We start from the raw sequence: 43,842 nt of genomic DNA on the forward strand, positions 1-43,842 counted from the left end.
CGGCCTCGTCGTCGTCAATGTCGTCGAACCGGGCGCGTCGATTCCGGAGAGCCTGCGCCTTAGCCTCCAGGAGGAATACCAGGGCGACGTCGAGCAGCGCCAGGAGACGGCCGACCAGATGGAGCGGGGGCCGCTCCAGCCGCTGGTCGACATGGTCCCCGACAACATCTTCAACGCCGCGTCGAACAACCGCGCGATGCTGAGCGTGGTCTTCACGGCCCTGCTCCTCGGCGTGGCCCTGATGCTGCTGCCGCGCGAACAGGCGCAGCCGTTGCTGTCGCTGTTCGAGTCCGTGAACGCGGCGATCATCAAGATCGTCGAGCTCATCCTGATCGTGGCGCCGGTCGGCGTCTTCTCGCTCATCGCCGGCACCATCACGTCGGTGGCGGGCGACAACCCGGCCGACGTGGCCCAACTGCTCGGCGCGCTCGGCCTCTACTGCGTCTGCGTGCTCGTCGGCCTCGCGATCCACGCGTTCCTGACCTATCCCATCCTGTTGCGGACCCTGACGCCGATTACGCCGTTCCGCTTCCTGCGCGGCGCCGCCCCGGCCCAACTGGTCGCGTTCTCCACGTCGTCGAGCGCGGCGACCCTGCCCGTCTCGATGGAGACGGCGGAGCACAATCTGGGCGTCTCGGAGGAAGTCGGATCGTTCGTGCTGCCGCTCGGCGCCACCATCAACATGGACGGCACTGCCGTCTACATGTCGGTGGCGGCGGTCTTCATCGCGCAGACCCTCGGCATCCCGCTCGATCTGGCGGCGCAGGCGACCATCGTCTTCACGGCCATGCTCGCGTCGATCGGCACCGCGGCGGTGCCCAGCGCGGGGATCGTCATGCTGGTGATCGTCCTCGAGGCGATCGGCGTGCCGGTGGCCGGCATCGCGCTCATCTTCGGCGTCGACCGCATCCTCGACATGTGCCGGACGATGACCAACGTGACGGGCGACATCACGGTGTCCGCCGTGGTCGCGGCGAGCGAGGGGCAGTTGACGGCGACGTCGATGAACGGCCTGTCGGGGGCGGCGGCCGGGGCCGCGGCAGGGTCCGGCTCATGACGCCGACCCGCGACGACGCCTGGGCCTTGCTGACCGAATACACCCAGGGCGACAGACTCCGGAAGCATGCGCTGGCCGTCGAGGCGGCGATGCGCGGCTACGCGCGCCAGTTCGGAGAGGACGAGGAGGCGTGGGGCATCGTCGGCCTCGTCCACGACTTCGACTACGAGCGGTGGCCGGACGCGGCGGATCACCCGTTCCGCGGCCGCGACATCCTGCGCGAGCGCGGCTGGCCCGAATACATGATCCGCGCCATCCTCTCGCATGCCGACTACAGCGGCGTGCCGCGCGAATCGCGGCTGGAGCACACGCTGTTCGCCTGCGACGAGCTGGCCGGATTCATCACCGCGGCGGCGCTCGTCCGGCCGACGAAGAGCGTCCTCGACCTCCAGACCAAGTCGGTCAAGAAGCGGATGAAGGACAAGGCGTTCGCCCGCGCCGTCAGCCGCGACGACCTCCGGCAGGGGGCGGAAGAGCTGGATCTGCCGCTCGACGAGCACATCACGAACGTCATCGGCTTCATGCGCGAGGTGGCGGGCGATCTCGGCCTGCGGGGAACCGCCTGAGAGGGTATTTTCTTCTTATTAAACCCAAAGCCAATTCCCATCACTATGTAGGGCTGTTTCAGACGCCCATATAGCAGCATTGGCGCCTATCTATTAATAGCGGTCCGGGAGGGCGAGCGATGACGGTTACAACCAGACGTGCGGTGAGGCGTGCGGCAGGCCCGACGGTGGCGGCCTTCGTGGCGGCGGCCATGGCCGGGATGGCCGCGCAGGAGCGCGAGTTCGTGCCGGTCACGGACGCGATCCTGGAGAACCCGGCGCCCGGCGACTGGCTCACATGGCGGCGGACGGTTAACGGCTGGGGCTACAGCCCCCTCGATCAGATCGACCGCAGCAACGTCGGCGGCCTGCGCATGGTCTGGACCCGCGCCCTCGCGCCGGGACGGTCCGAGGGAACGCCGCTCGCCTACGGCGGCGTCCTCTACATGCCGCAGTCGAGCGACGTGATCGAGGCGATCGACGCGGTGACCGGCGACCTCATCTGGAGCCACCGCCGCGACCTCCCGGAGGACGTGTACACGTTCGTCGGCGGCAATTCCGCCAACAACCGCAACATCTCCATCTACGACCGGTTCATCGTCAACACGAGCGACGACTCGTACATCTTCGGCCTCGACGTCGAAACCGGCGAGATCGCCTGGGAGACGCAGATCTTCGACTACCAGGAGACTCCCGCCGGACACAGTTCCGGGCCGATCATCGCCGACGGCAAGGCGATCTCGGGGCGGAGCTGCCGCCCGGCCGGCGGCCCCGAGACCTGCGTCATCATCGCCCACGACGCGCGGACCGGCGAGGAAGTCTGGCGCCGGCGCACGATCCCGGCGCCGGGCGAGCCGGGCGACGAGACCTGGGGCAGCGTCCCGTTCGAGCAGCGCGTGCACGTCGGCGCCTGGATGCCGGCGAGCTACGACCCGGAGCTGCGGCTCATCTACCAGGGGACGTCGGTCACCTCCCCGGCCCCGAAGTTCATGCTGGGGGGCATCGAGAACACGCACCTCTACCACAACTCGACCCTCGCCCTCGACGTCGACACGGGCGAGATCCGCTGGCACTACCAGCACCTGAACGACCACTGGGATCTCGACCACCCCTTCGAGCGCATCCTCCTCGACACCGCGGTCACGCCCGACCCCGCCGAGGTCGCCTGGATCAACCCGCGCATCCAGCCGGGCGAGATGCGGAAGGTGATGACCGGCGTGCCGGGGAAGACCGGCCTCGTCTACACCCTCGACCGCGAGACGGGCGAGTTCCTCTGGGCAAAGCCGACCGTCCCGCAGAACGTCATCAGCGGCATCGACCCGGCGACTGGCGTGGTCACCGAGAACGCCGAGGTGACGTTCACCGCCGAGGGGCAGCAGGTGCTCGCCTGTCCCAACATGCACGGCGGGAAGGACTGGGAGGCGGGCGCCTACAGCCCCCTCACCAACACCATGTACATGCCGCTCCGCAACATGTGCCAGCGGCTGCTCGCCACCACCTCGCCCGACGCGTCACACCGAATCTACGCCCTCGCAGTCCGGCACGAGCTGGCCCCCAACATGGACCAGCTCGGTTCCGTCTACGCCATCAACGCCGAGACCGGCAAGACCACCTGGCTGCACCAGCAGCGTGCCGCGACCCTATCGCTCGTCGCCACCGGCGGCGGTCTCGTCTTCGGCGGCGACGCGGCGGGACGCTTCCACGCGTTCGATCAAGAGACCGGCGAAATCCTCTGGGAGATCAACCTCGGTTCCCCCGTCTCCGGCTTCCCGATCAGCTTCGCCGTCGACGGCCGGCAATACATTGCCGTCAGCACTGGCCGGGCGGCCACGACGGCCAGTTTTCTGGAATTGACGCCGGAGTTGCGGCCGAGCATTGGGAACAACTTATTCGTGTTTGCGTTACCTTAGCCCCAAAGTTAGCTGACTCTTCGGCATCTCGCAGACAGGCTAGCGGTACGCCTTGCAAGGTGAGAAATGAACGAGGTCGATCGAATTCGACAACTGATCTGGACCGCCTTGGTCGAGCCGGCGATCCAGCGCGGGCAATCTCAAGTCATGTTCGACTGGCAAACTGTCGTCGATCACGTCAGGGCGGCCGGGATTCGCGGGAATCAGGCGAACATCCAGAACGCGCTGGAGTCGTGGGACGACCGGCGGATCAGTGTGCGGTGGATGGGGCAGCGGCGCGGGAGAGATAAGCGCCTTGCCTACGTGATTGATGTCGCCGATTGATCGCGTGCACTAGGGTATCGGTGGGCTCTTTGGTGTACACAACAACCCCGTCGCCGCCGACAACTGACAACGCGCCCAGAAACTCGTCGTCGGAGATGTCGGCTAGAGCTAGACAACGGTAACGGCGGTCGCGGTCGAATCAAGAACGATTCGCGCCATGCTAGACAACCAAGCTTCACTACATCGACGACCTAACCGAGCAGCTTCGTCGGTCTGGCAAGTCTAAGGTCGACCCGTTCAAGTACGGTACATCTTGGTATGCGTTACGAAATGGGCGGGACTGCGTCGTCAAGGGTAGCTCAGGTTCCTACCGTGGCAGTCGTCACGTCGGTCTCCATTCGGGGTGCTCCAATCCACTGGTTCCGGACTTCCGCGAACTCGTCATCAGACTGGCAAGCCGTCTTCCACGACCCAACGTCGATCGGGATCTCACGACCACGCCGTCGATACTGGTCGAACAGCGAATAGGCCAAACGTGCGGCAGCCCGCCTCACGAGCAGCCTCACCGCTACGTCGCGCTCACCTTCGTCACGATCGGTCCCCGTACTACTTGGCCGACCACGGACCTCCGTGTCCCGCAGTATCCGTCGGAGGCCCAAGAGCAGCGACTGCTCGGATGCCTCTGTCAGTGCCCAAGAATGCCGACTCACTACATCGACCACCGCGTTTATCGTCATCGCAGCTAGTGTATCTCGTCGCCAAAGAATGGCCTGCGCCGCCGCGCCTAAGAGACGCATCAGGTAGTTTCTCTCCGCCTCCTCGGTCGAGTTTCCCTGGCTAACGTACTCGGACAGTATCTGCATGCTCTCCAGCGCGTCGGCCATCTCCTCCGGCTCTGCGGAAGTCATGCCTTCTTCCACCCTCGTTAACACTCCATCTTGCAACTCTTGCTCCAACAAGGCGCAAGCCATCTCCAGGCACCGGGCCGGAACGCGACACGTCGCTGACTCCTCGGTTACACGTCTCAACTCACCGCGTAACCCCTCGTCACGCATCGCATGCAAGTGTCGGACGATCATCAAAGCCAGAGTTAGCATGAGATCGGACGCGCGGCGGCGCACAGTCGGGGCAACTGACAATGGCCCCGGTGGTTCCTCGCTCATCGCGTATTGGTGAAAGTGCTCTTTGTCAGCATCCCACCACTCAACCAGGCGACGCACGACAGAGCGCACATCCTCACTCGACCAGTTCGCGTCGTTCGCGTTGTTGATCGTCCTGCACAGGTCGACACCTTCTTCTCCAATGCCTACCGTCACGTGTCCGCTGCTGCCCTGGATTGGAAATCCGGCACTGCGAACGTAATCTATCAACAACGCCGCTGGATCGACATCTGCAGGATGAGGCAACTTCAGAAAGGCGTGACGGTAGTAGTTGGTCCCGGAAGGCATGCCGTCCTTGTCTCGCCTGCTCCACAAGACCGCTCCAAACTGCCTTGACCGTGCCTCATCGAGCAATCCCAAGTCGTGCAAACTTCCGAGCGTTGTCACGCTCCACCCGCGAGCGGCGTGACTATCGGAGGACGCCTTGTCGAAATAGGCATCGAGTGAGCCATCGGCAATAGTCGGTCGCTCAATCGCCAGATTCCCTGGAGAGGTGAGGCACGCAAAAGGGTTCACGAATTCCTGTGCCTCCAAGGGGTCCTGGTCCGTGAGAATCGGAAAAAGCAGCAATTTGGGGATTCGCTCAACCCGCTCGCGAACGGAAAACGCCGCCAACAACCGTTCGACCAAGTTGCGGATTCCCCGGAATTCCCTTCGGTGGTCTGACTGGTACACATCAAGAAGGAAGTCAAGCAGTTGGTCCTTTGTGCCACATGAGCACCTGCAACACAGTCTTGACAGCACCTCAGGTAGCGCTCCAGCAAGTAAGGTCCCAAGATTCGGCGCATGGAAGTTCCCTGCTTCGATTTCCGGGGTCGCTGCACGGAGAGACCTCAAGTAACGTGCCACAAGCTCGTCGACGGAGCGCGTGTCCATTTGAGCTAGCGAGGCCCGGTCGAAGAGCTTGTCGACCGCTTTCTCGTCGCCAATGCGCACCATGGTTACCAAGGCCCAGTATGGCGAATACTGCGCAATGCGGGTGAGGGTGCCGGCAGCACTCTGAGTCGCGATGGTGCAACCCGGGATTTTGAACGGAATACCCGCGTCTTCGCAGAAGCGCAAGAAACTGTACGCGGTTAGCGCTTCTTCATCCCAAAGGCCGAGAGAACTGGATTGCAGGACGCGTCCGATGTCGAAAGCTGGAGTTTCCGTAAACGCCGATCTCTTCATCGAGGGTCGTTCGAGCTTATGGGCGAAGACTTCCACATCGTGCCATGGGTCGCACTTGAACTGGCGCAGCGCGTGCCACCGCTCGCGAAACGCCTGCCGTTGGGTTTGGATGGTGGAGTTGTTTCTAGCGGCAAAGAATGACCGTTGCCCCACCGCGTCGAGCAGAAACATAATGAAGGATTCTTGGGATAAGAGCGTATAGTCCATTCGGGTAGGCACCAGATTCAATGTTGTGCGAATAGCCTCGAGCGACTGCTGCAAAACCCGCTCTGCCTCGTCCACCTGACCGAGCTCAGCAAGCATGCCCGCCTTCTTGGCGGCCCAGAACGGCATCGCATCCTCGGGCTCCCACGCTGCGAGTCGGGCCTTGAGCTCCTGAAGGTCTAGGGCGAACAGATCGAACAACGCTCGCTCGTAGTTGAGCCGGGCGTCGTGCTCTGGAGAGAGCGCGCCCTTGACTTTCTGAATCCGGTCCAGAGCATCGAGCCACTTGGCGGATAGCCCGTCTTCGCGGTAGTGGCGCATCATTGCCAGCAGGAGGTAATGACATCGGGACCTGACGTCATCGTCGGTCAGGCCGTGTGCGTGGATAGCGCTGGGGTCTACGGGCAGCGACGTTAGACCTGAGCGGGCCGTTGCTGGCCAGTAGCGCAGCAATGTGGCTTCGAGGAAACGGACTTGGTCCTCAAGGAGTGGACACAGACACCTCTCCATGCGCCAGGTCAATTCGAAGGCGAATTCAAGATCAAGCGGGGCCGGAAGCGCCGCTTCAGCAGGCAGATCGCGGGTCCAGCGGCGAGTCTCCAACCATAGAGAAAGCCGGAGATCCTCGGGCAGTACTACCCACCCCGGATAATCGTGGCGTTGCGACTTCCATACGGAAATGAGGTCGGCAGGGTCTTCGGAGTCAATGGACGTTGGGCCATCGACTACGGTCCTTGGCCAACGGAGCCGATTGTCTGCAGCTCGCCGCCGTCGTAGGTGGTCGAGGAAGCAGTCCATAGCGTCACGGTTGTCACGAACGTCAGGGCACTGAGACATGTCGACGGGAATGATGTTGCGGCGTTCGAGGAGGGTCTTCTGGGATGGTGAGAGATGCGCTAGCGAGCCGACGAGGTACAGTTTCGGGGAGTCTGTGCGGCCGATATTGTCATGCAGCCAACCGATCCAGTGCAGGAAATTAGGGTCGTCGGCGGAGAATCCGATCAGGCAGAGCGTATTCTCGAGAAGAGCTTGGCGGACGGTGTTGACGAACGGCGCGAAGTCGTGAGGATAGCGACGATAGTCCTCGTCGGTGATGATGAACGGGCGGTCTGATGGGAGGCTGCCATGGAGCTTGATAATTCGCGGGCGGTTCGAATAACCCAAGTCTTGAGGGTTCACGATGATGTCATACCGTTGAGAAATGACCGCACGGCAGGCTCGCTCCAGAAGCGTGTCGTAGTTGGTGGTGAACACATCTGACCATGGTAGGTCAAGCAGCCTCACGTGCAAGGAGGACGGTTCGTGCTGGAGATCCGGGATCGCGTCACGCAACATCTGGTTGAGCGTGGGCCGGCCGAACGCAGCATCGATTTCGTGGGCCAGGGCCGGAATCTGGAGGTATCTACGGTCGGGATCGGGTTTATGGCTATGCAATCGTTCGAAGAAGCGGTCGCCCAGTTGGGACCATGTCGGGAACGGTATGCTTGATCCGTGGGGAGTGGCGTTTCGGCTAAAGCCAGCGCCGACCATTACAGCAGCGTGGCCTGACAGAAGGCGGTCGGCGATCGCATCGAGATACGGTCGGAGAGCCGGGGGGATGTTGGGAATAGTGGACTCGTCCATGGTGTGGACCTCGCGTCGGTGACCAAGACTAAATCAACGATACTGCATCAGTAGTAGCTTGTCGCTGTCTGCCGTCAAAGTGTCCTCTTAGCTTTCTTGACCTACGAACTGGTTGATGGTCTGGATGGGCCTCCGTCCCCGGTTTCGGTATCCGAGATGGGGGCGTTCGGTGCTGTAGTGCTGCAGCCAGGCATCGAGGTCGGCCTGCAGCGCCTCGACGCTCTCGTAGAAACTGCTCCCGCATCTTGACGCGGAAGAAACTCGTCCAGCACGGTGTCGTTGAACCGCTCGGCGAGCTTGGTCCTCGCATCCCGGTTGCTGCTCTCAGATTTCGTTGCGGTGCGTCCGACGACGGCCTACTCTTCGTGCCAGAAAAGCCACGACTAGAAGGCTAAGGCGACACTTGACTCCACGGGCGCGGAGGCTAACTCCAACGCCCTCCTACCCACACGATTCCTGGAAGAACCGAGAGACATGGCACTGACATACTTTGATGCAGTTGCGCCATTATCACTCCTACGCGCGCGGTGGGTGGTGGTGAATCGTGAAAATGGTGAAGATGTCAAGAACCTCCGACCTTCCCTTTCGTGTCCTCATTCCACCGACGATTACTTCCGCACGATTTGCAAACGCCGCCGCGTAGGGATTCGGAGTCTGCCGCAGCAAGTTGTCATGGATTTTCCCTTTGATTACACGGTTCGGGTTGTCAGCGAGCCGGAGCTTGCACCGTCCAGTGCGACGGTTCAGACCCTCTATTTCCAGAACGTGATACCTGGAAGGGTTGTCGATCACTTCATCGACGCTTCGTATTATTGCCGCGTCGGACTCGGTTGTCGTCATTGCGTCATCGGTGCGGTGAAACTGCGTGATTCCGGAGCAGCCGTACCCAATCACATCGACAGCCCTCTCCCGTGACCGCTCGACCAGATCATAGGCCCTCGTCAATAGTCGCTCCTCCGATTGTCTGAACTCCCTGATGAGACGCCTTTCATCTTTGCGGTCCTCGTAAACGCGGTCGATCTGCCTATCAGCACTTGTGCGCCTTGGAAGGAGCAGGTACGCGGACAGGAATTTAAATAGGACCGCGAAGTCTTGCGGCCTTCCCGGGAACGCGGTGTACGCGGTAACCGACGCGTCTAGAATCCACTGTAATTCGATGGAGTTGGCGGTCTGTGACGATATCCGTGTTGAAACCGCACTTCTTCCCCGGTTTCCAGGGAGTCGCGACGTCGCCAGCAGCGAAGCCGCGACGGAGTAGATCCGAGAATAGCCGTGCACGGACTCCGCGTAGCGGCGTGCGTCCATCGACGTCGAGTACTTGTCGTACTCGTAGTGGACGATGAAGGGTTCAATGGGAGACGGCATACCGGAGCGTTGTGTGAATGTCTATGTCGCGACAAGCAGCGCGCCTTCGTCGGTGATCAGCAACGCGTCCTCCTCGGTTACCAGCAGCGACACCGGGGCTGGCTGCTGGAACGGCACATCGTGACCGTGCAGAGAAACGTGCAAGTCCGCGAAAGCGGGTTGCAGCGGGTGCGGTGTTGACAAGGGAGGTTGACTCGCGCCCCGGATCTGGCGCATACATCAACTGTTCGGGTACGTTAGCTTCCAATGGGCGTTCGGCTGGCACCGACTCAATCCTGTCCAGCGCCTCGGCACCATACGGCGGTGTTTCGCTGTACGAACGATTCTACAGGACGGCATCAGTGGTGGGCGTCAATAGCAATCGAAGACTGCACAATCTTGGGGGAGACGTCTCGGGCTCAGTAGACGTTCTCACGTTGATGCCGACCACACGTTTCGGGCGGGAAGCACGGAGCGAAGCGAGTGGAGTCCGGCCCGAAACGCGCGCGGATCACAGAACAGGGGAAGCGCGAACCCCTTTACCTCAACTCGATTCTCTGTGATCGGTGGTCCAAGCCAAGCGGCCAAGGAGAAGTGACGGAAAGCGAGCCGTGGCTTACCCCGAGTTCTCCGTTGACAACTCCGCCTGTCGTAGGACCAACTGGGTCGCTTCATCGGCCAGATCAGGAGGATAGCCGTACTTCGCCAGTAGGCGGCGAACATTACGCCGCAGACTCGCACGTACGGACTCGCGCTGGGTCCAGTCAAGCTTGGGCATGTTCTTGACCATTTCGGTCAGCTTCCGAGCCATGAGACGCAGCGTATCGCTCTGCATCGCTTCTCTGGCTGATCTGTTCTCCGCCAAGGCATCGTAGAAGGCAGTTTCCGCGCTGCTCAGACCGAGTTCGTCGCCGCGCCGCTGGGCGTCTCGAAGGCTCTTCGCCAAGTCGATCAGCTTCGAGATCATCTCGGCGGTGGTGATCGCCTTGTTCGCATAGCTCAGCATCGCGTCTTCGAGCGCCTCGCGAAACTTGCGACTCTGGACGATATTCGTGCGCTCAGTGATGCGAATCTGGTCGTTAAGCAGCTTGCGCAGCGTCTCCAAGGCCAGGTTCTTCTGCTCCAGCGCCGCCACCCGTCCGAGGAACTCATCGCCAAGGATGTCGAGGCGGGCGTCCGACAGCCCCGCCACGGCGAACAGGTCGATCACATCGTCGGCATCGACCGCGCCGCCGATGACCTGACGCACCGCGGCGTCGATGTCGCGCTGCCGGGAGTAATCGGCACCACCGCCGGTGTCTTCCGCCAGTCGTTTGCGAATCATGGCTATCACGCGCTGGAAGAAGGCGAGGTGCGGCGCGATGGCCTCGGTCTCCGGGCGTGGAACCGCCAGGGCGAAGGCTGCCGACAGTTCCTTGACCAGCGTGCGCAAGCGCTTCCAGCCGTCCTTCTGCCCAAAGACGTGATCGATCGTGCGTAGATACACTGCAAGCACGGTTTGCGGCTTGGCGTCGAGCGCCTGCTCGTAGTCGCAACCGTGAAAGAAGCCTCGTAGTTTCTCGAAGGCCGCTTGCATGGCAGGCACAGCCTCGTTCTGCACCTTCCTGACGGCCTCACCCGTGCCGCCGGCTTGGGTGTACGTCGCGAGGGCATCTGTTAACTGGTCGGCCAAGCCCAGCAGGTCCACGATCAATCCACCGGGCTTGTCGCCGTAGACGCGATTCACGCGCGCGATGGCCTGCATCAGGCTGTGCCCGGCCAGCGGCTTATCCAGATACATGGTGTGCGCCGGCGGGCAGTCGAAGCCGGTCAGCCACATGTCGCAGACGATCACCAAACGCAGGTCGTCGTGGGGGGCCTTGAAGCGCTCCGCCAGACGCTTGCGAGCGACCTTGGTTCGCACATGGTCCCTGAGCGGTTCGGGATCTTCGTTGGTGCCGGTCACGACCACCTTCATCGCCCCTCGTTCGTCGTCGGCATCGTGCCAGTCAGGGCGCAGCGTGCGAATCGCCTCGTAGAGCCGTGCGGCGATGTTGCGGCTCATGGTCACCACCATCGCCTTGCCTTCCATCGCGGCGCGGCGCTTCTCCCAGTGCTCGACGATGAACGCCGCGAGGCGTTCGATGCGCTCCGGGGCGCCGACCAGGGATTCCGGCGGCACTCGGATACCGTCCCACGCCTCTTCCTCGCCGCGGTCGGGGTTGGCAACGTAATCAACCTCTTCCTCGGCGACGCGCATGCCCTCCTCGTTCACCTTCAGCTTGATGATGCGGGATTCATAGTAGAGCGGCCGGGTGGCGCCGTCCTCGACGGCCTGGCGGATGTCGTAAACGTCTGCGTAATCGCCGAAGACGTGGATCGTGTTCTTGTCGTCACGCTCCAGCGGCGTGCCGGTGAAGCCGACGAAGGTGGCGTTCGGCAACGCCTCGCGCATCCAGCGCGCACCGCCCTCGACGAAGCCGTACTGGCTGCGGTGCGCCTCGTCGGCCATAACGATCACGTTCGAGCGCTCTGAGACCACGCCGTGCGCCTCGGCGAACTTCTGAATCGTCGTGAACACCACCCCGCCCGCCGCGTGGTCGAGTAACGCCTTGAGATGCTCCCGGGTCACGGCCTGGACGGGAGCCTGTCGAAGCAGCGCACGCCCGGCGGCGAATGTGTCGAAGAGCTGATCGTCCAGATCGTTGCGATCGGTGACCATGACGATCGTCGGGTTGGCCATGCGCGGCTCTCGGATCAGTCCCCCGGCCAACATCAACATGGTCAGCGACTTGCCCGAACCCTGGGTGTGCCAGATCACGCCCCCTCGACCGTCGCCCGTGCCCAACGGCGGCTTGAGACGCGCTAGCACGCTGGCGCGCGCTTTGCGCACCGCACGGAACTGGTGGTAGCCCGCGATCTTCTTGGCGATCCCGCCTCGTTCGTCCTCCTCGAACGTGATACAGGTTCGCAGGTAGTCGACGAACGTCCGGCGATCGAACAGGCCCCGGATCAGCGCCTCCAGGGTTGGAGCGACGCCACCCTCACGATCGTTGATCGGCCGCCAGGGCATGAAGCGGCCGCGCCCACTGGTGATCGAGCCGACGCGGGTCAGCATGCCGTCCGAAACCACAAGCACTAGGTTCGACACGAACAGCTCGGGAGCGATCTGCATGTAGCGGTCGAGTTGGTCGATGGCCACGCCCGGGTTTGCCTGGGTGTTGGTCGGGTCTTTCAGCTCGATCAGCGCGAGCGGCAAGCCGTTCAGGAACACTGTCAGATCCGGGCGGATCACCTTGCCCGAGGCCCCAATAACGGTAAGTTGGCGTACTACCAGGAGGTCGTTCGCGTCGGGGTCGTCGAAATCGACCAGTCGAGTATGCCTGCCTCGGGTCTCGCCGCCTTTAGCCTCGGGGTACTCTATCTCGACGCCGTCGGTGAGCAGCGAGTGGAACCAACGATTGTTCTGGATCAGCGTCGGGTGCGGTGACCGCGAGAGGATGCGCACTACTTCTTCGATGCTGTCGTGCGGTAGATAGGGGTTGAATCGATGCAGCGCGGAAGCTAGAGGGCCTTTCAGCGTGACCTGAGACGCATCGTCGCGCTCGCCGGCGTCGTCGATCTCGACGCCACGCTTGGTCGCAGCGCCGGTCGTTCCGAAGTAGACCGAGGCGACATCCTCAACAAGCTGCTCGGTGGGTGAGGACATCGTTAACCGACCTCCTGCCCGTCGTCACCCGGCGCAATGAGACCGTCAAGGTCGTCGGGCCCGTTCTGTCCGACGATATGGTCGTTTAGCGCGGCTTTGTAAGCCTCCGGATCCCCCTTGAACAGTACTTGACTTGGTCGCAGCCCCAAGTCGCTGACTCGTATCGTCTCGTTGTCGTTATCAAACGCATCATTGAATTCAGCGTGATCTTCGTAGTAGATCCGAGCGCCCGGATTCTGTATGAGCGCGTCGCGATGGATGCGGTAGAGGAACGACACGATTGCATCCGCCGCCTGCGCGGCGAGCGTGGCATGCCGAGGGCCGAGCCGCGGGGAAGAGTCGTCGCGCCCATGTGAGGCCATGCCATAGCTGTTGCGAAGCTCGCATAGGCCCTGGATGGTCTGAAGCAGACCCTGAATCGTCCTCTTTACCGACTCTCGCCCCTTCGCCGACGCGGGATGGTTGCGCGGCAATAGGGCCAGGAAGTTGGTCGTCTCCTTCAAGAGCTTCTGCGCATTCCACTTAGGGTCCGCCGGCTGACCGATGTCGGCGAGCACCGTCTTGCAGACGGACTCGACCAGCGTCTTGGAGAGATCGAAGGCAAAGTCGGGCACGCTCTCCAGCGTGCTCTCAATGGTGTGGATTTGCTGTTCTATCGCCTCGACGTTGGGACCGTCAAGCACCGCAGTGCGTGCACCGACCATTCGGAATGGAGTACGAGCTGTAGATGGCTCAGGCATGGGTGACCTCCATTCGCACTTGGCCGCCAACCAGCCTAGGCAATAGGTAGTCGCGTACCTCGGTGAGCTTTGCCGATTCAGTATGATTAGCCGTGGAAAGCGCGAATAGCGGATCGGTGATGTCAGCGAAGCCTTTCCGAACTGGAGATGGGGGCACGATGATCGATTTATGAAGCACGTCATCGGGACGTACGCGTTGATGGCTATTTGAAGTGCCAGACGCGCTCTGCGCCAGTTCCTCGCGAAACGAAGACTGCTGGAATTGGCAGTAGATATAATGCCGGTCGAAAGTTGACTTCGGCACAAACACCAAAAACTCGGTAGATGCAACCTGCCGTCGCCCACGAGGTGGTGGCGGCAGCCAGATTCTTGCGATTCGAGGATTCAACTTGGAGAGCAAAACGCATCCTTCCGAGACCAGAAACTTGTTGCTCTTGATTGCCTCACCGAATTCGACAACCGCGTACGTATCTGCGTCGAATGCGGGAATGCTGAAGTGGTCGAAAACCTCGTTAGCATGTTCCCGCGGATTCACCTGCACCTTCGAAAGGGTCGCGATGTTCGGTGTACCGCCAACTTCCCACCCGTCCGGCACGGCGCCGATCTCGGTATCGATGAAGTGGGTGGGCAAGGCGTCGAAGATCGCCTGGGGCATAGATGGAAAGGAGACTGCGCCAGCAGCTTTGGCCTTCACCGGCTCGAAGTCTACGAACCACGCCCGGAAGATCGCCTGGGCCAGCCGCTCAAGTGCCCGAGCCGTCCGCCGGTTCTGTTCAATTCTGTCGTCCAGTGCGCCGAGCACACCGGCGATGGTGCGCTGTTCGTTGGAGGAGGGTACCGGAAACGACATCTCCCTAAGGTGACTCGGGCCAAAGTGCCTTAGGACGCTTCCTACGGCTGACGCCTCTGCCTGAAGCTGAAACAGCGGCGACATGAGGAAGTACCGGATGAAGCCGGCATCAACATCTACCCGAGCCGGACGCATCCGGATGATGCCGGTATAGGGGATCGAGCCAGCGGATGCTTGGGTAGCTATGCTCACCCGACCGAGCGTGCCGCTCGTGCTGACGAGAAGGTCACCTGGCACAACGCGGAAATGTGGCCACCGCGACTCGACCATGTCTGGGTCGAGGAAGTTGCAGCCGACAAGATCAACAAACGGCCGTTCGATATTCCGCAACCGAAGCAGCGGCACCCCCTCTTCGCGAAAGTCCTTCGCAAGAATCCCCGGACCTTCCTGGAAGTTGATGGCATCTGCAAACGGGACAATTTCCCACTCAACGGGACACCCAGAGAACACGCTTTCATAGAGCGATGCGTGTTCACTCACTTGGGGATCCCCTGAAGCATCGTTCGCACCACAGCCGTCAATTGATTGCCCTCTACGAAGCAATCCTCCAACTCTGCGAGCAGGCGCGGGTACTTCTCCGCGAACGGCTCGCCGTCATCCTCCTGCTCCTCGGCGCCGACGTAGCGGCCGGGTGTAAGCACGAAGCGGTGCTTGCCGATGGCTTCGACCGACTCGACCTTGCAGAATCCGGGGATGTCGCAGTACTCCCACTTGCCGTGCTTGGCCTCGACCCACCAATCCGGCGCAGGCTCGCCGCGCCACTGCCGGAAGGCGTAGACGATGCGGCCTAGGTCGGAATCGAAGTTGGGGTCACCCATCCCGTCGGCCAGCATACTTTCGCCGGCGTCGCCGCCGGTGAGCACGCGTAGCGTGCGGGTCTTCATCGTGCCGAGCTTGCCGGCGTCTATGAAGAGCGTCTCGCTCTTGCGGTTACGCCCGCCATGCTTGAGGTTCCTGCCGGTCTTGTCGCGTGTGAGAAACCAGAGGCAGGCAGGGATGCCGGTGGTTAGGAAGAGTTGGGCCGGCAGCGCGACGATGCAGTCGACCAAATCGGCCTCGACGATGCGCCGGCGGATTTCGCCCTCGCCGCCGGAGCCGCTGGAAAGTGAACCGTTGGCCATGACGAAGCCGGCGACTCCGCCGCCGTGACCGTTGGGCGGGGCCAAGTGGTGGATGAAGTGCTGGATCCAGGCATAGTTGGCGTTGCCAGCGGGCGGCGTGCCATGGCGCCAGCGCATGTCGTCGGCCAGCAGTTTGCCCGACCAGTCCGAGATGTTGAACGGCGGATTGGAGAGTATGTAGTCGGCCTTGAGGTCAGGGTGCAGATTGCGTAGGAACGTGTCGGCAGGGTGAGAGCCGAGGTTGGCCTCGATGCCGCGGATCGCCAAGTTCATGTGCGCCAGCCGCCACGTGGTGGGATTGGACTCCTGACCGAAGATCGAGATGTCGGTCTTCTGTCCGCCGTGCGCTTCCACGAAGCGTTCGGACTGCACGAACATGCCTGCCGAGCCGCAGCAGGGGTCATAGACGCGACCCTCATATGGCTCGAGCATCTCGACCAGCAGCCGTACGATGCAGCGTGGCGTGAAGAACTCGCCGCCGAGCTTGCCTTCAGCCTGAGCAAACTTGCCGAGGAAGTACTCGTAGACGCGGCCGAGCGTGTCGCGGGCTTTGGCACGGTCGTCTTTGAAACCGATGTCGGCAATCAGGTCGATCAGCCCCTTCATCTTCTCCGGTGCGATGCCGCGGCGGGCGTAGTCGCGCGGCAGCTTGCTCTTAAGGTTCGGATTGTCGCGCTCGACGGCGAGGATGGCGTCGTCGAGCAGCGTGGCGATGTCCGGTCGCGCGGCTTGGTTCTGAAGGTTCTGCCAGCGTGCCTCGGGCGGCACCCAGAAAACCCGCTCGGCGGTGTACTCGTCGCGGCTCTCCAGCAGGCTCTCGAGCTGAGGCCCGGCGATGCCATCGGCTTCCAGTTCGTCCTTGAGCTCGCCGCGTCGCGCGTCGAAGGAATCGGAGATGTACTTCAGGAAGAGCAGGCCGAGGACGACGTGCTTGTACTCGGCGGCGTCGATCTGACCGCGCAAGGCGTCGGCCGACTTCCATAGGACGTCGGCGTAGTCCAAGTCGGCGGTTGCATCATTGTTCGTCATGCCTGATTCAGCCTTCTTCATCTTCCGACGCCAAGCGCCGGACCAGAGCGGTCGGTACGCGTACCATACCGCCCTCTCGTTTGAACCCGTTTGTTTTGCGACCGAATCCGCCCCGCTCAACTCCGCGGTATCCACCGCTCCAGAGGAACTTTGGAACTGGAAGCGACCCTTGCTCTCAGCGGTTCCAGCGGCATCGGCTTCGGCAAGGTGCGTGTGAGCACATGTGCCTGCTCGGCTAGTACGGTCACTCCCAGTGACGTTCCGCGTTCAGTCACGGGATCGTCATCGTCGTCACCCATCGTCCCCGATGTTGTCGCCCCGGCACCGTGGCCGCTGCCCAGTAACCATACCGCACGACCGTGAGCGACGCCGACTTATCAGACTATCGCACGCTGGGCGAACCCGAGCGCCAACTTGCCACAACGACACGGAACCTATCGCCGACGAAGAGGCTAAACAATTGGCACAGGCGGCCGAGAACGTGGCCGGGTTCGTGCTGCTTTCTGGTCGACCGGCGTGAGGCCGGCAAGGTGCGGCAAACATGTCAATGGCAATTGAAACTGCACATGCACCGCACACTCTGGCTGAGGACGGATCTGGACCGGCCGCCTCGGGTAGCCCGGTACTGGCTCGTCGATCCCCTCGACCCACTCCGGCGGGTTGAGCCATCCGCTCCGCAACTCGCCGAGCCCTCGGGCTTCCAGGGCTACAGCCACGAAATTGGCCCTTGCTGTCCAGTCGGTCGTCGAGGTAGACCAGTTCTACAGCATCAAGATCGGCGAGTTCCCGGCGCCAACATCAACGAGTTTCCCGTGTGCTCGATCGACGAGTGGCGAGTAGTCGTCGCATCTCTCCAGCACGAGGCAGGTTCGGATCGTGCCGCGCCGGCGTCGCCGTCAGCTCCCGAACGTACTCGATGGGCAAGCCATGTTCCCTGGCGCCGCCAACTACAAGATCACGATACCAGTCGAACGGAATCAACGCGTTGTCTACGAACACTTCCTGGGCGATGTAGGTCGCCGCGGCTTCCGACCGGCCATCCGGGACGTGAACCGATACCAATTGACGTACATAGCCTCCAGTGTGAACACCCTCGACCCGATCCAGGGTGATGAGATCATCCGGCGCCACCTCAAAGAGCACACCCCATGCGGCGGCCGAGTCGTCCGCCGCGACCAACGTACACTTCCCCGACCCGTCCCGGCCGCGCTTGTGAAAACGGACCCGAAAACCCGGCACTTTTCCGATTGCGTGCACGATTGCGTCAGGGACCCGGCTAGGGTGGAGCAAGCGCTCCTCCAGCATATTGGATCCGTAGGCGAAGTAGATCACGGCGTTCTCTCCTGTGGAGTGGTCGCCCTTGTTGCGTCCGCGTACGCGAGAAGGACTCGGCGGTAGAAACTGGCCTGCGTCCTGAACTGCTGATGCATCAGCACTCCTCCGAAGAAAAGGGAAACCAAGGTGAGGATGGCGGCCAACAAGACTCGCTCGCCGGATGCCGCAGAGTCCTTCGCGCCAAGCGCAGCCAACGCCAAACAGGCTACTCCCGTCACAACACCGGCTGAAATGAATGCCGCTCCCAAGGCAAGACGTACATGCCGAATCGTGTTGGAGCGTTCGATGAAGCGGTCATGCAACTCCTTGTTCCGTCCTAGTGCGACTATCTCAAGCATTAGATGGTGATCTCGATCCCTGACGATCCCTTTTAGGTTCGCGGTGTTGGCGTGGGACAATTGTTCGTCGATGTATTCGAGTGACTCACGTCGCGCAGCGGCCCGCAATCTCGCGAGATCTCCAGTATTCTTCTCTGGAAGAACCGGACAGGCGTCCCGCTCGCTAGACAAGCAGAAACCGATACTCAACATGACTTGGCCGATGGCAAACAAAAGGAACACGGCGGTCGTCGAGACCGCGACGAACATGGAGCCACCACCGAAGATATCCGCAAGGCCGTCGAGAATGGTGAGGGTCGGCCTCTCAGGGGCAAGAAGGAGCCAGGGAACACTGGCGACGAACACGAAGACCCCCCCGGCAACGACGTAAACCAGAACGTCGCGTCCGAAGGATGCAGCACGGTCGTATAGCGCATCAATCCACAGCGTCACGGGATTCCCCTCGTCTTGTCGGTCTCGCGTCTCGTTCAGCCACCAAGCCCCGTAGTCCCTTGCAGGATCGCGTCGAGCGCCTCGCAGGCACCGCCCTGCCCGGCATCGGTCACCGATGGATACATCGGCAGCGGGAGTCCGAATCTCCTACGCTCAGAGCCCCGCCCTCAAGCACCCCACGCGCGCCCCGGTGCCCTAAACAACTCCCATCCGCCGCCTACGCCGCGCTGCCATCATACCGAACACGACAGCCACAAGTCGGTCGCTGCTGCGACCGCGCGGCGTACAGTCGGCAACGGTGCGAGCGATGCCGTAGATACGAACCGTCTGGCCCTCGATGTGGGGTACTCCCCGATCCCGAGATCGAACACTACCGTGGAGATGTTGACGACTCGGAGCGCCGGTGTCGAAACGCGCGGCAGGCGCGTACCACGCGGAATGGCAATCCAGACTTCAGCCGAAAGCTGCGTTCCGATGGAATCGGAGAGTCGAAAGCAGGCGAACCACCGACTGTGGCGACGCGGCGAGGACAGCCAGATCGTGGTACTCAGTGTGGCGAGTTGTCCTCGTTAGGCGATATCGCCCGGGGACAACCCTCTCCGGCGCACCTGAGTGTGCTAGTGTGAATGCCTTGGTGAGCTACGTTCCTGGCCCGCAGCGCGGTTTGCTTCTCGGCGAGGCGCAGAGGTTGGCCTCTTGCGGTTTCTCAGCGTCGCGTCGTTTTGCTTACACTCATAGACGTCTGTAAGCGAATTACGGCATCTGGACCGAGCTTCGAAACGGTGGAACTGTCCGCTCGACCAGAATGCTCTCTCTGGGGCTTTCGTGCGCAAAACACCGTACTATTCCGTTCGCACCGGACGTCGTTCGGCCCGCCTCGACCTCAACGAGGTGAAAGGACTGTTTATCGCGGCCTTCGAGGACTTGGAGAAGGCCGGATACTTTCAGCAGGTCTTGGGCACACACTGCGTTGATGGCGATTTGCCCGGCTCCGCCGGTGACGACGTGGAAGTGTTCTTTTTTCGCAAGCTCAAGAAACGCAGCCTCTGGCCGTTTCGCGAGTCGAGCGGGAACTGGGAGGAGGAAGATCTCTTCGACGTCATCGAACTCCTTCACGACTGTGCGTCCAAGGGCGTCGAAGGGCGTTATCACTCCTACCTCCAATGTGGCAGGCACTTTGAGACGTTCGACCAGGAAGCGGGTCGAAACTACTTTCGCGTCACGGTGAATGAGATTCTCCGCGATTATGACAAGGGCTACGTTCTCACAGCGCGCGGCGAGATCGTTACCATCGGTCCAAAGGGACTTCGCGACCTTGAAAGCGCACCGCGTCCTCCCGGTGATCCGACAAGCGTTCAGCAACGAGTCGACGCAGCGATCGACAAGTTCCGTAGGCGAGGCTCGACGTCGAGCGACAGGAAGGACGCCATTCGGGATCTGGCGGACATTCTGGAGTTCCTGCGACCGCAGGCCAAGGCGGTCCTGACGCGACAGGACGAGTCAGACCTGTTCAACATCGCGAACAACTTCGGCGTCCGGCACCACAATCAACGTCAGAGGATTCAGTACGACGAACGCATCTGGCATAGCTGGATGTTCTATTTCTTCCTCGCAACGATTCATGCGACGACACGATTGATTGAAAGGTCCAACACCGAACCGTCAGTGAAACGCAGAGCGGTTAGTTCGAGACGGTGATGAACTGGCCTCAGCTTGATGTTGGGAACTGGACCACCATGGCTGGTCGAGCGACAGGTCGGCATCGAGCAGCGGCTCGCCGAGCGGCACCTTTGAGGAGCACGCGCTGGTGCTCTACGACCTGACGTCGAGCTACGTGGAGGGTGTCCACTGCCCGCTGGCCCAGCGCGGGCACAACCGCGACGGCAAGTCGGGCACGCTGCAGATCGTCTTCGGCCTGCTCTGCACGGCCGAGGGCTGTCCGGTCGCGGTCGAGGTCTTCGAAGGATCGACGGCCGACCCGATGACGCTGGCCCGCCAGATGGCGAAGCTCCGAGAGCGGTTTGGCCTGCAGTAGGTGGTTCTGGTGGGCGACCGCGGCATGCTGACCGCGGCGCGCATCCGCGAGGACCTGGCGGGCGTCGACGGCCTGCGCTGGATCACCACGCTGCGCGCCACGACCATCCGCAAGCTCGTCAACGCCGGCACCGTGACGCCGTTCCTGTTTGACGAGCGCGACCTGGCCGAGGTCCGCGCAGAGACTTCGGTCGAGTCGTAGTCCGTTGCAGGCGTCTGCCGGGGCGCGCGCGGGCGTTGTCAGCGGACCGTGGCGTGGTCAGCGCCCCGGTTTCGGTCTGCCCGTCCAGCACGTGGGTCGCCGACCGGCCGCTCCGAGATCACGCGCCGCCTGACGCTCATCTCGCAATGATGTTGTGCACTTCTCCGCCGTTCACAACCTCACGATCGAGCGCAGCGACCTCTGCCGCTACCCCGTCCTCAAGGTCGAAATGGTCCCGCCGGCCGTGGCGGCGCGCGAGTTGCACCAGGTCGCGCATGTAGGCGAGGCCCTCGACGACACCCGGTACATCGAGAACCTCGGGGCTAGCATCGAGCAGCGGCTGCGCAAGAAAGACCACCGACTTGGCTCGAGCCCGGGTGACGGCCACGTTGAGGCGGTTGCGGCTGTAGATGAAGTCCGCCTCCAGCGCGGCGTACTCGGGGTCGGCCACGCCGTAGGAGACGAACACGGCGTCGGCCTCCCGCCCCTGCATCTTCTCGACGGTGTCCACGAAAGGGCGCGCCGACCAGTCACGGTTGCCGGCAAGGGCGCGGCGAATGGCTCGGATCTGGGCGTGGTGGGGACTCACGACGAACAGGCGCTCTCGCCAGAACGCATCATCGTCGGTGACGTCGGCCATGTCGTCCCGAAGCGCAATGGCGAGTCTGCTGACGAGCGCCGCCTCGACTTGGTTTGCGTTCGTTGCCTGCACGCCCTGGAGAATCACCACGACCAATGGCGCATGAGGCGCAAGACACGCACCCGTGAGCCCGGCGCGGCGTTGCTGCAAGTGCAGCCTCCGCGACGCCACGTTGGGCGTGGCGCAGCGGTAGTCGGGCCCGTACAGCAGGCGCGCCGCACCGGTCAGCACGTCGCACATCCGCCAGTTTTCCAGCAACTGGCAGAGCGGCGTCCCGGGCCGATCGGGGCGCTCGCGCAGCAAGTCGAAGACGGAGCGGTGCAGTGCGGGTTGCCCTGCCGCGGGCTCGGGATAAGTACCGGTGATGATCGGCCCCAACTGGAAGTGGTCGCCGGCCGCGACGAGACGCCCCCGGTCGTGGACGCGGTCGATCGCCAAGGCCGCGTCCGGCACCCGCAACTGCGAGGCCTCGTCGATCACCACCAAGTCGAAGGGCGCTGACGACTTCGCTAGGCCCCAGACGGTGCTGCCCACAATCGCGGCGTCGTGCCCGTCCAGCCAACTGTCGAGCTGTTCCGCGACGATCCTCTCGATGCCGCCAGGCGCGTCGGTCACCCGCCCGCCAACCTTGGCCAGCGCCGGCGCCGGTCGGCCGAGCTCATCGGCAATCCGCACGATCATCCGCAGCAGGTTGTCGATGGCGGCGTGGGTCATGGCGCAGATGAGGATTCGGAGCCGCCGCCGTTTCCGAGGCGCCCCACACAGGCCGAGCGCCAACGCGGCCAGAAAGTGCGTCTTCCCCGTGCCCGGCGGGCCCCATATCGCTGTTACTCGCGAGCGGGCGATGGTGCGCAACGCAACAGCCTGGCTCGGTGTGAGGCGGAAAGTGGCTGCCGTTTCCACTGGGTCTACCGCCCGAGACAAGCTCTCGGCGCCGGCCGCCGCGGCCGAGTCGTCGAGCAGCCGGACGAACAAGCCGCGCGTGTCGAACTGCTTCAGGCCGTCAATCGCCCGGTCGGTATTGAAGTCCAGGAAGCTGGGCATCAGCAGGACGCGGGCGCCGTTCTCGAGCGGTGGGTCGTGCCAGTGCGTCCAGTCGATATGCACGGTCCGTGCGAATCCCAGCGGGTCCGTCTCGACGGCAGCGACCTTTCCGATGCCCACATGCGCATCGGCGCGCCCGCCCCAGTGCCGCGCCCGGTGCGCCCAGTCGTTGAAGCGCGCCTGCGCACGCAGGCCCTCCGGAGTGTCTCGTACGACCAGCCAGCGAGCGAAGCTGCCGTCGTCGATCTCGATGCCGTCGGCGGCCACGCGGAAGCGCCCCTCGCCTTCGTGGACCAGAGGCCTCAGTGTCCCCTTGGCGGCCATCACGTCGCGCGCTTCGCAGCGTCCCGAGCGCACTGCGAGGCATCCCATAACGCTCTCGTAGCGAGCGAGGAAGGCCAGACGAGACAGCCTCGGGTGGTCGATGCCGGCCGACGAGATCAAAACGTGCTTGGGTGGCCAAGTCACGAGCTGGTCGCCGGCGAGGTCCCTGATCTGCCAGAGCGCCGCGCGGTAGCCGTACAGGCGGTGGGCGGCTTCCCGCACGACGGGTTGCAGGTCGACATCCTCGCCGTTCCAGGCCCGGAGCGCTGCGTCGGCGCGTACGGCATGACCGAATGGGTAGTGAAAGCGATTCCGCCGGACTTCGAACTTCGAGCCGAGCGCGGCGAGCGTTTCCGGCAGCGTGTAGGACACGTCAACGGGCAGGGCTAGCAGCCGACCGGCCGCCGAAACGAGCGGGATCAGGGGATGGGCGACCACGTCCCGAGGATGGTCGTCCACCTGCAGCAGGTCCGGGACCTGCAGGTGGAACAGCAGAGCCATCGCCGCCTGCGACAGTTGCGGGTCGGGCAGCGCCTCTAGCAGCACCCGCACGAGCCGCTCCCGCTCCTGCTCGCTGTAGCAGTAGAGCTGGACCGACAGTCGGTCCCTCCACTCGGGCGTTTTCGCATTCCAGTCGTCGATGCGGCGCAACACCTCGTACAACCGGCGGATGAAGCGCTCCCGCACGACCGCGCACTCTTCCCGGCTGTCCGCGACAACGACGAAGGGACGCGCCGGCCCCTCTTCCGCCAGAATGCTACGGCGCAGATCCTCGCGGGCCTGAACGAGCATCCCGAGCAGCCAGGTGCGGTCCTCGACCGGCTCGGTCTGTGCGCTCAGGAAGATCGCCACGTTCTCGCCCACGGGCAGCCCTGGGTGGAGTGAGCCGAAGACGCCGGGTTCCCCGCTGGCGTGCGCCTCCAGGCGCACCTCAAGGCGCGGGCGCTCGCCGGCCAGCGACGCGCAGCCCTGCAGCCGGTCGTCGGCGTCGGGCACACGCAGGGCGGCCGACAGTTCGGGCAGGGTGTGCACCCCGAGCGACCTGCCGAGGAAGCGCTTGCCGTGCGCGGTGAGGCCGACAAGACGAGAGACATCGTCACGCTCCACCATCTCGGATCGGCAGTAGTCCAGATACTCGCACCATTCGCAGCGGTAGCGGACGTGCCAGTCCACCTCGTCGAGCGGCTGCGCGACGAGGGCCGGCAGCCGGGCGAGCACGTCCTCGAGGTGCGGCCGTACGACCAGTAAGTCGAAGTCCTCCGGTTCGGGTGCGCCGCCCAGCCACGCTGCCCCGGTTGCGAGGTCGACGCGTCCGTCGATGCCCGCCGCGCGCAGGACATGGGCGAGCTCGATCGCGTAGAACAGCACCTGAATGCGGTAGGGAAGTCTCACCGTGCTCCCCCGTTTGACGTCGATCACGCGGAAGCGGCGTCCCCCCGCAGCCTCGGCCGTGACCTGCACGAGGTCGGGCCGGTTGTCGGTGATCTCGATCTGCGTCGGGTCGATGGCCAGGGCTTCGTACAGGGAGGCGGGCGCGCGCAGGGTCAACTGGTAGAGGAACTCTCCGTGCCGGGCGCGGCGCAGCAGATCGACGCTCTCCTCGACCGACCAGACGCGATCCGCCAGCGCGCCGTCGCCGTCTGCGACGAGCGCGCGGCCGGCGAGGTGGGTGGTCAGGATCTGCTCTTCCCACGTGCGGCCGCTTTCTAGGACCTCGGCCATCACCGGGCCCGACTCGTAGCGGCGTTGCGGCACGCCGTTGCGCGACGGCCGCCGCGTGGCGCGGAAGCGCAGGAACCGATCGCAGTCGTGGAAGAAGTACCGCGCCAGGGTAGATGGGCTGACGCCGAAGGGCGCGCGCGGCTCCGGCTGAACCCTCCGTCGCAAGCGGCTCACGTCAGGCGCTCATCGTCAACCGGGTTGTAGTTCAGCGGCAGGTCGCCGGGGTCCAGCGGTTCGGGCGCGGCCGGCGACAGGGCGATCAACCCTTCCGCCGTCGCCTCGGCAGGGTGTTCCGCAGTGTCTCGCCATGCGTACGCGTAGAAGCCATACCGCAGTCGGGTGCGCTCTCGCGCCCACCTGATGGGAAACACCCGCGGGCGTTCCGTCTCGGTAGAGTCCACGACATAGAGCCAGTACTCCACCCTCTCATCGTCGTTCCGTAGCGCGTCGTTCGCCTGCTTCGCCGTGAGCGCCACGCTGGCCTCCTCTTCGAAGCGCCCCTGGACTCCCTTTACCTCGATTCGCCGCTCCCGGCCTCCGTCATCGACGCTTCGCACGTCGAAACCCGGCTGCAGGTCAGGCATCGCCTCGGCTCGCCGGCCGTGCTGCTTCTCGTACTGGAGCACCGCCTGCCTTGCGCGGTGATCATCCCGGGGGGTTCCCCGCACAGAGGCTGCGTCGCCGGTGTCCGTGTCGTGATTTCCGCGCGACATGACCAGCATCCGGACATGGTCGGCGGCGCGGCCGCCCGGCGTGGGCGGGCGCGTGCGGCTGCCCCCTTCGGCGGCGTGGTCACGGTGGCCGTTCGGCCGCGCAGGCTTTCCGTCGTCCCGCCGACCGCCCGCTCGCGATTTGCTGCCGCCGAACGGGCCTGAGGCGGCGCGAGGGCCAGGGCGGTTGTCTGCGCCGCCGGCGTGCGGGCCGGATAGACCGGAACTGCTGCGCGGTGTTGGTACGCTCTCGTCTCCGCCGCCGGACACCGAGTCCGGGGCCTTCTCCCGAGCGTCGGTGCCCACATCCGTATCCTCGTCGGCGGAGGAATCCTCCGTCGACGGCTTCTGGCTGATGCCGGACGCTGTTGCAGCCGGCTCGACGCCGAGCCCGTCAGCCAGCAGCTTCAGGTGGCGGCGGAACGCGCTCTCGTCGTCGAGAGCGAAGAGAGCCCCGGTGAGCCGCGGCACCTCCTGTCCGCGCTGCCCCAACTGGAAGTGCTCCACGAGCTGCTCCGCGGCTTGTACGGCGAAGTCGGCGGGATTGCCGACCAGCAGCAACGTCGTGCTCTGATTGTCGACTCCCTCTACGTATGCCCAGACGGCATGGCGCCGAGCGCCTACTCGCAGCGAGAGCGCGTTGTGCAAAGTGACATCGTGCAGGGAAGGCCGATCTTCGAGTTGTGAGAGGGTCGCTGTCAATTGCCGCAACCGGTTGGCCCACGGCGGTTCCGTCGCTCGCTCTCCTGGCTCGACCTCGACTTCGGCCGACAGCAGGGCGACGTCGAGAGCCTGCGCAACACGTCGAACCTGCGCCTTGGTGTCGCCCAGATGGGCGGATGCGACCGCGATCCTGTCCGTCGGCAGGAACTCGCGGATGAGTGGCGACTGCACATCGTCGACCACGAGCGTCGGACCGATGGGATGCCACTCGCGGTGCCCATAGAGCTGCGCCTGCGCACGAGCTTCCTTCCAGGCGCCGACCGGAAGGTCCCCAGCGTCCATATCGTCCAGCACGTAACGGTAGGCGGCGGCGAGGTGGCCGCGGAGCACCTCGACACCGGCTGTTGGTTTCCGTTCCCATGTGTCGAGAAGAAAGGCCAGCGCTTGTCGGCCGGTGGTGGTGTCGGGCAGCGGCTGCAGCTCGGCGGCCGCCTGCACCGCGTCGGCGAGCGCCGGCTCGAAGTCCGAGAGCGCGACCACCCAGCCCCCCAGGTTGCCGCGCGCTCCGGCTCCGGCTCCGGTTCGCCGCACGACCCGGCGCGTCAACGGTACCCCGTGGAGATTCACCACGGCGAGCGCGCGGCGCAGATCGTCCTCCGTTGCCTCTCCGGCTCCGACCGCCTCCAGCGCCTCCCGGAGCAACGCTGCGAGATCGCTGTCGTCTATTTCCGCGGCGCCCCGTCGTTCGAGTCGGCGCAGGGTGGGCGACTGCGGAACTGCGCCCCCGAAATCCACCCCTTCTTCCGCCAACCGGGAAGCGAGATCGCCGTCAATGTCAGCGACCGGCGCGTCCTCCCGGTCGGGGTCGGCGGCGAGCAGCACTTCAGCGGGTCTGCGCCGTTCGCCGTCTGTGCAGAGCAGCCAATCGTGGCTCCGCAGGTCCCGGACCCACTGGGCCGGCGCCCGCCCTGGCGTGGAACGCCGGTAGTGAAAGAAGCTGGTCGCCGAATGACATCCCTGCCCGCGGAAGGCGTGGTGCTCAAGCGTTAACCACTCCTGCAGTGCCGCTCGCGGGACGCTGTCGATCGCGAACGGAAAGTGACGATCGTGGACTTTGTAGCCCGCGTCGTTCGCCTGTTCGACCTCCGCTACGTCGACGCCGATTCGCGTCGCCACCCGATCTCTCTCGGATCGGGGCATCCGTTCCGTTCGCACCTCGGTTGCACCTGCACCGCACACCTCGAGGCGTTCGAGGAACGCCACGACGGCCGAGCGGTCGACGATGTCGGCGTAGGCCGCGACGAGAGCAGGTTGTGAAAAGAGACCACGCCGGCTCTCGCCGCCGGGGACCAGCGGATTTGCCATGAGTGCGTCCGTGGGCTTGCAGGGCCCTTCTTCTGTCAGGACCAACGGCACGAGGTCCTGGCGCAACGGACCCTTGCCGAGCGCCCACGCCAGGAGTTCCACCAATGGAAGCTCGGCGCCCTCGTCGGCCGCCCGCCGAATCAAGTCGGCGAGCTTCACCTCGTTATGGTGTTCCTTCAGCCATCTGACGCCGGCATCATGAGGCCGGTTGTTCACACGATTGCGGATGCCAGACTGCAATTGCCGACCGCGGGTCGGCAGAAACGCAACCAGCGCTTCGGCGACAGCGCGCCCGCTTGGCTTGCGCCTGCTTGGCGGCTCCTCGTTCAACCACGAGGTGTCGCGCGCCGCCGCCCATCCGCCCGCCTTCGTCGGGACGACCGGAGCATGGTGCCACTCGTTCTTTGCGATACCACGCCAGAGCGCGAAAAGGGCATCCGGCCGCTCGTCTTCCGGGAGTGCGCGCCACCAGTTCGGCAGCGTGTCCCTCCATGCGACTTCGTCGGCCTCGAGTACGCTCCCCCACTCCAGCCAGATCGCGAAGTCCGTGGCGCGTTCTCCCAACAGGTGTGCGTCCATGACCGTCGAACCGAAGAGCAGGTCGGGGCGCCACGAGGAAACGAAGTCGGCGTGGAAGGGTTCGGGTAGGACTGCCGCCTGTTCGGGAGTACAGAACTGTCTTGGGCCCGGGCCGTGGACCGGCACGATCGGCTTATCGGCGAGGGTCCGGGCAAGGTCCTCGCGCAGATTCCGGAATGGGCCGGCCAGCAGGCCACCGTCGTCATCGGGTTCGCACAAGGCACGGTAGCCGCGTTCCCGCATGGCATCCGATTCGCCGGACAGCCAGATCAACAATTGGCGGACGATTTCCGGAACCTGTCCCACGATGGCTTCCTGCCAGGCGTCTCCAGCGACCTCGCGCAGTTGCTGCCGGTCGACGTTGACGAACCAGTCGGCCTGCAGGTGGAATCCGAAGGGAATCCGGACCTGTGTGGGTAGCGTCGCGTACACGCATCCATGATCGGCCGGACTCGGCAGGCCGTCGTCGTCGAGCCGCAGCAGACCGACGACTTGCCGTTCTGCCCGCCGGCCTCCCGGGTCGACCTGATCGTGAGTTTCTTGCCGCACCTCTAGGAAACGGCGCATGGCGGCGTCGTCCGGGCGGTAGTGGGCGACGAACGCCTTCCAGCGCCAGCGTGCGTCGCTCCCCGAACGGCGGACGGTAACGATGTCGTCTTCGACCGAGAGCTTCCAGACGACCTCGTCGACGCTGACCTGGGTGAGGCCGCGCAGTGCAAGCACCGCGAGCGTGGTCCGGTTCTCGGTCGACGCCAGCCGTTCCAGGTCGTCCGTCACCGGGCGCCGCGGCTCTGCGGGTCGACCGAGCAAGAATGCGGTGGTGTAACCCGCGTCCGGTGCGGGGACTTCGTCGTCCCAGTGTGGACGCAGCGTGTCGAACCACTCTGGTACCTCCGATTCGAGATCTCCGCGTCGGACGCCGACATCGAACCGGAAACGCCAGTCGGCGTCCGAGACGCGCGCCTCCCGAAAACGCGCGAAGACCGACTTGAAGCCCACGCCCATGAAGCCCACCGTGGCGAGTCCCTTGGTGGACGCGCCGAGCGAAGACAGGCCTCTGACGTCGGATTCGTCCAGCGCAAGGCGACCGTCGTGCTGGAACACTACGGCGTCGCCTTCCGATCGCCAGCAGACCCGCCTCGCGCATGCGTCCACGGCGTTCTGCGTCAACTCGTAGATGTACATCCACGGGTGCGGCAGGCCGGCCGACAGCAGTTTCTGGACCGCTGTGCGTGCTCCCTTCCCGAATTCGTCTTCGTTTTTCTGTCGGATCCTGTCGACCACGCTGCGGCGGTCTGCATTCGTTGTCAAGCGTTGTCCTCCCTCGGTCGTTCTGCGCCTCGCCAGCCTCAGCGGAACGGAGCCGCAGGCGGTCGTTGATGGCTCCAGTGGCCATCGGGTCGATCATCGGATCGCACGAGCAGTCCTGCAAGTCGGCTCGCGCCTTGCCGCGGTCGGCGATCTTCCCCGTAGGCTCTCGGTTGTCCACGCGATGCGCGAGCGGCACGGTGGGCAGATCGAGCGCTGGGAGCGTATCCGTCAGACCGACGCCTTGACCAAGTCCGGCGAGAAGTGCGAAGACATCATCTGCACTCGCTGATGATGATGTCGCTCGCGCTGCCGCAGTCTCGGAGTCCCATTGATGGTCGCCCGCTCTTCAGCCGTCGGCCGCTCCAATCGATTGTCAGGCTGGCTCTCAGCGCGGCGCGTGTCCGCTCAGCGGAGTCCGTCTCCGGGATGATCCGCGGCACTTGACTTCCGTCACGGATCACGACGAGCGTGGCGCCGTTCTCTACGGCGTGGATGTAGCTGTCGAGATCCGATTCGAGTTCCTGTAGGCTCACCTGCCGCTCTGGCATCTCATGCTCACCCCCGCCGCCCGATCACCCCAAGAGCCGTTGGGCAGGGTAGCATCAGAAATGGAGGAGGGCAGCATGGCTGTCGTGCACATCGAGGCGGAGATCCCCTGGCGAATCGGTCGGGCAGATGGTGAGCATTGGGTCGGCATCTGCGATCCGCTCGAACTCACCGTCGAGTCCGAGACGTGGGCGGACCTGATGGAGGACATCGCACGGACCCTTGATGCGATGCTTCACGACCTACTGTCCAACAACGAGCTGGATCAGTTCTTGCGGGATCGTGGCTGGACCGCGCACGGCCCCACGAACGGTGCCGAGGCTGTCCGATTCGACATCCCGTTCATCCCCGCACTGGTTCAGCCGGATGATACGACGGCAGCGTTTCATCGCTAAGGTCCGGTCGTTGGGCTGCGGGTACAAAATCGACGCGGAAGCGCACGTCCTCTAGCGCAGAGCCGGCGGGATCCACTACATATCCGGTCCGCCCGACAGCCGCATCCCGTGACGGAATTAACCGTCTTCGTGACACGCAACGGCAGACAAAGTTCATCGCCATGAATCTTCCGGACGGACAGTCGCTCGAACTCACAGCGGGCGGCCAGAACGTACTCGTCAAGGAGATCGTCGAGCAGCTTGCGCCGCGCTTCACCCCCGGCGGCTACGTGATCTACGGCGGCGACACGGCGGAAGAGCACCTGCTCTACGACGAAGAGTACCTGCGGGACCTGGGCGTTGAGATCGACCGGTATGGGAAGATGCCGGACGTCGTGATCCGCTACGTCGAGCGCAACTGGCTCATTCTCATTGAGGCTGTCACGTCGCACGGTCCGGTGAACGTCCTGCGCCACAACCAACTCAAGGACCTCTTCGCCGGGTCAATAGCCGGGCTCGTCTTCGTTACGACGTTTCTCGACCGTGCGACGATGGGCGAGTACTTGCCGGAGATCGCTTGGGAGACGGAGGTGTGGGTCGCCGATGCGCCTCGTCTCCCGTTATCAATCGGGCTCTGCCCGATTTGGCGTGACACACTACAGGACCCTGACGAACATGAAGTCACTACCCGATGCTGAGCTGAAGAGTCTCGCTACAGCACCTGGACCAAGGCAGTACCTCGCGTTCGACGAGATGGCGCGCCGAATACGGGGCAACCCGTCGCGTTGGATTCAGCACGAGGAGCCGTGGATTCGGAGTCCTGTAGATTTCACACGCGGGCTCAACGCCAAAGAGATGGAGTGGGCCTTTCTGAAATGGTCTCAGCAGTTGAACGACGTCGAACCCGAGCTCGATCAGGAGCAAGAAGTGAGGATCGAGGAACTTGAGCGCCATCTCGACCAGGATCCTGATTCCCTTGAGAATAGGTATTTCAACGCGATCGGCGAAGAAATACGCCGACAACGGGACATGACAACCGAAGGCGCAGTGCGCAGCCGCTTGGAACGGATCACCTTGAAGGGGTTCAAGACGATCCGGGAACTGGTCGACTTTGAACCTCACTCACAAACCGTGCTAATTGGGCCCAACGGCGCTGGGAAGTCGAACTTCATTTCGTTCTTCCGCATGATGAGCTGGGCGTTGTCCGGCCCCGACAAGCTGGCGTTGCACGTGAGCCAGCAGGGTACTTCGCGCCGGCTTCTCCACGATGGCCCCGCCCATACCCGAGAGATCGAGGCCGAGTTGACGATCCGAACGGCAAGCGGAAGGAACGAGTACGCTTTTCGGCTCTTCCATGCCGCAGGAGACACGCTCGTTTTCGCCGAGGAGCGGTATCGATTCACACGCGCGGGACGACAGACCAAGGCGACTTGGAAGACTCTGGGCGCCGGACACAAGGACCCTCAACTCCCCGCTGCCGCGGTCGAAGATCAGACTGCACAGGTCATCCGCACGCTGCTGCGGAAGATGGTGGTCTATCAGTTTCATAACACGTCCGGCACTGCCCGAATTCGCGGCAAGTGGCCGGCTGGAGACAATCGCTGGCTCAAGGAGGATGCCGGCAACCTGGCGCCGGTACTCCACCGGCTACGAACACGAGCCCCGCGACACTACCAGCGCATCGTGGACACCATTCGACTCGTGCTGCCGATGTTCACCGATTTCGAGCTCGAACCGGAGGGTCGTGATCTGATGCTGGCTTGGCGCGAGCGAGATACGGACGAGGTGTTCGACGCCTCTCAGGCGTCCGACGGCTTCCTGCGCATAGCCGCGCTGATAACCCTGCTGCTGCAGCCGGCGCAGGATCTCCCTGACGTGCTGATTCTCGACGAACCCGAACTCGGCCTGCACCCATCGGCAATAGACGTGGTCGGCGGACTGATCGCGGCGGCGGCTACGAACATCCAGATCATTGCGGCAACACAGTCGGTCCCGCTGGTCGACTGCTTCGATCCTGGCGACGTCGTGGTCGTCGAACGGCCGGATCGCGCATCTACGTTCAAGCGGCTGGATCCCACCGCACTGAGGGAGTGGCTCGAAGCGTACTCGGTATCCGAGTTGTGGGAGAAGAACGTTATCGGAGGGCGGCCCTGATGTACCTCCGCCTGAACTTCATTGTCGAAGGACAGACCGAGGAGAGATTCGTCAACACCGTGCTGCGCGAGCACTTCGCGGACCGGTCGATTGTTGCGGTGGCGCATTGCGTCACGACCAGACGTGAGCGGCGAGCAGAGGATCGCAGGTACCGAGGCGGCCTCACCACCTACCAGCATGCCCGGGATGACATTCGTAGATGGGTGCGAGGAGACGGCGGCCGGGACGCAAGATTCACGACCATGTTTGACCTATACAAACTGCCGGCCGACTTTCCCGGTTACGCAGAAGCCGCGAAAGTCTCCGATCCGTACGCGCGCGTGGGACTCCTTGAGGCGGCACTGAGCGAGACTATCGGCGACAGGAGGTTCATTCCGTACATCCAGCTTCACGAGTTCGAGGCTCTGCTGTTTGCCGATCCGCAGAAGCTTGACACTCAGTTCCCGGATCGACCGTCGGCTATTGAGCAACTCGTCAAGACCGCGAGAGAAGTCGATTCACCGGAGCTGGTCGACGATGGGCCGACCACCGCGCCGTCGAAGCGAATATCTGCGGCAATACCGGAATACGACCGTCGAAAGGCTTCTGCTGGTCCAATCGTTGCCGCAAAGATCGGATTGCCGGTGCTCCAAACGCAGTGCCGGCATTTCCGGGAATGGCTGGAGCGGCTCACCAGCGTGAAGGTCGATAGTCGCCTGTAGCGAGGCGCCTGGATGCCGGCGAGCACACGCGCACGCGGCTGGCAGACGATTCCGTTGGAGGGTGACGCTGTGAGGCGGCAGCGCCCGTCCCCGGAGCATGCTCTCGGTGAGCTGAGCGGCCTGGTCGACATCCTCTCCGGCAGACAAGCACCCAGCGTACGGGTTCCCCTCTCAGAACTTGACCAGGCTTCCGAACTCTGCAGCCGGACGCTGTCGGACTGGTCGTGGCTGTGGCGTCAGCCTGGGCACTACTTACGACTCTGGTGGCCCAGGAAGCGCTTCCAGTTCGCGCTACTGGGGGGCGAAGGCCTTCGATTGGCTCGTGGGGCCGGTCACCAAGGGAGCTGAGGACCGATGAAGGTGATTACCTGGAACGTCAACAAGGCCAGCCTGTCCCGCAACGGCGTGTGGGAGATGCTGGAGCGTGAGGACGCGGACATCGTGCTGCTGCAGGAAGTGACCCGAATTCCTGATCAAGTCCTGCGACACTACAACAGCCATGCGCGATTCCCGAAGTTCTTCGGCGGGCACAACGCGCGATTCCAGACCGCCGTGCTTTCAAGATGGAGGATGAGCACGACGCCGTTCCTGACGTCCGAACTCGATGGCGTCAACAAGTTGCACGGGGCGCGCTACGGCTGGATCCACGAGTGCGCGGTCTACGACGACGAAGGCAAGCGCTACCAGGTCGTTTCCGTTCACTCGCCGGCTTTCGCCGTTCCCCGGGACGCCGAGGAGATCGACGACAGTGATTTCCGGGCCATTAAGTTGAAGAACAACCCGAAACTCTGGTTTACCGAGATCCTCTGGTCGTTGCTGAAGAACGCCAGCCTCGGCGACGAGACGAACTGGATCGTGGGCGGCGACTTCAACAGCTCGGTTAACTTCGACAGGCCCCACGACCGTGGCAACCGGGAGATTATCGACAGGCTGAATGCTCTCGGATTGACGGACTGTCTCTCGCACCACAACGGGCATTCCGTTCCGACGTTTCAGCACTCAAGCAAGTCCGCTGAACACCAGCTCGACTATCTCTACGTGAACAAGCCTCTGCTCAACCGCCTGACGAGCGCGCGCGTGCCGGGCCGCGAAGAGGTGTTCGACACCCATCCGCGAGTGAGCGATCACCTTCCGATAGTGTGCGAATTCGATTGAACGAGGAGTTCGAGCGAATCGACGGGCGTGCGTGCCGTTCCGTGTTTCACGACAGGTCCGCGAGCGCCCGGAGCGTCTTTCGGAAGGTCGGCGTCAGTTTGCGCCGCTGGCGACGGAGCTCGAGGCTGGCGTTTAGGGTCGTCGCGGCGTGATCCTCCGGCAAGGTCACTTCTCCGAGTTGCGTGGTGAGCCAGTTCGCCACGTCGGACCAGCGCCACAGCCGATACCGGCCGCGCGGATCGGTGACGGGAGGCGGGAATCCTCCCGGACCGCGGGCGCCGGTGACAAGGAGCCGAACGCTCTCGCGAGTCCGCCCGATACGGGTGGCGATGTCCGTCATGGAGACGAGGCCGGCGTCGGCAACCCGCACGACTTCGGCGCCGGCGACCCGTTCGACGTCCGTCACCGCAGACAAGATTGCCTCGTCGAAGCTGGGCGCCTCGCGATCGAAGTCTATGTACTGAATTCCATCGGCACGGCCGACCGTCCCGTCGTTGCACCCGGCTTCGAACAGCATGTCGATATACGCGGCGTCCTGCAGGTCGGGACCGTCGACGATCAGGGTGAAGTGGTGTAGCGGCATCTAGGAACTCCTCGGCGTCTTCGGATTCCACTCGTGCGGGCAGTCTCGGATACGCCGTCCACAGAGGCGGGGCTACGTCCGGCGAGTTTCGGCAGTGCCGAGTCCCCCTTGGTGCCCCAGGTTCCGACGGCGGTACTACCGGGCGAGGGTTGCTCGCATTGACGTTGCTGGTGCCGGTGCGTACAGTTCGCTGCCCAAGCGGTTACGAGGTCCGGGAACAGTACATGTCATCCGGCGTCGGATTCATCGAGAGCGTGGCGATCCGCGAGGTTTGGCCGAAGGAGCATATCGACTTCACGCCTTGGCTCGAAACGAACATCGGCGATCTCGACAAAGTCCTCGGGCTGGGGTTGACGAACGCTCGGAGGGAGGTCGGAGCCGGGGACTTCAGCATCGACCTCGTGGCGGAAACCGACTTCGGCGATGTCGTTATCGAGAACCAGTTCGGGCGGAGTGACCACCGCCATCTCGGCCAACTCATTACCTACCTGGCGCAGCGGGACGTTCAACGAGCGATCTGGATCGTGGAGGAAGGAAGGCCAGAGCACGTCAAGGCGGTAGAGGCCTTGAACGAGCGCGGCGTCGGGCAGATCTGGATGGTCACGGTCCGAACCGTCAGGATCGGCGATTCCCTACCAGCTCCGCTGTTCACGGTCGTCGCCGAGCCGTCTGAAGACGCGATGCCCAAGGGCAGGGCGGATCCGGATCTCACGCTGGCGCAGCGTCAAAGACGTGACTTCATGGCCGCTCTGTTCGCGCAGGCGCGAGATCAAGGGATCGACTCGCCCTTCAAGAACCTCAAACCGGACTACATCGGGTTGCAGGACACACCTGCGAGGGGTTCGGGACTGGTCTACCGCGTCGCGGTCAACCGCCGCGAGTCCCGTGTCGTCCTCACCAACAAGAAGGGCCGATGGACGGGGGCGCTCGCCGTCCTTCTTGAGAACCGACAGGAGATCGATGAAGCCTTCGCGGCGTGCGGTCTGGCGCGGCCACTCGAATGGACGGAAGGGGTGACCGCAGGCCGGTGGGTAATCCGCTACGGGGTAGACGTCAACTACCGGGACAGGCCGGACGAGACCAGGATGCTCGAACTCAACCGTGCCGCGGCCGCGATGAAGCGCGTGTTCGACCCGCCGTCCAGGGACTTGCCCCTCAGCTTGAAGAGGAATCCTCAGAACCACCGGCCGAGGCTGTTGGAACCAACTGAGGACCTGACCTGCACGATGACAAGTCGGAGTACGGGCCGATGACGGGCACGCTAGTCGGATACGACCCCGGCGGCAAGGGCAAACATGGAATTGCGCGAGCAACGGTCCGAGACGGGGAAATCGTCAGGGTGACAACGGAGACCCTCGACGACGTTGAGGACGTAATTGCATCAATACTCGACATCAGAGCGCCCTTGGGGCTCGGCGTCGACACCCTCACCTGCTGGGGTACCGGTCCCAGCGGCTGGCGGCCAGCCGACCGTTGGCTTCGAAGTCGGTACCGCGATGTGCAGAACAGCGTTGGGTCGCCGAATTCCCTCTACGGAGCCATGAGCCTTAACGTGGCAGCGTGACCTGCACGCCCTACCCACCGCTTCCGACGAACGTCTGGTGCAGCCGTGCGGCAGAACGGCCTACATGTGGCCCGAATAGATCGAGGACAGTCCAGCAGTCGCCGCTGTCGGTTGTCTGTCTACCATCGAGAGGTCGCGACGGATGCCGATTCACCCGATCACCGGGTACCGCGCGGCTAGACTGACTGGCACGATGCTGACCATGTACGACCCGGCGCACCCGGGAGAGACTCTCCGAGATGTACGGCGCCGTAGCGTCGTGTTGCGGCGGCGGCGACTGCATGGTTGACCCATCCGAATTCCCGATTCTCTTCGGCAAGAAACGGCCCATAACCGGGCTGGCGACAGAACTTGCCGCGCTCAGTAGAAGCGAGCTGTGCCGGGAGTACGAGGAACTCCGGCGTTGTGCACCGAACCGAGGGTTCAGAAAGAAGCCCTACCTCGTCAAGGATCGGGAGTGGACCAGTAAAGACGAGAGCAACCGCTTCGAGGAACGCTTGGCGATGGCGCTCTGCCACATGGAGGGCTGGCGGTGTTCTCGCATGGGCAACTTCCGGGTGCTTGACCGTCAGGTGCCGTTGCAGGCCAAGAAAGTTGACGTGGGTATTGGCGAGGTCGACTTGCTCGGTGTCACCGATGCTGGACGGCTTGTTGTGATCGAGCTGAAGGTCAAGCCCGAAGGAGAGGGACGAGCGAGAGAGGGCAATCCCGCGGCCGCGTTGGTGCAGGGGTTGCGCTACGCCGCGATCATCTCGGCCAACCACGAGGTGATTGCGAACGACGCAAGACACCTTTTCGAGGCAGACGTTTCTGAGGACCCGCCGATGGTCGTCGTTCTGGCGCCGCAGGCATGGTGGCGTGACTGGTTGGAGCCGCCAGGGTCAACACGCAAGGCGATGGGGGACTGGGAGCAGGAGTTCGATCGGTTGGCGCGAGACGTCGAAGCGCGGTTGGATCTCGTCGTCGAATGCCTGGCGCTGGAAGACGTTGAGCCGTCGGAGCTTGCCGGCGCTACGCCGCGGCTTGACAGCGAGCTGAAAGTGTACGGAGTTCACCTCGTCGCGGTGCCTGCCATCGGCTCGGCCCTGGCGTCCCTCCGGTCTCATCCATGAACGTCAGCGGCAGGATGCGGTTGCGCATCCATCGGGGAACGAAGGAAATCGGCGGCACGTGCATCGAGGTTGAGGCGCAGGGCAGGCGCCTGGTGCTGGATGTAGGTCTTCCGCTCGGCGCTCCCGACGATGAGGGCGCGAAGACGAACCTGTTGCCGGCCGTTCCGGGCTTCCGCTCACGGGACGACAGTTTGCTCGGCGTCATGATCACCCATCCGCACCCTGACCACTACGGTCTGGCAGGGCAAGTCCGGTCGGACGTTCCGATCTACATCGGTGAGGCGGCGCATCGCATGTTGAATGCGGCAAGCCCGTATGTGCGAGGCAGCCAGACCTTGGCCGCCCCCCGCTTCATCGAGGACCGAAGACCCATAGATGTCGGACCGTTCCGGGTGACACCGTATCTGGTGGATCACAGTGCATTCGATGCCTACGCGCTGCTGGTGGAGGCGGACGGCAAGCGGGTGTTCTACTCGGGTGACTTCCGCGGGCACGGGCGCAAGCGCCGGCTGTTCGACGCAGTGACCGCGAGCCCTCCCAAGGACATCGACGTGCTCCTCATGGAGGGAACGACGATTGGCCGGACGGGGGCGGACGAGACGTATGCCAGCGAAACGGAGCTGGAACACGCTTTCGTCCGGGCATTCCGGGAAACGCCGGGCCTGCATTTCGTGTGGACGGCGTCGCAGAACATCGACCGGTTGGTGACGGTCTTCCGTCAATAGGGAGGATCGACCATGAGTCTGCTCGGGTATCTTGTTTCCCGCGTCGCTTCCAGCCGTGAGGAGCCGGCTGCGACGCAGGCACTCGCTTACGTCCTCAAAGCATCGACGGGTGTGGCAACGGCGTTCGTTGACACAGTGGGCCGCACCGGCCTTCCGGCGTTCAAGCTCGGACTGATCTCCGCCGAAGAGCAGCACGGGAATGACCGTCCAGATCTGACTATCCGGGACGCGAATGGTGTCGTTCGAATCCTCGTAGAGAACAAGTTCTGGGCCGGACTGACTGAGGCACAGCCGCTCGCTTACCTCGAAGAATTGCCAAGCGACGCTCCTTGCGCGGTCGTCTTCGTTGTGCCGCACCAGCGCATGTACGGTCTCTGGGGCGAGCTTAGGGACAAGTGCCGGCGTAACGGAGTTGAGCTCGCAGCGGAATCCAAGGCGGACAACATCACTTGGGCGCGAGCCGGTCATCGGACCCTGGCGATCACCAGCTGGAAACACGTCTTGGCCACGTTGGAACACGCCGCCAAGGCCGAAGGACACACTGCTCTTCAGCAAGACATCGTTCAACTTCGTGGACTGACGGACCAGATGAACTCTGGCGAGTTACTTCCGCTACGTGAGGACGAGGTAACGGACGTGAGTGTGGCGCGCCGCATGATCAACTACACCGGCCTCATCGAAGAGGTTGCCAGCCGTCTCGTGGTGGATGGCGTCGCCGAGACGAAGGGCCTGCGACCGAGTCACAACTACACCGCGGTGGGCCGCTACCTACGCCTGCATTCGAAGTTTGGCCTATGGCTGGGGGTGGAGCTTGAGGCGTGGCGCGACCGGGGCATCACCCCGATCTGGTCGCAACATGACACGAATTCCTCCTTTTCGGGCGTCGAAGGGAAGATCCGCCAGGTCAGGAACCTGTTCGACGAAGCGCAAGAGGCTGACGGCTGGCTGTACATTCCGATTCGCCTCAAGACCGGTGCTGAACGGGACCGCGTGGTCGATGACGCCGTTCGACAGATGCGCGGCATCGCCGACACACTCCTCAAGGAGTTTCCGGATGAGTAGCCGCTCCTCACGGTCCCGCTCGCTCCAGAGTCGGCTGAATCCGCGGCGGACCGCGGGCGCAATTCGGGCGCCTCGGCGTTCCTAGCTGCTCTTGCGTCGCTCCTCGCGCCACCGTTGCTGCTGCCGCATGGTGTGCAGAGCGACCGGGGCAATGGCCCGGACAACGAGGAAGATGAGCAACCAGGAAGAACCAAGTCGCAGGAACCACCCAGCGAGCGAGTACCACTGGGGGCGTCGGCGATCGTGTTGATGGACAGAAGCGACACCCGGCGCACGATACAACGCTTCTTGCGCCAAGCGACCGTCCGCGATTGTCGGCAGACAGCAACGGCGTCATAATGACAGCATGGCTGTCCAAATCACGGTGCGCAACGTCCCTGAAGCGGTGCGCGACGAGCTCGCGGCCCGTGCCGCACTGGCCCACAAGTCGATGCAGGAGTACTTGCGCGGAGAACTCGAAAGACTGGCATCGAGGCCGTCCATCGATCGATGGCTAGAGAGGGTGCGTGAGCGCCAGAGCACCACGGGGACGCGTCTGCCGGCCGGCGAGATTATTCGCCACCTCCACGCCGGCCGCCGCTGAGATCCATGCCGCCGGTCGTCGTCGACGCATCGGTGCTCGTCGCGGCGGTGGTCGATACCGGACCCGACGGCGACTGGGCTCGCAGCGTGACGTCCGAAGGGCCCCTGATCGCGCCGGAGCTGGCCCCGGTTGAAGCCGGCAACGTGCTGCGTCGGGCTGAGTTGGCGCGTAGCGTATCCGGCGCGGAGGCGACAGCAGCCTATCGGGACATCGTCGACCTGCCAATCGAGTTGTTGCGTTTCGCACCGTTCGCGGCGCGGATCTGGGAGCTGCGTTCCAATCTGACCACCTACGACGCCTGGTACGTCGCGTGCGCAGAGGCGCTGGCGGTGCCTCTGGCAACGCTCGACGCCCGCCTCGCCCGGGCACCGGGGCTCTCGTGTAGATTCCTGCTGCCCGACTCGGGCTCGGCTTCATCAGGGGAACCCCGGTGAGCGGACAGCCCGGGGCCACTGGGTCGCCGATCCTGGACGGGTCGTGGCGATCGAGCTGAAGGTCAAGCCCCCGGAAGGAAAGGCGCGGGCGAAAGGGGGGCAATCCCGCGTGGCCGCGCTGGTGCAGGGATTGCGCCACTTGGATGTCTGAGAGCGCGACGATTTCGCCCGGGATACGGCAGCGCTCGTCCCCGGAGCATGCTCTCGATGAACTAAGTGGCCTCCTCGACATCCTGTCAGGCAGACGAGTAGCCAGCGTATGGATTCCCTTCTCAGTACTTAACCAAGCTTCCGAGCTCCGCAGCCGGACGCTGTCGGACTGGTCGTGGCTGTGGCGTCAGCCTGGGCACTACTTACGCCTCTGGTGGGCCGGGCGAGATCTGACGAATCAGCGGCGCGACGCGCACAATCGTCGCGCCTCGTCCCTCTTGGCGTCGGATCCGGCCCTTGCCCATCTGAACGAGGCCCAGCGCCACGCCGTTGGCAATCTTGATGATCGCGTTTTCGTAACGGCCGGGGCTGGTTCCGGCAAGACGCGGGTAATCGTCGAGAAGGTGCGCCATGTCGTGCGCACCGGTGCGGCTCGGCCCGACGAGATCGCCGTCATCACGTTTACGAACAAGGCCACCGAGGAAGTCCGAGGTCGTCTGCGGGGCCTTGACGGAGTGACCGTCGAGACGATCCACCGGCTTGCCATGCAGGTCATCAAGCAGCAGGGTCTTCAACCGCCGCGGATCTCACAGTTGGCCGAGGACCGGAGCACCCATCGCCGGCTGGCCCTCATGTCCCAATGGCTCGACGAGACGCTGGCCGAGAAGCCCGAGCTGCTCCTCGAAGTGTATGAGCGAGCCGAGGCCTTTCGTCGGCACCACGGAGCGGGCGGCGCCGCACCCCTGCCACTAGTTCCTCCGGGAGGCACGGAGGTCAAGTCGCTTGGAGAAGCCAGAATCGCGCTGACCCTATATTCCTGCGGAATCGCCTACCAATACGAGACGGAGCTGGTCGTTCCCGAGCAACTCAGTACGGACGCCGGGAGACGCTACCATCCCGACTTCTTCATTCCGGACGATCCCGACGAGAAGAATCCTCCTCCTGAAGCCGGGATCTGGCTTGAGCACTATTCGCACGATCGCCATGGCAACCTGCCGCCCGAGTACCTCGAAAAGGACGGCGACGCTCATCGCCGCTACAACGAAGACCGCGAATGGAAACGAAGCGTCTTTGCAGCCATGCGCCTGCGGTACGTCGAAACGAGCTACGGGGACATCGAGCACGCACGAGCGGGCGGAGAGGGCTTCAGCCACCTGCTGGTGCGGCGACTCAATGCGCACCGCCGGACACCGATTCCTACGCCCGATCCACGCAGCGTCGACACGCTCCTGCGTACCGTTGTCGACAGTAAGGGCAAGGGTGCGCGACGCATGGCACGTGAACTCGATGCATGGATCCGTGCGTGGCGCCAGAGCTCGAACAGGAGACCGCCGATGGCGCCACCCGGTCTCGGGCGCGACGGACGCAGTGCGGCCCGGGCACTCGAACGGCTTGCGCGCCCGGTGATGGCCCGCTGGGAGCAACATTTACAGAAGAACAACAAGGAGGATTTCGAGGCGTGATCCCCCGGGCCACGAGGGCGCTGGAGACGCCCGGGGCAAGGTGCCCCTGGAGAGTCGTCTTGCTGGACGAGGCGCAGGACATCAATCCGGCCCAGGCCGACTTCATCGAGGCCCTGACCGGCCGATGGTCGCCCGACAATTCCGCGCGTCGGGCTCGCCTCGACCGGAACGGCTTCAGCGACGAGCGCTGGCCGGGAGCAGTGAGTCTTGGCTCCTGCCGCTTGACCCCCCGAGGCCAGGCCGTGCTTGGCGACGCGCCCGGCATCTCCGCCACAGATGGACCCACAGCGGGGCTCCTGTGCGTCTTGAAGCGAATCTCGGAGTCCCGCGCTCGCGCCGGCGACAAGACGGAGGGATCTGCGCTCGTGCTGTGCCGGCAGAATGCCGGTTTGGCCGACCGTGCGCGGAACCTCGACACGCGGATCGCGGACCTCTTGCGTGAATGGGATTCCAACCCGGCGAGGCTCCCGGACTACCTCTGGGGCAAGTCGGCAGAGGAGTTACGACGCGGGGCAGAACAGCGAGTCCTCAAGCAGGAGGGGTTCCATCATGCCGCCGTTCACGCCGCCGCCTTGAAGGCGGGAGTCAAGATCGATTTCGCCAGCGTGCACAAGGCAAAGGGACGCGAGGCCGACTACGTCGTCGTGCTTGATGCTGGACCCGGAACAGTGGCCGAGCAGGCCGAAGTACGCGCCCTCGACGAGGCGCTCGCGCCAATTCGGGGCAGGCTCAGCGAGGCCGAAGAGGAACACCGAATCGGGTATGTCGCACTTACTCGAGCGCGCCGAAAGGCGTACCTGCTCCTGACCGGCGCCGGCGAGGAGCGATCGCTCTGGGGTCACACGCTTTGGCGCAACGAGCATCGCGAGTACGACGTGAGCGAAGAAGAACTCGTCGAGCTACTTGAGCCCATTCGGCCCGATGAGCCGTGTCCCGCCTGCGAGCTTGGCGGGACGAACCGCGAAACGCTGGTTCTCAGGAACGGGAGCAATGGCTCCTTCGTCGGTTGCACAAGCTTTGGGCGCACCAGCCATTGTGGGCACACCGAGCGTGCCTGCGAGAACTGCGGCAACGGCATCATGGTCCGCGACGGCCATGGTCTCAGCCGCTGTCACGACCGCCGATGTGGTTGGGAAGTTCCACTATGCAAGTGCCCAGTGCCCAAGCCGATGAGGACAAAGCCCCGTCGTGCGGACGGCCACCTGTTCCTGGGTTGCCAGGACTTCGGACGGTCTGGAGGGTGCGGAGCGACGAAGAATCTGGATTGGCGAGAACATCTGGACGCGTAAACGAAAAGCGAGGACCAACCGTGACGGGGTGGCACTGCGGTAGACGGCCCACAGGACGAGGGGGCTCGCCCGTGACGCCCGGTCACGGCAACAGGCGCTGAACACGGTAGGATCAGAAATGGAGGAGGGCAGCATGGCTGTCGTGCACATCGAGGCGGAGATCCCCTGGCGAATCGGTCGGGCAGATGGTGAGCATTGGGTCGGCATCTGCGATCCGCTCGAACTCACCGTCGAGTCCGAGACGTGGGCGGACCTGATGGAGGACATCGCGCTGACCCTCGATGCGATGCTCCACGACCTGCTTTCCAACAACGAGTTGGATCAGTTCTTGCAGGATCGTGGCTGGACCGCCCACGGCCCCACGGACGGTGCCGAGGCTGTCCGATTCGACGTCCCGTTCATCCCTGCACTGGTTCAGCCGGATGATTCGACGGCAGCATTTCATCGCTAAGATCCGGTCTTTGGGCTACGGTTACAAGTCGACGCAGTGGGCTTGATCCACTTTCGTGGACACATTCCGAAAGGCGGATACGATGTCCACGA

33 protein-coding genes and 1 pseudogene (1 of these 34 only partly in view) are annotated in these 43,842 nt (G+C 63.6%); 21 read left to right on the forward strand and 13 right to left on the reverse strand.

The features are described from left to right. The 4 genes from F4Y45_18515 to F4Y45_18530 all read left to right on the forward strand — a co-directional run. Positions 1-1,057, forward strand: partial view of a dicarboxylate/amino acid:cation symporter gene (locus F4Y45_18515; protein ID MXY26500.1) — the 3' portion only. Its footprint begins 284 nt before the window's first position; 1,057 of the gene's 1,341 nt are visible here — the last part of the coding sequence; its start codon lies beyond the left edge, outside the window; the stop codon is at positions 1,055-1,057. Continuing rightward, positions 1,054-1,623 carry an HD domain-containing protein gene (locus F4Y45_18520; GenBank protein MXY26501.1) on the forward strand — a complete coding sequence of 190 codons (570 nt, stop codon included), beginning with the start codon at positions 1,054-1,056 and terminating at the stop codon, positions 1,621-1,623. Before F4Y45_18515 ends, F4Y45_18520 begins: the two co-directional genes overlap by 4 nt. Before the next feature lie 119 nt (positions 1,624-1,742). Beyond that, positions 1,743-3,512: a PQQ-binding-like beta-propeller repeat protein gene (locus tag F4Y45_18525; protein ID MXY26502.1), complete on the forward strand. Its 1,770-nt coding sequence runs from the start codon at positions 1,743-1,745 to the stop codon at positions 3,510-3,512. 66 nt (positions 3,513-3,578) lie between these two features. Next, the gene (locus tag F4Y45_18530; GenBank protein MXY26503.1) at positions 3,579-3,836 is read left to right on the forward strand and encodes a hypothetical protein; all 258 of its coding nucleotides are present in this window, start codon (positions 3,579-3,581) and stop codon (positions 3,834-3,836) included. A 299-nt stretch (positions 3,837-4,135) separates the two neighbouring features. Here F4Y45_18530 and F4Y45_18535 read toward each other — a convergent pair whose 3' ends face one another. From F4Y45_18535 to F4Y45_18575, 9 genes and pseudogenes are all read right to left on the reverse strand, one after another. Next, complete coding sequence (locus F4Y45_18535; protein MXY26504.1) at positions 4,136-7,933, reverse strand: hypothetical protein; 3,798 nt, start codon at positions 7,931-7,933, stop codon at positions 4,136-4,138. 87 nt (positions 7,934-8,020) lie between these two features. Beyond that, positions 8,021-8,223: pseudogene (locus tag F4Y45_18540) on the reverse strand (transposase). 226 nt (positions 8,224-8,449) lie between these two features. Further along, positions 8,450-9,298, reverse strand: a complete 849-nt coding sequence (locus F4Y45_18545; GenBank protein ID MXY26505.1) for a hypothetical protein — start codon at positions 9,296-9,298, stop codon at positions 8,450-8,452. 595 nt (positions 9,299-9,893) lie between these two features. Next, positions 9,894-12,965: a type I restriction endonuclease subunit R gene (locus F4Y45_18550; GenBank protein MXY26506.1), complete on the reverse strand. Its 3,072-nt coding sequence runs from the start codon at positions 12,963-12,965 to the stop codon at positions 9,894-9,896. 2 nt (positions 12,966-12,967) lie between these two features. Then, positions 12,968-13,888, reverse strand: a complete 921-nt coding sequence (locus tag F4Y45_18555) for an abortive infection family protein (GenBank protein ID MXY26507.1) — start codon at positions 13,886-13,888, stop codon at positions 12,968-12,970. Next, positions 13,698-15,098, reverse strand: a complete 1,401-nt coding sequence (locus F4Y45_18560) for a hypothetical protein (protein MXY26508.1) — start codon at positions 15,096-15,098, stop codon at positions 13,698-13,700. The genes F4Y45_18555 and F4Y45_18560 overlap by 191 nt, the downstream gene beginning before the upstream one ends. Further along, the gene (locus F4Y45_18565; protein MXY26509.1) at positions 15,032-16,705 is read right to left on the reverse strand and encodes an SAM-dependent DNA methyltransferase; all 1,674 of its coding nucleotides are present in this window, start codon (positions 16,703-16,705) and stop codon (positions 15,032-15,034) included. Before F4Y45_18565 ends, F4Y45_18560 begins: the two co-directional genes overlap by 67 nt. Positions 16,706-17,503: 798 nt before the next feature. Continuing rightward, entirely contained in the window at positions 17,504-18,037 is a 534-nt protein-coding gene (locus F4Y45_18570) for a gamma-glutamylcyclotransferase (protein ID MXY26510.1), read from the reverse strand. After that, the gene (locus F4Y45_18575) at positions 18,034-18,810 is read right to left on the reverse strand and encodes a hypothetical protein (GenBank protein MXY26511.1); all 777 of its coding nucleotides are present in this window, start codon (positions 18,808-18,810) and stop codon (positions 18,034-18,036) included. Before F4Y45_18575 ends, F4Y45_18570 begins: the two co-directional genes overlap by 4 nt. A gap of 825 nt (positions 18,811-19,635) precedes the next feature. Here F4Y45_18575 and F4Y45_18580 point away from each other — a divergent pair. The 3 genes from F4Y45_18580 (at position 19,636) to F4Y45_18590 (ending at position 21,046) form a co-directional block, all read left to right on the forward strand. Continuing rightward, complete coding sequence (locus F4Y45_18580; protein MXY26512.1) at positions 19,636-20,508, forward strand: hypothetical protein; 873 nt, start codon at positions 19,636-19,638, stop codon at positions 20,506-20,508. A 109-nt stretch (positions 20,509-20,617) separates the two neighbouring features. Then, positions 20,618-20,845 (forward strand): hypothetical protein, encoded by a 228-nt coding sequence (locus F4Y45_18585; GenBank protein MXY26513.1) that lies wholly within the window; start codon positions 20,618-20,620, stop codon positions 20,843-20,845. Beyond that, the gene (locus F4Y45_18590) at positions 20,846-21,046 is read left to right on the forward strand and encodes a hypothetical protein (protein MXY26514.1); all 201 of its coding nucleotides are present in this window, start codon (positions 20,846-20,848) and stop codon (positions 21,044-21,046) included. A 136-nt stretch (positions 21,047-21,182) separates the two neighbouring features. Here F4Y45_18590 and F4Y45_18595 read toward each other — a convergent pair whose 3' ends face one another. The 3 genes from F4Y45_18595 to F4Y45_18605 form a co-directional block, all read right to left on the reverse strand. Next, positions 21,183-24,950 (reverse strand): AAA family ATPase, encoded by a 3,768-nt coding sequence (locus F4Y45_18595; GenBank protein MXY26515.1) that lies wholly within the window; start codon positions 24,948-24,950, stop codon positions 21,183-21,185. Continuing rightward, positions 24,947-29,404: a DUF3883 domain-containing protein gene (locus F4Y45_18600; GenBank protein MXY26516.1), complete on the reverse strand. Its 4,458-nt coding sequence runs from the start codon at positions 29,402-29,404 to the stop codon at positions 24,947-24,949. Before F4Y45_18600 ends, F4Y45_18595 begins: the two co-directional genes overlap by 4 nt. Before the next feature lie 272 nt (positions 29,405-29,676). Next, the gene (locus F4Y45_18605; protein MXY26517.1) at positions 29,677-29,937 is read right to left on the reverse strand and encodes a hypothetical protein; all 261 of its coding nucleotides are present in this window, start codon (positions 29,935-29,937) and stop codon (positions 29,677-29,679) included. Between the two features lie 90 nt (positions 29,938-30,027). Here F4Y45_18605 and F4Y45_18610 point away from each other — a divergent pair, with 90 nt between their 5' ends. The 5 genes from F4Y45_18610 to F4Y45_18630 all read left to right on the forward strand — a co-directional run bounded on the left by F4Y45_18610 (position 30,028) and on the right by F4Y45_18630 (position 34,334). After that, the gene (locus tag F4Y45_18610; protein ID MXY26518.1) at positions 30,028-30,345 is read left to right on the forward strand and encodes a hypothetical protein; all 318 of its coding nucleotides are present in this window, start codon (positions 30,028-30,030) and stop codon (positions 30,343-30,345) included. 116 nt (positions 30,346-30,461) lie between these two features. Further along, positions 30,462-31,022, forward strand: a complete 561-nt coding sequence (locus F4Y45_18615; protein ID MXY26519.1) for a hypothetical protein — start codon at positions 30,462-30,464, stop codon at positions 31,020-31,022. A gap of 331 nt (positions 31,023-31,353) precedes the next feature. Beyond that, the gene (locus tag F4Y45_18620; protein MXY26520.1) at positions 31,354-32,478 is read left to right on the forward strand and encodes an AAA family ATPase; all 1,125 of its coding nucleotides are present in this window, start codon (positions 31,354-31,356) and stop codon (positions 32,476-32,478) included. Then, the gene (locus F4Y45_18625) at positions 32,478-33,179 is read left to right on the forward strand and encodes a DUF4276 family protein (protein ID MXY26521.1); all 702 of its coding nucleotides are present in this window, start codon (positions 32,478-32,480) and stop codon (positions 33,177-33,179) included. Before F4Y45_18620 ends, F4Y45_18625 begins: the two co-directional genes overlap by 1 nt. A gap of 354 nt (positions 33,180-33,533) precedes the next feature. Continuing rightward, positions 33,534-34,334 (forward strand): endonuclease/exonuclease/phosphatase family protein, encoded by an 801-nt coding sequence (locus F4Y45_18630; protein ID MXY26522.1) that lies wholly within the window; start codon positions 33,534-33,536, stop codon positions 34,332-34,334. Positions 34,335-34,380: 46 nt separating this feature from the next. On the opposite strand, the gene F4Y45_18635 is transcribed toward F4Y45_18630, so the two are convergent. After that, on the reverse strand, positions 34,381-34,917 hold the full coding sequence (locus F4Y45_18635) for a DNA-binding protein (GenBank protein MXY26523.1): 537 nt from the start codon (positions 34,915-34,917) through the stop codon (positions 34,381-34,383). Between the two features lie 224 nt (positions 34,918-35,141). Between F4Y45_18635 and F4Y45_18640 the strand changes: the two genes are divergently transcribed. The 9 genes from F4Y45_18640 to F4Y45_18680 all read left to right on the forward strand — a co-directional run bounded on the left by F4Y45_18640 (position 35,142) and on the right by F4Y45_18680 (position 43,750). Next, complete coding sequence (locus F4Y45_18640) at positions 35,142-36,170, forward strand: DUF4268 domain-containing protein (protein ID MXY26524.1); 1,029 nt, start codon at positions 35,142-35,144, stop codon at positions 36,168-36,170. 550 nt (positions 36,171-36,720) lie between these two features. After that, a complete protein-coding gene (locus tag F4Y45_18645) occupies positions 36,721-37,593 on the forward strand; it encodes a hypothetical protein (protein ID MXY26525.1) in 873 nt (290 codons plus the stop codon). Continuing rightward, on the forward strand, positions 37,590-38,318 hold the full coding sequence (locus tag F4Y45_18650; GenBank protein MXY26526.1) for an MBL fold metallo-hydrolase: 729 nt from the start codon (positions 37,590-37,592) through the stop codon (positions 38,316-38,318). Before F4Y45_18645 ends, F4Y45_18650 begins: the two co-directional genes overlap by 4 nt. A gap of 12 nt (positions 38,319-38,330) precedes the next feature. Further along, positions 38,331-39,380: a hypothetical protein gene (locus F4Y45_18655; protein ID MXY26527.1), complete on the forward strand. Its 1,050-nt coding sequence runs from the start codon at positions 38,331-38,333 to the stop codon at positions 39,378-39,380. A gap of 346 nt (positions 39,381-39,726) precedes the next feature. Continuing rightward, positions 39,727-39,963 (forward strand): hypothetical protein, encoded by a 237-nt coding sequence (locus tag F4Y45_18660; protein MXY26528.1) that lies wholly within the window; start codon positions 39,727-39,729, stop codon positions 39,961-39,963. Positions 39,964-39,968: 5 nt separating this feature from the next. Then, complete coding sequence (locus F4Y45_18665; protein MXY26529.1) at positions 39,969-40,397, forward strand: type II toxin-antitoxin system VapC family toxin; 429 nt, start codon at positions 39,969-39,971, stop codon at positions 40,395-40,397. A gap of 143 nt (positions 40,398-40,540) precedes the next feature. Beyond that, entirely contained in the window at positions 40,541-42,010 is a 1,470-nt protein-coding gene (locus F4Y45_18670; GenBank protein MXY26530.1) for an AAA family ATPase, read from the forward strand. Then, positions 41,839-43,299, forward strand: coding sequence for a hypothetical protein (locus F4Y45_18675; GenBank protein MXY26531.1), 1,461 nt, complete (start codon positions 41,839-41,841; stop codon positions 43,297-43,299). Before F4Y45_18670 ends, F4Y45_18675 begins: the two co-directional genes overlap by 172 nt. Before the next feature lie 133 nt (positions 43,300-43,432). After that, a complete protein-coding gene (locus F4Y45_18680; GenBank protein MXY26532.1) occupies positions 43,433-43,750 on the forward strand; it encodes a hypothetical protein in 318 nt (105 codons plus the stop codon). Positions 43,751-43,842: the final 92 nt, after the last annotated feature.

It is taken from the genome of Acidobacteriota bacterium, assembly GCA_009838525.1.
Taxonomy (GTDB): domain Bacteria; phylum Acidobacteriota; class Vicinamibacteria; order Vicinamibacterales; family UBA8438; genus VXRJ01.

Excerpts from the sequence above, each read along its gene's own strand:
- F4Y45_18520 (MXY26501.1), top strand. The coding sequence starts at position 1,054 with ATGACGCCGACCCGCGACGACGCCTGGGCCTTGCTGACCGAATACACC.
- F4Y45_18525 (MXY26502.1), top strand. The coding sequence starts at position 1,743 with ATGACGGTTACAACCAGACGTGCGGTGAGGCGTGCGGCAGGCCCGACG.
- F4Y45_18530 (MXY26503.1), top strand. The coding sequence starts at position 3,579 with ATGAACGAGGTCGATCGAATTCGACAACTGATCTGGACCGCCTTGGTC.
- F4Y45_18535 (MXY26504.1), bottom strand. The coding sequence starts at position 7,933 with ATGGACGAGTCCACTATTCCCAACATCCCCCCGGCTCTCCGACCGTAT.
- F4Y45_18545 (MXY26505.1), bottom strand. The coding sequence starts at position 9,298 with ATGCCGTCTCCCATTGAACCCTTCATCGTCCACTACGAGTACGACAAG.
- F4Y45_18550 (MXY26506.1), bottom strand. The coding sequence starts at position 12,965 with ATGTCCTCACCCACCGAGCAGCTTGTTGAGGATGTCGCCTCGGTCTAC.
- F4Y45_18555 (MXY26507.1), bottom strand. The coding sequence starts at position 13,888 with ATGACGTGCTTCATAAATCGATCATCGTGCCCCCATCTCCAGTTCGGA.
- F4Y45_18565 (MXY26509.1), bottom strand. The coding sequence starts at position 16,705 with ATGACGAACAATGATGCAACCGCCGACTTGGACTACGCCGACGTCCTA.
- F4Y45_18610 (MXY26518.1), top strand. The coding sequence starts at position 30,028 with ATGGCTGTCGTGCACATCGAGGCGGAGATCCCCTGGCGAATCGGTCGG.
- F4Y45_18620 (MXY26520.1), top strand. The coding sequence starts at position 31,354 with ATGACAACCGAAGGCGCAGTGCGCAGCCGCTTGGAACGGATCACCTTG.
- F4Y45_18625 (MXY26521.1), top strand. The coding sequence starts at position 32,478 with ATGTACCTCCGCCTGAACTTCATTGTCGAAGGACAGACCGAGGAGAGA.
- F4Y45_18630 (MXY26522.1), top strand. The coding sequence starts at position 33,534 with ATGAAGGTGATTACCTGGAACGTCAACAAGGCCAGCCTGTCCCGCAAC.
- F4Y45_18635 (MXY26523.1), bottom strand. The coding sequence starts at position 34,917 with ATGCCGCTACACCACTTCACCCTGATCGTCGACGGTCCCGACCTGCAG.
- F4Y45_18640 (MXY26524.1), top strand. The coding sequence starts at position 35,142 with ATGTCATCCGGCGTCGGATTCATCGAGAGCGTGGCGATCCGCGAGGTT.
- F4Y45_18645 (MXY26525.1), top strand. The coding sequence starts at position 36,721 with ATGTACGGCGCCGTAGCGTCGTGTTGCGGCGGCGGCGACTGCATGGTT.
- F4Y45_18650 (MXY26526.1), top strand. The coding sequence starts at position 37,590 with ATGAACGTCAGCGGCAGGATGCGGTTGCGCATCCATCGGGGAACGAAG.
- F4Y45_18655 (MXY26527.1), top strand. The coding sequence starts at position 38,331 with ATGAGTCTGCTCGGGTATCTTGTTTCCCGCGTCGCTTCCAGCCGTGAG.
- F4Y45_18660 (MXY26528.1), top strand. The coding sequence starts at position 39,727 with ATGGCTGTCCAAATCACGGTGCGCAACGTCCCTGAAGCGGTGCGCGAC.
- F4Y45_18665 (MXY26529.1), top strand. The coding sequence starts at position 39,969 with ATGCCGCCGGTCGTCGTCGACGCATCGGTGCTCGTCGCGGCGGTGGTC.
- F4Y45_18670 (MXY26530.1), top strand. The coding sequence starts at position 40,541 with ATGTCTGAGAGCGCGACGATTTCGCCCGGGATACGGCAGCGCTCGTCC.
- F4Y45_18675 (MXY26531.1), top strand. The coding sequence starts at position 41,839 with ATGGATCCGTGCGTGGCGCCAGAGCTCGAACAGGAGACCGCCGATGGC.
- F4Y45_18680 (MXY26532.1), top strand. The coding sequence starts at position 43,433 with ATGGCTGTCGTGCACATCGAGGCGGAGATCCCCTGGCGAATCGGTCGG.